At 71.5% G+C, this 54055-nt stretch carries 56 protein-coding genes and 1 pseudogene (2 of these 57 only partly in view); 27 read left to right on the top strand and 30 right to left on the bottom strand.

Translation table 11 applies throughout. The features are described 5' to 3' along the window. The 9 genes from ACFY0K_RS27970 to ACFY0K_RS27930 all read right to left on the bottom strand — a co-directional run. On the bottom strand, positions 1-196 hold the beginning of the coding sequence (locus tag ACFY0K_RS27970; RefSeq protein WP_390642162.1) for a TetR/AcrR family transcriptional regulator. Its footprint begins 443 nt before the window's first position; only the first 196 of its 639 coding nucleotides appear in the window; it begins with the start codon at positions 194-196; its stop codon lies beyond the left edge, outside the window. A 47-nt stretch (positions 197-243) separates the two neighbouring features. Continuing rightward, on the bottom strand, positions 244-543 hold the full coding sequence (locus ACFY0K_RS27965) for a DUF4229 domain-containing protein (protein ID WP_351957457.1): 300 nt from the start codon (positions 541-543) through the stop codon (positions 244-246). Positions 544-632: 89 nt separating this feature from the next. Beyond that, positions 633-1157 carry a GNAT family N-acetyltransferase gene (locus ACFY0K_RS27960; RefSeq protein WP_351957456.1) on the bottom strand — a complete coding sequence of 175 codons (525 nt, stop codon included), beginning with the start codon at positions 1155-1157 and terminating at the stop codon, positions 633-635. 169 nt (positions 1158-1326) lie between these two features. Continuing rightward, on the bottom strand, positions 1327-2490 hold the full coding sequence (gene mqnE / locus ACFY0K_RS27955) for an aminofutalosine synthase MqnE (RefSeq protein WP_351708665.1): 1164 nt from the start codon (positions 2488-2490) through the stop codon (positions 1327-1329). Between the two features lie 38 nt (positions 2491-2528). Continuing rightward, entirely contained in the window at positions 2529-2984 is a 456-nt protein-coding gene (locus ACFY0K_RS27950) for an Lrp/AsnC family transcriptional regulator (RefSeq protein ID WP_093499807.1), read from the bottom strand. 85 nt (positions 2985-3069) lie between these two features. Continuing rightward, positions 3070-3714 carry a UbiX family flavin prenyltransferase gene (locus ACFY0K_RS27945; protein WP_390642161.1) on the bottom strand — a complete coding sequence of 215 codons (645 nt, stop codon included), beginning with the start codon at positions 3712-3714 and terminating at the stop codon, positions 3070-3072. Positions 3715-3769: 55 nt separating this feature from the next. Next, a complete protein-coding gene (locus ACFY0K_RS27940) occupies positions 3770-4342 on the bottom strand; it encodes a Uma2 family endonuclease (protein WP_390642160.1) in 573 nt (190 codons plus the stop codon). Between the two features lie 46 nt (positions 4343-4388). Further along, positions 4389-5291, bottom strand: coding sequence for a menaquinone biosynthesis prenyltransferase MqnP (mqnP, locus tag ACFY0K_RS27935; RefSeq protein ID WP_388716279.1), 903 nt, complete (start codon positions 5289-5291; stop codon positions 4389-4391). Further along, positions 5288-6745, bottom strand: a complete 1458-nt coding sequence (locus tag ACFY0K_RS27930) for a menaquinone biosynthesis decarboxylase (protein ID WP_390642159.1) — start codon at positions 6743-6745, stop codon at positions 5288-5290. The genes mqnP and ACFY0K_RS27930 overlap by 4 nt, the downstream gene beginning before the upstream one ends. Positions 6746-6871: 126 nt before the next feature. On the opposite strand from ACFY0K_RS27930, the gene ACFY0K_RS27925 reads away from it, so the two are divergent. The 3 genes from ACFY0K_RS27925 (at position 6872) to ACFY0K_RS27915 (ending at position 9819) form a co-directional block, all read left to right on the top strand. Next, positions 6872-7138: a PLD nuclease N-terminal domain-containing protein gene (locus ACFY0K_RS27925; protein WP_351957448.1), complete on the top strand. Its 267-nt coding sequence runs from the start codon at positions 6872-6874 to the stop codon at positions 7136-7138. Between the two features lie 443 nt (positions 7139-7581). Beyond that, entirely contained in the window at positions 7582-8259 is a 678-nt protein-coding gene (locus ACFY0K_RS27920; protein WP_390642158.1) for a DUF6082 family protein, read from the top strand. 681 nt (positions 8260-8940) lie between these two features. Beyond that, on the top strand, positions 8941-9819 hold the full coding sequence (locus ACFY0K_RS27915; RefSeq protein WP_390642157.1) for a hypothetical protein: 879 nt from the start codon (positions 8941-8943) through the stop codon (positions 9817-9819). A 300-nt stretch (positions 9820-10119) separates the two neighbouring features. Here the strand turns inward: ACFY0K_RS27915 and ACFY0K_RS27910 are convergent, their stop codons facing one another. Then, complete coding sequence (locus ACFY0K_RS27910) at positions 10120-10470, bottom strand: winged helix-turn-helix transcriptional regulator (protein WP_390642156.1); 351 nt, start codon at positions 10468-10470, stop codon at positions 10120-10122. A gap of 128 nt (positions 10471-10598) precedes the next feature. Here ACFY0K_RS27910 and ACFY0K_RS27905 point away from each other — a divergent pair, with 128 nt between their 5' ends. The 3 genes from ACFY0K_RS27905 to ACFY0K_RS27895 all read left to right on the top strand — a co-directional run bounded on the left by ACFY0K_RS27905 (position 10599) and on the right by ACFY0K_RS27895 (position 13160). Then, positions 10599-11249 (top strand): FMN-dependent NADH-azoreductase, encoded by a 651-nt coding sequence (locus ACFY0K_RS27905; RefSeq protein WP_388600041.1) that lies wholly within the window; start codon positions 10599-10601, stop codon positions 11247-11249. A 114-nt stretch (positions 11250-11363) separates the two neighbouring features. After that, positions 11364-11606 carry a chaplin gene (locus ACFY0K_RS27900; protein ID WP_390642155.1) on the top strand — a complete coding sequence of 81 codons (243 nt, stop codon included), beginning with the start codon at positions 11364-11366 and terminating at the stop codon, positions 11604-11606. Between the two features lie 156 nt (positions 11607-11762). Then, positions 11763-13160 carry a purine-cytosine permease family protein gene (locus ACFY0K_RS27895; protein WP_390642154.1) on the top strand — a complete coding sequence of 466 codons (1398 nt, stop codon included), beginning with the start codon at positions 11763-11765 and terminating at the stop codon, positions 13158-13160. A gap of 40 nt (positions 13161-13200) precedes the next feature. Here the strand turns inward: ACFY0K_RS27895 and ACFY0K_RS27890 are convergent, their stop codons facing one another. Then, positions 13201-14202 (bottom strand): CorA family divalent cation transporter, encoded by a 1002-nt coding sequence (locus ACFY0K_RS27890; protein ID WP_390642153.1) that lies wholly within the window; start codon positions 14200-14202, stop codon positions 13201-13203. A 141-nt stretch (positions 14203-14343) separates the two neighbouring features. Further along, positions 14344-15654 (bottom strand): PucR family transcriptional regulator, encoded by a 1311-nt coding sequence (locus ACFY0K_RS27885; protein WP_390642152.1) that lies wholly within the window; start codon positions 15652-15654, stop codon positions 14344-14346. Between the two features lie 111 nt (positions 15655-15765). Between ACFY0K_RS27885 and ACFY0K_RS27880 the strand changes: the two genes are divergently transcribed. From ACFY0K_RS27880 to ACFY0K_RS27865, 4 genes are all read left to right on the top strand, one after another. Continuing rightward, positions 15766-16224 (top strand): nucleoside deaminase, encoded by a 459-nt coding sequence (locus ACFY0K_RS27880; protein ID WP_390642151.1) that lies wholly within the window; start codon positions 15766-15768, stop codon positions 16222-16224. Next, on the top strand, positions 16217-17188 hold the full coding sequence (locus ACFY0K_RS27875) for an isopenicillin N synthase family dioxygenase (RefSeq protein WP_390642150.1): 972 nt from the start codon (positions 16217-16219) through the stop codon (positions 17186-17188). Before ACFY0K_RS27880 ends, ACFY0K_RS27875 begins: the two co-directional genes overlap by 8 nt. A 94-nt stretch (positions 17189-17282) precedes the next feature. Continuing rightward, the gene (locus ACFY0K_RS27870) at positions 17283-19388 is read left to right on the top strand and encodes a hypothetical protein (RefSeq protein WP_390642149.1); all 2106 of its coding nucleotides are present in this window, start codon (positions 17283-17285) and stop codon (positions 19386-19388) included. Further along, positions 19388-20935, top strand: coding sequence for a hypothetical protein (locus ACFY0K_RS27865; protein WP_390642148.1), 1548 nt, complete (start codon positions 19388-19390; stop codon positions 20933-20935). The genes ACFY0K_RS27870 and ACFY0K_RS27865 overlap by 1 nt, the downstream gene beginning before the upstream one ends. Positions 20936-21017: 82 nt before the next feature. Here ACFY0K_RS27865 and ACFY0K_RS27860 read toward each other — a convergent pair whose 3' ends face one another. The 8 genes from ACFY0K_RS27860 to hemL form a co-directional block, all read right to left on the bottom strand. Further along, on the bottom strand, positions 21018-21416 hold the full coding sequence (locus tag ACFY0K_RS27860) for a hypothetical protein (protein ID WP_390642147.1): 399 nt from the start codon (positions 21414-21416) through the stop codon (positions 21018-21020). Positions 21417-21441: 25 nt separating this feature from the next. Continuing rightward, positions 21442-22536 carry a c-type cytochrome biogenesis protein CcsB gene (ccsB, locus tag ACFY0K_RS27855; protein ID WP_351957434.1) on the bottom strand — a complete coding sequence of 365 codons (1095 nt, stop codon included), beginning with the start codon at positions 22534-22536 and terminating at the stop codon, positions 21442-21444. Beyond that, positions 22533-24239, bottom strand: coding sequence for a cytochrome c biogenesis protein ResB (locus ACFY0K_RS27850; protein WP_390642146.1), 1707 nt, complete (start codon positions 24237-24239; stop codon positions 22533-22535). Before ACFY0K_RS27850 ends, ccsB begins: the two co-directional genes overlap by 4 nt. 3 nt (positions 24240-24242) lie before the next feature. Beyond that, positions 24243-25019 (bottom strand): cytochrome c biogenesis CcdA family protein, encoded by a 777-nt coding sequence (locus ACFY0K_RS27845; RefSeq protein WP_390642145.1) that lies wholly within the window; start codon positions 25017-25019, stop codon positions 24243-24245. A 1-nt stretch (position 25020) separates the two neighbouring features. Beyond that, positions 25021-25611, bottom strand: a complete 591-nt coding sequence (locus tag ACFY0K_RS27840; RefSeq protein ID WP_351957431.1) for a TlpA disulfide reductase family protein — start codon at positions 25609-25611, stop codon at positions 25021-25023. A gap of 67 nt (positions 25612-25678) precedes the next feature. Then, complete coding sequence (locus ACFY0K_RS27835; RefSeq protein ID WP_390642144.1) at positions 25679-26944, bottom strand: hypothetical protein; 1266 nt, start codon at positions 26942-26944, stop codon at positions 25679-25681. Positions 26945-27079: 135 nt separating this feature from the next. Further along, positions 27080-27799: a histidine phosphatase family protein gene (locus ACFY0K_RS27830; protein ID WP_351957429.1), complete on the bottom strand. Its 720-nt coding sequence runs from the start codon at positions 27797-27799 to the stop codon at positions 27080-27082. Next, on the bottom strand, positions 27796-29124 hold the full coding sequence (hemL, locus tag ACFY0K_RS27825) for a glutamate-1-semialdehyde 2,1-aminomutase (protein WP_351957428.1): 1329 nt from the start codon (positions 29122-29124) through the stop codon (positions 27796-27798). The genes ACFY0K_RS27830 and hemL overlap by 4 nt, the downstream gene beginning before the upstream one ends. Positions 29125-29426: 302 nt before the next feature. On the opposite strand from hemL, the gene ACFY0K_RS27820 reads away from it, so the two are divergent. The 3 genes from ACFY0K_RS27820 (at position 29427) to ACFY0K_RS27810 (ending at position 32528) form a co-directional block, all read left to right on the top strand. Further along, complete coding sequence (locus ACFY0K_RS27820; protein WP_351957427.1) at positions 29427-30110, top strand: hypothetical protein; 684 nt, start codon at positions 29427-29429, stop codon at positions 30108-30110. Between the two features lie 486 nt (positions 30111-30596). Then, on the top strand, positions 30597-31163 hold the full coding sequence (locus tag ACFY0K_RS27815) for a Uma2 family endonuclease (protein WP_390642143.1): 567 nt from the start codon (positions 30597-30599) through the stop codon (positions 31161-31163). 252 nt (positions 31164-31415) lie between these two features. Beyond that, positions 31416-32528, top strand: coding sequence for a S8 family peptidase (locus tag ACFY0K_RS27810; RefSeq protein ID WP_390642142.1), 1113 nt, complete (start codon positions 31416-31418; stop codon positions 32526-32528). Between the two features lie 49 nt (positions 32529-32577). Here the strand turns inward: ACFY0K_RS27810 and ACFY0K_RS27805 are convergent. Beyond that, positions 32578-32853 (bottom strand): annotated as a pseudogene (locus tag ACFY0K_RS27805) (phosphatase PAP2 family protein); the annotation flags it as partial. 50 nt (positions 32854-32903) lie between these two features. On the opposite strand from ACFY0K_RS27805, the gene ACFY0K_RS27800 reads away from it, so the two are divergent. Further along, positions 32904-33320, top strand: coding sequence for a histidine kinase dimerization/phospho-acceptor domain-containing protein (locus ACFY0K_RS27800; RefSeq protein WP_390642141.1), 417 nt, complete (start codon positions 32904-32906; stop codon positions 33318-33320). After that, positions 33278-33811 (top strand): DedA family protein, encoded by a 534-nt coding sequence (locus ACFY0K_RS27795; protein WP_390642406.1) that lies wholly within the window; start codon positions 33278-33280, stop codon positions 33809-33811. Before ACFY0K_RS27800 ends, ACFY0K_RS27795 begins: the two co-directional genes overlap by 43 nt. A 12-nt stretch (positions 33812-33823) precedes the next feature. On the opposite strand, the gene ACFY0K_RS27790 is transcribed toward ACFY0K_RS27795, so the two are convergent. Next, positions 33824-34978, bottom strand: a complete 1155-nt coding sequence (locus tag ACFY0K_RS27790; protein WP_390642405.1) for an MFS transporter — start codon at positions 34976-34978, stop codon at positions 33824-33826. Positions 34979-35139: 161 nt separating this feature from the next. On the opposite strand from ACFY0K_RS27790, the gene ACFY0K_RS27785 reads away from it, so the two are divergent. Beyond that, positions 35140-35328 carry a hypothetical protein gene (locus ACFY0K_RS27785; protein WP_352354114.1) on the top strand — a complete coding sequence of 63 codons (189 nt, stop codon included), beginning with the start codon at positions 35140-35142 and terminating at the stop codon, positions 35326-35328. A gap of 33 nt (positions 35329-35361) precedes the next feature. Beyond that, complete coding sequence (locus tag ACFY0K_RS27780) at positions 35362-35484, top strand: hypothetical protein (protein WP_390642140.1); 123 nt, start codon at positions 35362-35364, stop codon at positions 35482-35484. 18 nt (positions 35485-35502) lie between these two features. Here ACFY0K_RS27780 and ACFY0K_RS27775 read toward each other — a convergent pair whose 3' ends face one another. Further along, the gene (locus tag ACFY0K_RS27775; protein WP_390642139.1) at positions 35503-36162 is read right to left on the bottom strand and encodes an MSMEG_1061 family FMN-dependent PPOX-type flavoprotein; all 660 of its coding nucleotides are present in this window, start codon (positions 36160-36162) and stop codon (positions 35503-35505) included. 78 nt (positions 36163-36240) lie between these two features. Continuing rightward, positions 36241-38226 carry a heavy metal translocating P-type ATPase gene (locus ACFY0K_RS27770; RefSeq protein ID WP_390642138.1) on the bottom strand — a complete coding sequence of 662 codons (1986 nt, stop codon included), beginning with the start codon at positions 38224-38226 and terminating at the stop codon, positions 36241-36243. A gap of 172 nt (positions 38227-38398) precedes the next feature. On the opposite strand from ACFY0K_RS27770, the gene ACFY0K_RS27765 reads away from it, so the two are divergent. Next, positions 38399-38809, top strand: a complete 411-nt coding sequence (locus tag ACFY0K_RS27765) for an ArsR/SmtB family transcription factor (RefSeq protein WP_390642137.1) — start codon at positions 38399-38401, stop codon at positions 38807-38809. Positions 38810-38832: 23 nt separating this feature from the next. Here ACFY0K_RS27765 and ACFY0K_RS27760 read toward each other — a convergent pair whose 3' ends face one another. The 3 genes from ACFY0K_RS27760 to ACFY0K_RS27750 form a co-directional block, all read right to left on the bottom strand. After that, a complete protein-coding gene (locus ACFY0K_RS27760; protein WP_390642136.1) occupies positions 38833-39621 on the bottom strand; it encodes an SAM-dependent methyltransferase in 789 nt (262 codons plus the stop codon). A gap of 116 nt (positions 39622-39737) precedes the next feature. Beyond that, positions 39738-40427: a M24 family metallopeptidase gene (locus tag ACFY0K_RS27755; RefSeq protein WP_390642135.1), complete on the bottom strand. Its 690-nt coding sequence runs from the start codon at positions 40425-40427 to the stop codon at positions 39738-39740. A 13-nt stretch (positions 40428-40440) separates the two neighbouring features. Continuing rightward, the gene (locus ACFY0K_RS27750) at positions 40441-41343 is read right to left on the bottom strand and encodes a winged helix-turn-helix transcriptional regulator (RefSeq protein ID WP_390642134.1); all 903 of its coding nucleotides are present in this window, start codon (positions 41341-41343) and stop codon (positions 40441-40443) included. A gap of 101 nt (positions 41344-41444) precedes the next feature. On the opposite strand from ACFY0K_RS27750, the gene eno reads away from it, so the two are divergent. Continuing rightward, a complete protein-coding gene (gene eno, locus ACFY0K_RS27745; RefSeq protein ID WP_390642133.1) occupies positions 41445-42728 on the top strand; it encodes a phosphopyruvate hydratase in 1284 nt (427 codons plus the stop codon). 287 nt (positions 42729-43015) lie between these two features. Here the strand turns inward: eno and ACFY0K_RS27740 are convergent, their stop codons facing one another. Next, a complete protein-coding gene (locus ACFY0K_RS27740; protein WP_390642132.1) occupies positions 43016-44128 on the bottom strand; it encodes a Ppx/GppA family phosphatase in 1113 nt (370 codons plus the stop codon). A gap of 202 nt (positions 44129-44330) precedes the next feature. Here ACFY0K_RS27740 and ACFY0K_RS27735 point away from each other — a divergent pair, with 202 nt between their 5' ends. Beyond that, positions 44331-44753 (top strand): molybdopterin-binding protein, encoded by a 423-nt coding sequence (locus tag ACFY0K_RS27735; RefSeq protein ID WP_382728316.1) that lies wholly within the window; start codon positions 44331-44333, stop codon positions 44751-44753. 14 nt (positions 44754-44767) lie between these two features. Here the strand turns inward: ACFY0K_RS27735 and ACFY0K_RS27730 are convergent, their stop codons facing one another. Next, entirely contained in the window at positions 44768-45526 is a 759-nt protein-coding gene (locus ACFY0K_RS27730) for a nuclear transport factor 2 family protein (RefSeq protein WP_390642131.1), read from the bottom strand. Between the two features lie 103 nt (positions 45527-45629). On the opposite strand from ACFY0K_RS27730, the gene ACFY0K_RS27725 reads away from it, so the two are divergent. Next, entirely contained in the window at positions 45630-46556 is a 927-nt protein-coding gene (locus ACFY0K_RS27725) for an AraC family transcriptional regulator (protein WP_390642404.1), read from the top strand. Here ACFY0K_RS27725 and ACFY0K_RS27720 read toward each other — a convergent pair whose 3' ends face one another. Beyond that, positions 46557-47543 carry a cytochrome c oxidase assembly protein gene (locus ACFY0K_RS27720; protein ID WP_390642130.1) on the bottom strand — a complete coding sequence of 329 codons (987 nt, stop codon included), beginning with the start codon at positions 47541-47543 and terminating at the stop codon, positions 46557-46559. It abuts the gene before it with no gap. 161 nt (positions 47544-47704) lie between these two features. Between ACFY0K_RS27720 and ACFY0K_RS27715 the strand changes: the two genes are divergently transcribed. The 6 genes from ACFY0K_RS27715 to ACFY0K_RS27690 form a co-directional block, all read left to right on the top strand. After that, the gene (locus tag ACFY0K_RS27715) at positions 47705-48259 is read left to right on the top strand and encodes a hypothetical protein (protein ID WP_390642129.1); all 555 of its coding nucleotides are present in this window, start codon (positions 47705-47707) and stop codon (positions 48257-48259) included. Positions 48260-48450: 191 nt separating this feature from the next. Beyond that, on the top strand, positions 48451-49113 hold the full coding sequence (locus ACFY0K_RS27710) for a hypothetical protein (protein WP_390642128.1): 663 nt from the start codon (positions 48451-48453) through the stop codon (positions 49111-49113). A gap of 395 nt (positions 49114-49508) precedes the next feature. After that, positions 49509-50483: a phosphate ABC transporter permease subunit PstC gene (pstC, locus tag ACFY0K_RS27705; RefSeq protein WP_390642127.1), complete on the top strand. Its 975-nt coding sequence runs from the start codon at positions 49509-49511 to the stop codon at positions 50481-50483. Positions 50484-50485: 2 nt separating this feature from the next. Then, positions 50486-51955 (top strand): phosphate ABC transporter permease PstA, encoded by a 1470-nt coding sequence (gene pstA / locus ACFY0K_RS27700; protein WP_390642126.1) that lies wholly within the window; start codon positions 50486-50488, stop codon positions 51953-51955. Continuing rightward, a complete protein-coding gene (gene pstS, locus ACFY0K_RS27695) occupies positions 51955-53652 on the top strand; it encodes a phosphate ABC transporter substrate-binding protein PstS (protein WP_390642125.1) in 1698 nt (565 codons plus the stop codon). Before pstA ends, pstS begins: the two co-directional genes overlap by 1 nt. Continuing rightward, a protein-coding gene (locus ACFY0K_RS27690) for a hypothetical protein (RefSeq protein WP_390642124.1) crosses the window boundary here: on the top strand, positions 53649-54055 show its 5' end (the start). Its footprint extends 2212 nt past the window's final position; the window shows 407 of its 2619 coding nt (coding positions 1-407); it begins with the start codon at positions 53649-53651; its stop codon lies beyond the right edge, outside the window. The genes pstS and ACFY0K_RS27690 overlap by 4 nt, the downstream gene beginning before the upstream one ends.

Below are 54055 nucleotides of genomic sequence, written 5' to 3'. Positions count from 1 at the left end.
GGATGCAGGCCGTGAACAGGTCGTCCTTGGAGTTGAGGTACAGGTAGACCAACGGCTTCGAGACACCGGCGAGTTCGGCGATCTCGTCCATCGACGCGGCCATGTAGCCGTGCTGGCCGAAGGTCCGCACGGCGGCGTCCAGCATCTGCCGCTCACGTACCGCGCGCGGCATCCGCTTGGTCTTGACGGTCCCCATGGGACAAAGCCTAGTTGGGGCAGCAGCCGCGGGAGCCGCTCAGGAGCTCACGAGGAGGTCTGGGCCTGGTCCGCCGCGTCGACCGCCGCGTCCTCCTGGCTGCGGTTGGCCTCGATGTTGGCCTGCATCCGCTCGACCCGCTGCGCGACCTGCACCGAAGCGCGGTCCCGTTCCTTGCGCAGCACGACGAAGCTGATCGGCGCCGACAGGACGAGGGAGAGCAGCAGGACCCACAGGAAGTTGGAGTCGCCGAAGCCACGCGGGAACGCGCCGGCGTAGACGAGGCCCCAGACGACGAGGAGGCAGCCCGCGAAGATACCGAGGCGCATCAGCGTGTAGCGGAGCATCTCAATCCAGTCTTCCGATGACGAAAAGGGGCACCGTCCAGTGAAGCACGCCGTGGGGCCGATCTTGCACCGGGGTCGGGCGGGGCGGGTCAGGTCAGCGGGAGCAGCATGGTGATGTCGTCGCGGTCGTCGCCGGGGGCGACGCGGACGGCGGCGGGGACCCGGCCGACCTCCTTGTAGCCGCAGGAGCCGTAGAAGTTCTCCAGGCCGAGGCCGCCGCGGCAGCTGAGCCGTATGGCGTCGATGCCGTCGAAGCCGCGGGCGGCGTCGGCGGCGGCCGCGAGGAGGTCGCGGCCGTAGCCCCGGCCCTGATGCCTCGGGTGCACCATCACCGTGTACAGCCACACCCAGTGCGTCATCAGCCGGTGCGTGTTGAAGGAGAAGAAGGCGGTGGCGGCGACCTCCCCGGCCTCGTCGTGCCCGACGAGGAGGCGGTGCCTGCCCTCGGCCATCGCGACGAGGTGCCGCACCAGTTCCGGCCGGATCTCCTCCGCCGTGACCGGCGCGACGAACCCGACGGCCCCGCCGGCGTTGGTCACGTCCGTCCACAGGTCGAGGATGCCGTCGCGGAGGGCGGGGGTGATGGCGGGGTCGAGGGTGAAGGTAAGGGGCATGGCGGGATCGTATCTATTACGACGGGGGGGTGGGTAGGACCGTTTCGCGGCTGCGGGCCGGCGGGGGCTGGTCGCGCAGTTCCCCGCGCGCGCCCCTGCTTTTAGGGGCGCGGGGAACTGCGCGATCAGCCCCCACGCACCCGCACCCGACAACGCACCGTCGGCGGCCTCACACCCGCATCGGCTGCGGGGACTCCCTGCGCGCCGGGTCCGGGCCGTCGTACTCACGGATGATCTCGTAGCGGGTGTTCCGCTCCACCGGGCGGAAGCCCGCGTCACGGATGAGGTCGAGGAGGTCCTCGCGGGTCAGCTTGTTCGGCGTGCCGTAGTTGTCCGCGTCGTGCGTGATCTTGTACTCGACCACCGACCCGTCCATGTCGTCGGCGCCGTGCTGCAACGCCAGCTGCGCGGTCTGCACGCCGTGCATGACCCAGAAGACCTTGACGTGCGGCACGTTGTCGAAGAGGAGACGGGAGACCGCGAAGGTCTTCAGGGCCTCCGCGCCGGTCGCCATCTGGGTCCGGGCCTGGAGCCGGTTCCTGACCTTGCCGTCCTTCACGTCCACGAAGTCGTGCTGGTAGCGCAGCGGGATGAAGACCTGGAAGCCGTTCGTCTCGTCCTGGAGTTCGCGCAGGCGCAGCACGTGGTCGACGCGGTGCCGGGGTTCCTCGATGTGGCCGTACAGCATGGTGCACGGGGTCTTGAGGCCCTTCTCGTGCGCCAGCCGGTGGATCCGGGACCAGTCCTCCCAGTGGGTGCGGTGGTCCACGATGTGCTGGCGGACCTCCCAGTCGAAGATCTCCGCGCCGCCGCCGGTCAGCGACTCCAGACCCGCGTCGATCAGCTCGTCGAGGATCTCGGAGGCCGACAGCCCGGAGATCGTCTCGAAGTGGTGGATCTCCGTCGCCGTGAAGGCCTTCAGCGAGACGTTCGGGAGAGCCGCCTTCAGCTCGCGCAGCGACCGCGGGTAGTAGCGCCACGGCAGGTTCGGGTGCAGCCCGTTGACGATGTGCAGCTCGGTGAGGTTCTCGCCCTCCATCGCCTTGGCGAGCTTCACCGCCTCCTCGATACGCATCGTGTACGCGTCCTTCTCGCCCGGCTTGCGCTGGAACGAGCAGTACGCGCAGGACGCGGTGCACACGTTCGTCATGTTGAGGTGGCGGTTGACGTTGAAGTGGACGACGTCGCCGTTCTTGCGCGTCCGCACCTCATGGGCGAGGCCGCCCAGCCAGGCCAGGTCGTCCGACTCGTACAGCGCGATGCCGTCCTCGCGGGTCAGCCGCTCACCGGCCCTGACCTTCTCCTCCAGCTCACGCTTGAGCCCGACGTCCATGCCCACACCTCTCTACGACAACTCCGACCACCGTACTTCTACGCCTCTTCGGGAAGTTCCCCGACCCGGTTCTCCCACTTCGTGGACAGCACGATCGTGGTACGGGTCCGGGAGACGCCCTTGGTTCCGGACAGCCGCCGGATGGTCTTCTCCAGGCCGTCCACGTCCGACGAGCGCACCTTGAGCATGAAGGAGTCGTCGCCGGCGATGAACCAGCAGTCCTCGATCTCCGGCAAATCCCGCAGCCGCTGCGCCACGTCCTCGTGGTCGGCCGCGTCGGAGAGGGAGATGCCGATGAGGGCGGTGACGCCGAGGCCGAGCGAGGCCGCGTTGACGGTGGCGCGGTAGCCGGTGATGACCCCGGCCGCCTCCAGCCGGTTGATGCGGTCGGTGACGCTGGGTCCCGACAGTCCGACGAGGCGGCCCAGCTCAGCGTACGAGGCCCGGCCGTTCTCCCTCAGGGCCTGGATGAGCTGCCTGTCCACGGCGTCCATGCGATCGAAGCCTTCCGCTGAAGATTTCCCGAAGTAGATGAGAGGTGGTGCAGAGGTGCTGCCGGGGTGGTACCGGGGGATGCCGCTACTTGCTTCCGCCGCCGAGGTCCCCTTCCCAGCGGCGGTAGAGCCGGTGCCCGACGCCTGCCGCGTCCAGAACCCGCCCGGCGACGAAGTCGACCAGGTCCTGAATGTGGGTCGCGCCCGCGTAGAAGGCGGGGGAGGTCGGGACGACGACCGCCCCGAGGTCGTCCAGGGTGACCAGGTGGCGCAGGGTCTGCCCGTTCAGCGGGGTCTCGCGGACGGCGACGACGAGGGGGCGGCGCTCCTTCAGGGTGACACTGGCCGCCCGCTGGAGCAGGTCCTTGGAGAGGCCGAGCGCGACCCCGGCGACGGCGGCGGTGGACGCCGGCACGATCACCATGCCCTTCACCGGGTACGACCCGGAGGACGGCCCCGCGGCCAGGTCCCCGGCGCTCCAGTACCGCACCCGCGCGAGGTCCACCCGGAAGGTCCCCGGCTTGCCGTCGGCCCCCCGCGCCAGCCATTCCCCCAGGTCGTCCCGCCAGTGCGCGTCCCGGAAGGAGATCCCGGTCTCGTCCAGCAGGGTGAGCCGCGAGGCCCGGCTGACCACCAGGTCGACGCTCTCCCCCGCGTCCAGCAGGGCACGCAGCACAGCAGCGGCATACGGCGTTCCGGACGCCCCGGACACCCCCACGATCCAAGGCACGCGCTGCGTTTCTCCTGCGTTCACATCTTGAGCGTACCGGCGCGCCGACCGAGGTTCAGGCCGGGTGGGGGGCCTTCGGGTCGACGGGGAAGCGGCCGGTGGCGATCGTCAGTTTGCCGAGGGCGGAGTCGAGGGTCAGGTCCGGGCCGTAGGGGATGGTGTCACGGCCGCGGTAGCCCTCCGGTCCCGGGTTCCACAGCGTCGTGGCCTGAGCCTGGAGCGGGTCGAGGATCAGGTAGTTGGCGATGCCTCGGGATGCGTACCGACGGGGCTTCACCTCGTAGTCGCGGCGGATGCTGCCCTTTGAGACGACTTCCACCACCAGCTCGATGAGATCGGGCGGGTACGCGCCCTCGTTCTTGGCCACCTCCGACGCGGGGATGATCGCCAGGTCGGGGCAGAACTCGTTGTCCCCGTCGAAGGGGAAAGCAACGCCGCTGGTGAAGCCCCATTCGTCGGCCACCTGCTCGCGCAGGGCGTTCCACACCAGGCGGATGGTCTCCGCGTGGTGGGGCTTGACCGGACTCATCATGATGTCGCCCTCGACAATCTCCGTGCGATAGCCGGGGAACATGTCCTCCAGCCTGCTCAGCTGCGAGTGCAGGCGATCAAGGTCCGAGATGGTCACGGCGGCCTCCCTGGGGTCCTGCCCTCGATGGTAGGCCGCACCGTATTCAGACGCTCAGACCCCGGACGAGGAGATCCAGCAAGGCGCACACGAAGAGGGCAATGCCGATGAAGCCGTTGACGCTGAAGAAGGCGCGGTTGAGGCGGGACAGGTCGTGCGGGCGGACGATGGAGTGCTCGTAGGCGAACGCGCCCGCCACGATCACCAGCCCCAGCCAGAAGAACGCGCCGGCGTGGGTGGCCACGGCGTACCAGACGAACAGGCCGGTCACCACCGCGTGGCAGACCCGCGCCCCCCAGATCGCCGCCGGGATGCCGAAGCGGGCCGGGACCGACATGACGCCGATCTCGCGGTCGGTCTCGACGTCCTGGCAGGCGTAGATCAGGTCGAAGCCGCCGATCCAGATGCCGACGGCGAGGCCCAGGATCACCGCGTCCCAGGACCACTCGCCGGTGATCGCCAGCCAGCCGCCGATCGGGCCCATGGCCTGGGCGAGGCCGAGGATGGCCTGCGGGAAGTTCGTGAACCGCTTGCCGTAGGGGTAGACCACCATCGGGATCACGGCGACGGGGGCCAGGGCGAGGCAGAGGGGGTTCAGGAGGGCCGCCGAGCCGAGGAAGACGGCGACCGCGATCAGTGCGCCGGTCCAGGCGTGCCTGACGCTCATCGCGCCGGTGACCAGCTCGCGGTGGGCGGTGCGCGGGTTCCGGGCGTCGATCTCGCGGTCGATGATCCGGTTGACGGCCATGGCGAAGGTGCGCAGGCCGACCATGCAGATCGTGACCAGGAGCAGCCTGCCCCAGTGGATGTTCCGGTCCAGCTCGAACATCGCGGTCAGCGCGGCGATGTACGCGAAGGGCAGGGCGAAGACCGAGTGCTCGATCATCACCAGCCGAAGGAAGGCTTTCGTGCGTCCCGGCTGCGGGAGTGCTGCGGAGGCGGAGCTCACAGGCCGTACTCCTTCCAGCGGCGGTCCACGAGAGCCGCCGTATCCGGGTCCGACAGGACCATGTCCGGCCAGCCCCCGTCCCGTGTGTAGCCCTCCTCGGGCCACTTCTTCGTCGCGTCGATGCCCGCCTTGCCGCCCCAGAACTGCTGGTAGGAGGCGTGGTCGAGGTGGTCGACGGGACCTTCCACGACCGTGAGGTCACGGGCGTAGTCGGTGTTGCCGAGGGCCCGCCAGGCGACCTCGTGCAGGTCGTGGACGTCGCAGTCGGAGTCGACGACCACGATCAGCTTGGTGAGCGACATCATGTGCGCCCCCCAGATGGCGTGCATGACCTTCTGCGCGTGCTTCGGGTACTTCTTGTCGATCGAGACGATCGCACAGTTGTGGAAGCCGCCGGCCTCGGGGAGGTGGTAGTCCACGATGTCCGGGACGATGATCTTCAGGAGGGGCAGGAAGAAGCGCTCGGTGGCGCGGCCGAGGGGGCCGTCCTCCGTCGGGGGGCGGCCGACGACGATCGACTGGAGCAGCGGACGCTTGCGCATCGTCACGCAGTCGATGGTCAGGGCCGGGAACGGCTCCTGCGGGGTGTAGAAGCCGGTGTGGTCGCCGAACGGGCCCTCGGGCAGCATCTCGCCGGGCTCCAGCCAGCCCTCCAGGACGACTTCGGCGTTGGCGGGGACCTGGAGCGGAACGGTCTTGCAGTCGACCATCTCGATCCGCCTGCCGGCGATGAACCCGGCGAACAGGTACTCGTCGATGTCGCCGGGGAGCGGGGCGGTGGAGGCGTAGGTGACGGCGGGCGGGCAGCCGAAGGCGATCGCGACCGGGAGCCGCTCTCCCCTGCGGGCCGCCACCTGGTAGTGGTTGCGGCTGTCCTTGTGGATCTGCCAGTGCATGCCGATGGTGCGCTTGTCGTGACGCTGGAGCCGGTAGAGGCCCAGATTCCGGATGCCCGTCTCGGGGTCCTTGGTGTGGGTCAGCCCCAGGTTGAAGAAGGAGCCGCCGTCCTGCGGCCAGGTGAACAGCGCCGGCAGCTGGTCGAGGTCGACGTCGTCGCCGGTCAGGACGACCTCCTGCACCGGAGCGTCCCCGGACTTCACCTTCTTCGGCGGTACGTGCGTCATCGCGCCGAGCTTGCCGAACGCCTCGCGCACACCGACGAAGCCGTGCGGCAGTTCGGGGCGCAGCAGCCCGCCGATCTTGTCGGAGATCTCCCCGTACGACTTCAGGCCGAGGGCCTTGAGCAGCCGCCGGTCGGTGCCGAACACGTTCATCGCGAGGGGCATGCTCGACCCCTTCACGTTCTCGAAGAGCAGGGCCGGTCCGCCGGACTTCTGCACCCGGTCGACGATCTCCCCGACCTCCAGATACGGGTCGACCTCGGCCTTGACACGCTTGAGGTCTCCCTCGCGCTCCAGTGCCCGGAGCAGGGAACGAAGATCGTCGTAAGCCATGTGTCCCAGTATCGGCCACCCGGGGTCCGGGCCCGGCCACCGCCCCCTGCGAAGCCGCCCACGCGCACCCGCCGCTGATGCCCGGGTGCCGGTCCGGGGCCGTCGGCAGCCGCTAGTCTGGCCGCCATGCTCAGGTATCTGCCCTACTTGCTGGTCCTCGCCCTGTGGATCTACGCCTTCGTGGACTGCCTGAACACCCCCGAGGACGAGGTCCGCGCCCTGCCGAAGCTGGCGTGGGTGTTCATCATCCTGCTCTTCGGCGAGGTCCTGGTCGGCCCGGTGGCCTGGCTGGTGGCGGGCAGGACCCGGCAGCCGCGCGAGCGTTGGGTCGCCCCGGACGACAACCCGGAGTTCCTGAAGTCCCTGAAACCGGACGATCCGCGCACCGACTGATTGTCAGAACGTCCGCACCGCCCGTTGAATGAGCCGACACACCGATATCGGCGACGACGGTAAAAGGGAAGAGTAATTTCCGGTTCCGAGGGTGCGGAAGCACCCTCGGTGTTCGCGCAACGGCGCACGGCGGGCGCGCCGATGCATGGCCGTCGGTCACCCGGGCCGACACGGAGTTCGGCCGATCGGCTTTCCGGACAAAGGCTTCCACGGGCGAGCCGATCGTCAACGACGAAGTGCCGCTCGCAGTTTGCACGACAGCGCTGATACCCGCCCAGGAGCCACTCAGAGGTCATCGCGGCTGATCTGATCTTCCCTCACGGCATGCCCCCTCGTGCGCCCTTTGCGTGCTTCACATCGACGGTTTTTGCCATCTGCCCCGGGGGAAATCCATTCCGAGAGGCGTCGGGCACGCCTCGGGGGCAGCGGAGGACACCATGGCCATGTCGAGCCATATGCGAGAAGCCTGCATACTCGGAATCACCACCCTGGCCGCATGCGCCGGCTCCGCCGGCCTCACCATGCTGCTCACCAGCCTTCCCGCCATCCAGTCGCCGGCGACCAGCAACGCCGGCCAGGCGTACGGCGCCGCGGCTGCCGCCACCTCCGTCGTGGTCCTCATCTACATAGCCCGCACATTCCGGCACCAGAACGACGAGGCCCGAATGCACCGGGAAGTGCTGGAGGCCCAGACGGCGGAGTTGTGCCTGCAACGCGAGAGCACCCAGGGACAGCACAAGACCGTACGACGCTCGGCGGAGGCAGCGGTACGCGCTCGTCACATCCAGCTTCTGGAGATGGCCATCAATGATCCCGCGCTGATGAAATGCTGGCCGATCTACGGATTAGCGGATACGGACGAGCAGAGGAAGCAGTACCTCTACTGCAACCTGATCATGTCGCACCACTACATGTGCTACGAGCTCGAATACGTCACCGACGAGGAACTGGAGGAGTCGCTCTACCACGCCTTCAGCAACGACATACTGCGCAACTTCTGGAAGGCGTCACGGCCGGGCCGGAACCGTACTACTCCACACGGGGGACACATGCGCAAGTTCTATGACCTCGCGGAGCTCTCCTACGCTCGCCAGTCCGAGGAGCGGGGCGTGGCTCGATAAGGGGTCACCTGCTCGGCCACGCCGCCAAGGATCACGCGCCGGGCGGATTCCAACCGGCGTTGATGAGAACCTCTCTCGGGACGACGACGAGCTCTTCTCCCTCGCCCAGCCCCGAGCCGACGGGCAGGGATTCCCGCATCTCAGGTGATGCAGTACGTCCGATGAAGGCCACATCACCCGTCGACGTCGAGAATACTGCCGGACAGTTCACGTCACCGACGCAGCTTTGCCCCGGATTGTCCAGCCGTCTAGTGATTCGCATACACGTACCTATCCCGGAAGGCGCACCCCCAGGGAAGAGCGCTACTCCCCCCGGGCCAGAGTGCGCTCTTCGCTTCAGAGCCGTTCGGAGATATTTCTCTACAAGGAGCGGAAGCTCACTGTCAAGGCAGACACGAGTGCCACCACCAAACGGGTTTACCTCAAGTCGACTTACCGATCAGCTGGTGTTCTTAATTTCCGGGCTTTACGCCACGGCGCCAGGTCGGGATGCCGAAGGTTCGTCTCGCAGGGAGCGCCCTTCATTTGAGTACGCGTGCTCAGGTGACGGGTGGGCGAGGTGAGGCAGAGTGCTCCCGTTGCGGAGGACGATCACGGGGGTGCGCAGTGACCAGCGCGGGGGCAGCTGAACCGATACCAGGCCTGCGGCGGCCGAGCGCGCGCACGCTGCGCGCGGCCGGCGTGGGGCTCGGCCTCACGGTGGCACTGTTCCTCGCGGAGTGGCTGCTGGTCTCTTCCTCCGCCTGCCGGAACGCCCCCGACTGGGGCTGCGTCGGGGTGGTCGTGCTGTGGGGCTACGCCACCCCGTTCGTGCTGCTCATCGTGGGGTGGCCGGTGTTGCGGATGCTCGGGGTGCGCCCGGCGTGGCTCACCGCGCTGCTCGGCACCGGTCTGAGCTGGTACCTGCTGCGGTATCTGACGGCGGTGGACACCCTCCCCGCGCTCCCGGGCGGCGTCAGCTGGGTCCGGTTTGCGCTGCCGACTGCCGCCTTCGCCCTCGCGGCGTGGTTCACCGCGTCTCCGCGCCCGTGGCTGCCGCGCGTGGCGACGGTGGTGGCGCTTGCGCTGGTGGTGCCGGTGAACACGTTCGCCGTCTCGCGGGTCAACGACAGCCAGCAGGATGCGGCCTTGGCGGCGAGCCGGGTCCCGCTGCTCGGACCGCAGGTCCCCAGCGGCTACCACATCGAAGGTGTGGGGACCGAGACCCTCACCGCGCCCACCTTCTTCTACCGTCTCGCCCCCGACGGACGGCAGGCGACCACCATGGCGGAGCTGCAGCGCGAGGTCCAGGTCATCGTGGCGCCGGTGCAGCCGCAGTTCACCCCACCGTCGCACTGCGCCGCGATCAACTCCAGCTATCCCGTCCCAGCCCCCGCCTGTACCGCGGTCGCACCGGGGGTGTGGCGTTCGGGGAACTCGCAGTACGTCTCCTACTACATCCGGGTCGGCGACACGGTGGCGGACATCCAGGCGACATCGCCGCCGGTGAGCGCGGCCGTGCTGACCTCGATCGCGCGGAGCATGAGCGTTCGTCAGCCGTCCTACTTCACCGGAGGGTGAGGGGCAGTCTGTGCTGCGGCTCCGCCGACGGGCTGCCCACGGGCCGCGTGCGGTGAAGGCACCGCTCACCTTGCGCGCGGCCTTCACCTCGCGCCGGAACCTCGATCTGAACTCCGCCTGTTCCGCGACGAGTTCGACATGGATCACTTTCACGGCAACGGGTCGGCCGCCCGGCGAACGACCGAGGAGGACCCGGCCCGTCCCGCCCGCGCCGAGAGCGTCACCTCGGCGAGCCGGGTGACGAAGTCACCGGCGCCCGAGTGGCGGCGTCCGCGAGGACGGGCGCCCCGTGGCCGACCGTCAGCAGGGCGAGTCGGGAAGGTGCTCCCGCGCCCACTCCCCCAGCGCCTTCAGTGACGGCTCCAGCGCGGCGCCCGACGCGGTGAGCCGGTACGAGACCCGCAGGGGCGGGCCTTCGTCGACCTCGCGGACCACGAGTCCCGCCATGGCCAGTTCGGCGAGCCGGTCGGAGAGCATGCGCTCGCTGATGCCGGGAACGGCGCGGCGCAGGCTGGCGAAGTGGGTGGGCTGGTCCAGCAGGACGGACAGGATCGGGCCGTTCCAGCGCTTGCCGAGCACCTGGAAGACACGCGTGATGCCGTCGTCGACGCCCTTGCACGCTTCCGGGTCATGGACCTGCTCCACCGCCATGGCATCAGAGTACAGCCACACCGAAAGGAAGGAGCTGCAAAAAAGTAAGCACCTGTGTTATCTATAGCTGAGTACGAATTCTCAGCCCCTGCGGCTCTGCCCTGGGCCCGTGTATCCGGAGACCTCTCATGGCCACGCTTCTCCACATCGACTCGTCCCTCCTCCCGGGCGGGGCCTCCTCCTCCCGTGCCGTCACCGACGCCTTCCGCACGGCCTGGCTGGCGCAGCACCCCGCCGGCAAGGTGATCTACCGCGACCTCGCGGCCGACCCCGTACCGCACCTGACCGCGGCCGCCCACACCGCCGGTTTCGCCGACCCCGCCACCCACAGCCCCGAGCAGGCGGACGCCTTCGCGGCCCGCGTGCGGCTGATCGAGGAGCTGGAGCAGGCGGACGCCGTGCTCATAGGCGCCCCGATGTACAACTTCACGATCCCCTCGACGCTCAAGGCGTGGCTGGACAACGTGGTCCTGTTCAACCGCACGATGGGCGAGACGCCGTCCGCGAAGGGCACTCCGGTCACCGTCGTGGCCAGCCGCGGCGGCTCGTACGCACCGGGCACCCCGCGGGAGCCGTTCGAGTACGTCCAGAACTACCTGACCGCGCTGCTCGGCGACGGCCTCGGCCTGGACGTCGACTTCATCGTGCCGGAGCTGACCATGGCCCCGCAGAACCCGGCGATGGCCGAGCTCGTGCCGCTCTACGAGGCCTCCCGCGACCGTGCCCTCCAGGACGCGGCCAGCAAGGCGAAGGAGCTGGCGGACCGCCTCGCCGCGTGACGTGAGCACCGGCCCCGGGGCCGGTTGCGCCGATCGGACCAGCACCGCGTGCGGGCCCGGTGGCGGGCGGTTGTGATGGACGCGTTCTGACGTCCAGACACCTTGGAGACTGGCATGCGCATTCGTTCCCTCGCCGTCACCGGCGCCCTCGCCGCCGCCCTCGCCCTCGGCGGCGCCACCGCCGCGTTCGCCGACAACGGCGCCGACGCCGCCGGTACCGCGTCCAACAGCCCGGGCGTGCTGTCGGGCAACGTCGTCGAGGTCCCGGTCGAGATCCCGGTGAACGTGTGCGGCGACAGCGTCGACGTCATCGGCGTGCTGAACCCGGCGGCGGCCAACGCCTGCATCAACGGCTGACCCGAGCCCGCCCGTCGCGGGTATCGTCCGAGGAGTTCCGGAGGCACCACGCCTGCGGAACTCCTCGCATGCGTGCAGGTTGTACGCCGGTGAGCCGCCCGAAGCGGACAGTGCGCCCCTGGGCCGCACCGGGAGCGATCCCGACACTTACCTCGTATGACGACTGCTCCCGCCGGTTCCACCACCAGCATCGCGCCCGAGTACGGCGACCGGGTCATCGCCGTGGAGGCGGCGGGCTCGGAACCGATCCCCGACGCCGAACGCCACGGCAGCCCGCTCCAGTTGCTGTGGACCTGGGCCTCTCCCAACATCGAGTTCGCGACCGTCTACATCGGCGTGATCGCGGTCCTCTTCTTCGGCCTGGACTTCTGGACGGCGACCGCCGCGATCCTGCTGGGCACCGCGATCGGCGCGGTCACCCAGGGCGTGCTGTCCCTTGACGGGCCGCGGTTCGGCGTCCCGCAGATGGTGATCGGGCGCTTCTCCTTCGGCTTCCTCGGCAACATCCTGCCCTCCGCCGCCAACGGCCTGCTCGCGGGCGTCGGCTGGTTCGCCGTGAACAGCGTGAGCGCCGCCTTCGCCCTCAACACCCTGACCGGACTGCGCCCGCTCCCCTCCCTCCTCCTCGTCGTGGTCGCCGAGATCCTGATCGGCTTCATCGGCCACAACTTCGTGCACACCTTCGAGAAGTACGCGTTCCCGGCGCTCGCGGTGATCTTCCTGCTGGCCGGGGTGTGGACCTTCAAGGACGCGGACCTCGGCGGGGGCGGCTCCGGCGGCGGCGTCGGCGGCTTCCTGCTCGCGTTCAGCGCGGCCTGGGGCTACGCGGCCGGCTGGAACCCGTACGCCACCGACTACTCCCGCTACCTGCCGCGCACCGCGGACAAGGCGAAGACCGTCCTGTGGCCGGCCGTCGGCCTGTTCGTGTCGGTGTCGATCGTCGCCGTCATCGGCGCGGCCTCGGCGACCATCATCGCCCCGAAGGACGCCACCCCGACCGCCGCCTTCACCGGCCACCTCCCCGGCTGGCTCGGCGACCTCGTCCTCCTCGCCATCATGCTCGGCGGCGTCTCGGCGAACGCCCTCAACGTGTACTCCGGCGCGATCTCCATCGCCTCCTTCGGCCTCAAGCTCCCCACCTGGCTGAGCCGCAGCGCCCTGGTCGTGGTCTCGGGCATCGCCGGTACGGCCGCCGCCTGGGCCTCGCTGGACGACGCGGGCGCGGCCTACGAGGCGTTCCTGCTCGTCATCGCCTACTGGGTGGCGCCCTGGCTGGGCGTCGTCCTGGTGGAGCGGTGGCTCCAGCGCCGTACCGCCACGGACGCGGAACTCTCCGCCCGCCTCACCGACCGCACCTTCACCAACTGGCCCGGCCTGGCCGCCCTGCTGATCGGCGTGGCGGTCTCCGTCCCCCTCTTCTCCAACCAGGAGGACTACGTCGGCTACGTCCCGAAGCACTGGCCGTCCTTCGGCGACATCACCCCGCTGATCGGCTTCGCGGTCAGCGCGCTGCTGTACGCGGCCCTTCGGATCCTTCGAAAGCGCGCCCACTAGCAGCGCCCCGTAAGGGGCGCTGGGGGTACCCCCGGCACCCTCAGTCGTCGTCCCGCAGCCGCCGCCAGATCCGGCTCCGGTGCAGCAGGAACAGCGATCCGACAACGGCGATCAACTGGAGACCCACGGCGAGCAGCCAGAACTCGTCGCGGGTCTCCAGCCGGTTCGTCAGGAACTCGAAGTTCATGCCGAAGAACCCGGTCAGGAACGACAGCGGCAGGAAGATCACCGACACGATGGCCAGCCGGTTGATCACGCCGTTCTGTTCGCCCGCGACCAGGGAGCCGTAACTGGCGAAGGCCCGGCGGGTGGCGTCCTGGAGGGACTCGATGTCCGCGAGGACCAGGCGTGCCGCCCGCTGGAACTCCTGGGCGAGCCGCTGCCGCTCCACCGGGAAGTCGGGGCTCAGCATCCTGCGGGTGATCACCTCGTCGACCCCCTGGAGGTAAGGCAGCAGCGCGTGGTGCAGGACGGCGGAGTGGCGGCGCAGCTGGGACAGCCGGTAGATCTGCTCGGGGCGCCGCGCCTCGAACATGTCGTCCTCCAGCTCCTCCACCTGGAGCAGCGCCTGGACCGCGGCCCGCCGGAACGTCGAGAGCGCTTCCTGGAGCAGCAGGAACAGCGCGGCCACCGCGTCGCGTGGCCGCTCCCGCCGCACCAGTGCCCTGATGTCCCCCGCCAGGCCGGCCCGGCGGCCCCAGTGGACGACGACCAGGAAGGTCTCGGAGGCGAGGGCATGCACCTGGTGGACCTGGCCGGCCCGGACCACCGGCACGACGAACCCGGCGGTGTCGCCCAGGAACTCGGCCCGCGGGGACCCGCCCGGCCGGCCGAACCACTCCAGGTCCTCGTCGTCAAGGCCGAGCTGCCGGACCAGCGGCTCCTCGGCCGGGCCCCGCGCCGGGCCCTCCGCCGGGCCCTCCTCCTCGGGCAGTTCGACGCCGAGGAGGAGGAACCGGTCCGTGGCGAGCCGCCGGCGTGCCTCCGGCACGGAGACCGTCGTCGTACCCCCGTCCGGCACCGACACCACCGTCACGATCATCGATCGCCCTCACCGCTGATCCCGTCGCCCACGCTCCCAGCCTGCGTGCGGCCCGCGGTACGCGCACCCGCTGCCGCCCCGACCAGGTGCGGGCCGTCCGGGCGAGGCGAAGGCCCGGCCCCCAGCCGCGGCGCCCCGCGCCTAGGCGCTCCGCCGGAGGTGCCGCGCCATGTCGTCTGCCGACCGCTGCACCGTCGTGGCTGGTCGCGCAGTTCCCCGCGCTCCTTCGGGGCGCTGCCGCACCACCCGGTGCGCGCAGGTCGCCGTCAGGAGTTCGCCCAGCAGGTCCGGGTCGTCGATCTCCAGGCCGAGGAGGGACTCGATGCGTTCCAGGCGCTGGTAGAGGGACTGGCGGCCGATGTGCAGGAGGGCGGCCGTGCGGGTCGGGGAGCAGCCGTGCCGCAGGTGCACCTCCAGGGTGCGGACCAGGTCGCTGGGGTGGGCGGCCTCCCAGGCCAGCAGCGGGCCGAGGGTGTGCTGGACGAGCGCGGCGAGGCGGTCGCGGTTGGCGGCGACGCCGCCCCGGGTCAGCTCCCGCTCCAGGGCGAGGGCGCGCGCCGAGGTCACCGACGGTCCCTCGGGCACGGCCGGTTCGGCGGGCGGCACGGTCAGCGCGAGTTCGAGGGTGGTGCGGGCCGCGCGCAGCGTCTCGCTCCAGTGCAGCCAGCCGCCGGATCCGACCGCGTGGCCGACGGCGACCGTCGCCCCCGCCTCGGCGGCGCCCCGGAACGCCTCCTGCACGGCCCGCACGGGATCGCCGGGGACGGCCGCCGGTACGGCGAGCAGCGCCAGGACGTCCCCCGGGAACACGGCCCGCAGCGCTCCGGCCCCGCCCAGCGCCCGTGCCGCCCGGTCGACCGCGCCCACGCCCCGGCTGCCGTGCAGCGAGACGCCGAGCAGCCGGGAGCCGGGCCCGGGGTGGAACCCGGCAAGGGCGGCCCGGGCCTCCACCTCGGGCTGGTTGAGGGCCTGCCCGTCGGCCAGGTCGGCGAGCAGCGCCGCCGCGTGGTCGTCGCCCCAGGGCCGGACGACCGTACGGCGGCCGGACAGCCCCCGGGCCACGATCGCCCGGTTCGCGGCCTCGGCGATCCGGACGAAGGGCACCACCCGGTGCAGGGCGAACAGCGGCAGGTCCAGGCGGCAGGCCTCGTCGGTCACCTCGGGCGGCATGCCGGGCAGGGCCCGCCCGACCTCCACCGCGAGACCGGCCGCACCGCGCGCCGCCAGCTCCCGCACGTACCGGCGGCGGACCTCGTCGCCGGCGTCGGTCAGCCCGAAGCCGTTGGTGAGGAGGAGTTCGCCGCCGTCGAGGAAGTTGGCGCCCTCGTAGACCTCGCTGGAGTGCACCCAGCGGACGGGGCGGTCGAGGGCGCCTTCACCCGCGAGCAGTTCGGGGCGGGCCGCCCGCACGGGGTCGAGGGCGAGGACTTCGCGGAGGGTGAGTGCGGGCACGGCGGCCTCCAGGGGACGGGCACGGCCGCTGACATTTCGTCCGGCCGGGGGTTGCCCGGAGGCTACTTTCCGCACGTTGCCCTCGTGTTTCGGCCACGGGAGAGTGTCGTCATGGATCAACTGCAAGCCCGTACCGCCCGTACCTGGCTCGCCACCGCCGTCGCCGAGGCCCGTGCGGGGCTCGCCGAGGGGGGCATCCCGATCGGTGCCGCGCTCTACGGCGCCGACGGCGCACTGCTGGGCCGCGGGCACAACCGGCGGGTGCAGGACGGCGACCCCTCGATGCACGCGGAGACGGCCGCCTTCCGCGCGGCGGGCCGGCAGCGGTCGTACCGGGGCACCACCATGGTGACGACCCTGTCGCCCTGCTGGTACTGCTCGGGTCTGGTCCGCCAGTTCGGCATCTCCCGGGTCGTGATCGGCGAGGCGGCCACCTTCCACGGCGGCCACGAGTGGCTCGCCGAGCACGGTGTGGAGATCGTCCTGCTGGAGGACGCCGAGTGCGTCGCCCTGATGCACGACTTCATCGAGAACAACCCGGCTCTGTGGAATGAGGACATCGGTGAGTGAGTCCAGGCCCCGTATCCCCACCATCGATCTGCGTCCCTGGCTGGACGGTGACCCGGCGGCCCGGGAGGACCTCGCCCGGACCGTGGACTCCGCCCTGCGGACCGCCGGCTTCCTGCTCGTCACCGGGCACGGGGTCGACGCGGAGCTGCGCACCGCCGTCCGGGAGGCCGCGCGCCGGTTCTTCGCGCTGCCCGCCGAGGTCAAGCAGGCGTACGAGGCGAAGGTCGGCGGGCGCGGCTGGCTCGGGCCCGGCGCGGAGGCCAACGGCTACTCGGAGGGCACCGAGACCCCGCCCGACCTGAAGGAGTCGCTGACCTTCGCGACCCACGAGCCGTTCGAGGACCCGGTGGTCAACGCGGAGTGGTACGCGCCCAACGTGTGGCCGGCCGAGGTGCCGGAGCTGCGCACGCTCTGCGAGGAGTACCTGGACCGGATGGCCGACCTCGAGAAGGAGCTGCTGTCCCTGCTCGGGTACGCGCTCGGGCTCGAACGGGACTTCTTCTCCCGGCACATGGACCATCCGACGTACGGCTTCAACATCAACTGGTACCCGGGCACCGACGTGCTCGGCGAGCCCGAGCCCGGGCAGTTCCGGATCGGGCCGCACACCGACTTCGGGACGGTGACCATCCTGGACCGGCAGGCCGGCAAGGGCGGCCTGCAGGTGTACACCGACGAGGGCGGGTGGGAGGACGCGCCCTTCGACCCGGCCGCCTTCACCATCAACATCGGTGACCTGATGGCCCGTTGGACCGGCGACCGGTGGCGGTCGGGACGGCACCGGGTGCTGCCGCCGCCCACCGACGCGCCCGCCGAGGAGCTGATGTCCCTCGTCTACTTCGGCGAGTGCACCCCGGGCACCCTCGTCGAGTCCGTCCCGGCGCCGGTCGGCCGGGTCGCGTACCCGCCGGTCGACTCGCACGTCTACCTGCGGGAGAAGCTGGACTCCATCACCGTCGGCTGATCTCACAGCGTCAGGATTCGTGACCCAACAGTCATCACGCGATCTGGCCTGAAGCAACTCCCCCTTCCTACACTCGTGTTGAGGGGGGACTGCCTTGCACAGAAGGTTGCACGGGCGCGGGGCGCTGTTCGACGTCGAGCCGGCCGGGCTCGTGCCGAGAATCGTCGGGTTACGGCCGTACCAGCATCGTGCCCTTCCCCTCGAACACCCCGGTGAGCTGCCGTTCGTCGTGCTGACCGGGGCCCGGGGGCTCGGCAAGAGCGCGGTGCTCGCCGAGTTGCGGGACGCCTACAAGGGGCACACCCCGGTCGCGCTCGTCGACTGTGCGGAGGGGCAGTTCGCGGCCCCGCCGCCGGAGCGGCCCGCCGCGTCCTGGTCGCCGGTCGGGCAGGCGCTGCTGGTCGTCGCCGAGCAGCTCGCCGAACCGGTCACCGGGGCCGGGCGGATCACCTTTCCGCGGCTGATGTCGGGCCTGGTCGCGGTGGCCGCGGGCGGCTGGGGCGACGCGGACTCGGAGCGGATCCGGCGCGAGGTGGAGCGGATCCTGCTGCTGAACGAGAGCGGCTCGTGGATCAGCGGCTTCGCCGGGCGGTGGGCCGGGAAGGTGGCGGCGAAGGTGGTCGCCGCCGCGACCGGGACCGGGCCGCTGGTCTCCGGCGCCATCGAGGCCACCCTGGAGTCGGTCGCCGAGGGCTTCGCCAGCCGCCGCCACCAGAAGGCGTCGGTCTGGTACCGGACGTACCCGAACGCGGGCGGGCACGCCCAGCGCGGGCTGATCCTGCTCTCCGGGCACTTCCGCGCGGGCGGCACCTCCCGCGAGCACGCCGAGCGGTACCTCGTGCGGGCGCTGCTCGCCGACCTGACCGAGGCGTACGCGGGCGTGCTGCCGCGGATGCAACGGCTCGGCCGGCCGCTGGTGCTCGTCGACAACGTGCAGACCGGGCCGGGGCCCGGCCTGCTGGACGCGGTGCTCAGGGACCGTGCCGAGGGCGTCGCCGACCAGGTGGCCTTCGTCGCCGGACTGCGCGGCGACGGCCGGGAGCTGCTGCGCGGCGGCACCCGGCGGGAGCTGGCCGGGGTCGCCCGGCGCAGCGAGTGGACGCCGGACCCGGCCGTACCCTCCTCGCGGGCACTGCTGGTCGCGCTCGCGCCGCTGACCCCGGACGACACCCTGCACCTGGTCGGCGCCCCGGCCGCACCCCAGCTCCCGCACGCCGTGCACCGGCTGACCCGCGGCAACCCGTTGGGCATCGCCCTGCTCGCCGAGGCCGCGGCGCAGCATCCGGAGCGGGCCGGGTCGCTGACCGACCTGCTCACCGCGGACGTACGGCCGGACGAGGACGGCCCCGCCGCCCCCGCCTACCTCCTGCTCCTCGACCGGCTGGTGCCCGCCGACCGCCTCGACGAGCTGACCGTCCTCGCCGCCGCCCACGACCACGACTCGGCGTGCGCGCTGGCCGCCACGCTGCTCCCGGACGACTTCGGCCCGGCCGACGTGCGCGCGCTGCAGAACCGGCTCGCCCGGGAGGGACTGCCCACCGTGCCCGGCCAGTTCGTCGGGGACCCCTTCGTGCGGACCCTGCTGCTGCTCCGGCTGCACCTGCGGGACGCCGACCACAGCGGCTGGCGCACCGCCCACGAGACGCTGGTCGCCCACTACACCGAGGACCGGCCGGACGGGCACGCCCGCTTCCGGCTCCACCACCAACTGGCCCTGGGCCGGACCGGACCGGCCGTCGCCCACCTGCGCGACGGCTTCCCGGTCCTGGACACCCGCGGCTGGCTGCACACCCTGCGGTTCGTCGCCTCCGCCCCCTACTTCCACGCCCATGACGCCGAGGGCCACGACTTCACCGGCCACGGCGACCGGCGGGCGGCGGTGGCGCTCGGCCGCACGGACGCCCAGCAGCGGGTGCCGGACGGCGTGGACGGCGTACTGCACCTGCGGATACGGCGGTTGCTGCACGCGGTGTGGCTGTTGACCGACCCGCTGGTGCTGCCCGACCCGAAGGTCGCCGACCGGCTGCGGTTCGAGCTGGAACAGCTGTCCAACCTGCGGCCGGCCGGCAACGCGCTGCTGTGGCGGGCCTCCCGGGACTGGCCGGCGGCCGCACTGGCCGGACGCCCCGCGGCGGCGGGCGGGGACGACGGGGACGACGAGGGTGACGCGGGCGACGACGAGCGGAGCGGGGTGGCGTGATGGCGGGGCGGGGCGTGGGCACGTGGTTGCGTGAGGGCGTCTGGGAGATTCCGCTCCGCCGCTATCTGGCCCTGCTGGTCACGGCCGCGGTGATCGCCGGGCTGGTCGTCGGGGTGCGGGCCGCCGTCCACGACGACCGGTCCTGCGCGCCGGGGGTGGCCCGCCCCGAGGGCAGCGACGAGTGCGTGGGCGTGGCGACGACCGCGTACGACTTCGGGCATCCGCGGCTGCGGAACACCGTGCAGGCGATCGCCCGCGAGAACGCCCGCCTGAAGCCCGGGAGTTACGTCACGGTCGCGGTGATGCTGCCCTACACCGCGACGGCCGCGGCCAGCCTCGCCGACATCCAGCACGAGCTCCAGGGTGCCTACCTGGCCCAGTACCAGGCCAACCACGACTCCAACGGCCAGTCCCCGGCGATCCGGCTGGTGCTGGCCAACCCCGGGGCGACCAGCCAGTACTGGCAGCGGATGGTCACGCAGCTGGCGGGCATGACCGGCGGCACGGACCGGCTGCGGGCGGTCGCCGGGGTCGGGCAGAGCACCGACGACAACAAGAAGGCCGTCAGGGAGCTGGCCCGGCTGGGCATCCCGGTGGTCGGCTCGTCGATCACCGCGGACGACCTCGCCAACGGCCAGGACGGCAAGGACCCCTACCCCGGCCTCGCCCGGGTCTCCCCCACCAACACCGACGAGGCCCGCGCCCTGGCCTCCTTCGCGAAGGTGAGCGCGGGCCGGGCGCTGCTCGTCTACGACAAGCCGGGCGACCCGTACACGCGCACGCTCCAGACGTCGTTCGCGGCGCTGATCAAGGGCTCGCCGTACGAACCGCAGCCGTTCACGCCGCCGGCCGACCGCAGCCAGGAGGGGACGACCGCGAACACCTTCCGGCAGATCACCAACCTGGTCTGCGACACCTCGCGGACGACGGACACGATCCTGTTCGCCGGACGCCACACCCAGCTGCGGCAGTTCATCAACGCGCTGGGCGGACGGGGGTGCCAGGACCGGAAGTTCACGGTGCTGACCGGGGACGAGGGGTCGTACCTGACCGGCGAGGCGAAGCTGGACCGCAGCGCCCTGCGGCACAACCTCTCCGTCCGCTACACCGCCCTCGCCCATCCGGACGCGTGGGGGAAGGGGAGTCCGAGGACGGGCGGTTCCGAGGCGGACATGGCGACGCTCACCGCGCTGCTGAAGAGCGCGGCGAAGGCGCCGGTGGGGCCGATCGGGCCGGTCGCCCTGGAGGACGGGCAGCTGATCATCGCCTACGACGCGATGCGGCTCGCGGTGCACGGGATTCGCGAGGCGGTGCCGGCGGGGAGGTCCGTGCCGGCGCTGGCCGACGTGGGGCTGCAGTGGCCGCAGGTGAAGGGGTCGCTGCGGGTGGACGGGGCGAGCGGGTGGATCTGCCTGGACGCGCACGGGAATCCGTACGACAAGGCGGTGCCGATCGTCGAGCTGCGTGCGGAGGGTGGGTCACGGTTCGTGACCATCGCGTGGCCGGAGGGGAAGCCGCCGAGTGCGGAGTGTCTGCCGCCGTCGTGAGCTGCGGGCCCGGTGGGGGCTGGTCGCGCAGTTCCTCCCCCAGCCTTCGGCCGGGTTCCCCCAGCGCCCCTTCGGGGCGCTGTCAGTGACCCAGCGTTTCGATCAAACGTTCGAAACGTGCTCGCCACGCCGACTCCGTCTCCACCTCGCCCTTGAACTCGTGGGTGAAGCGCAGGGCGCTGCCGGATTCACCGTCGCGCTCCAGGTGGAAGCGGATTCTGCCGCCGCCCTCCACCGTGTACTCGGCGATGCGGTCGACGTCCCAGGCGGTGACCGTGCCCGTGCCCAGGTCACCGAGGGTGACCGTGCCGCCCAGTCGCGGTTGCAGGACGTCGGCCGTGGTGAACCAGGCGGCCAGGCCGGCCGGGGTGGACAGGCTCGGCCAGACCCGGTCCGCCGGTTTCGGGAGGCGCACCAGGAAGTGGAGGATGTGCGTTCTCCCGTGGGTCTGACTGGTGCCCTGTTCTATGGAACCGGTCATGGCACCAGTGTCGCCCCTGGCGGGATCAGACGCCCGCGTAGGAGTGCTTGCCGGTGACGAAGATGTTGACGCCGTAGTAGTTGAAGAGCCAGCAGCCGAAGGCGATCATCGCCAGGTAGGCGGCCTTGCGGCCCTTCCAGCCGGCGGTGGCGCGGGCGTGCAGGTAGCAGGCGTAGGCGACCCAGGTGATGAAGGACCAGGTCTCCTTGGGGTCCCAGTTCCAGTACCGGCCCCAGGCGCTGCCGGCCCAGATCGCGCCCGCGATGATCGTGAAGGTCCAGAGGGGGAAGACCGCCGCGTTCACGCGGTAGGCGAACTTGTCGAGGGACGCCGAGGCGGGCAGGCGCTCCAGGACCGAGGTGGCGAAGCTGCCGGGCTTGCCGCCGTTCTCCAGCTTGCTCTCGTAGGCGTCCTTGAAGAGGTAGAGGATCGTGGCCACCGCGCCGACGTAGAACACCGCGCCGCAGAAGATCGCCGTCGAGACGTGGATGTACAGCCAGTACGAGTGCAGGGCCGGGACCAGCGGCTCGCTCGCCGTGTAGAGGACGGTGACCGCGAGGCCGAGGTCGAGCAGGACCGTGGTGATCAGGAAGAGGCCGAGCCAGCGCACGTTCTTCTTCAGGGCGAGGAGCGTCAGGTAGACGGCGACCGCGACCGTGGAGAACGTGATGTTGAACTCGTACATGTTGCCCCACGGCGCCCGCTGCACGGAGGCCGCGCGGGTGACCACGCCCGCCAGCTCCACGAGGAAGGCGAGGACCGTGAGGGAGATCGCGATCCGGCCGTAGAGGTCGCCCTGCTCGTCGCCGCCGTGCGCACCGGGCCCGTCCGGCACGTCCCGCGAGCCCGCCGAGGAGCGGACCACGACCTGCGGGCGCTCCAGCACGGCGGTGCCGCCGGCCTTCTTGACCGTCACGGCGGGCGCCTTCTTCGCCGCCGCGTCGGTGGTGAGCGCGTTGGCGGTGCGCGCCACCCGGCTGCGGCTGCCGAGCAGCCACTCGAAGATGTAGGCGAAGAAGGCCAGCGTGTAGACGGCCATCGAGGAGTAGATGAGCGTGTTGCTCATGCTCGCGAGATGCTCGTTGGTCGCGGCGAGCGTGGTCACGGCTGGGGAAGTCATCGCTTCTCAGGCCCTTCGGCAGGTACGACTTCGGGGTTGGGGGATGGGACGGGTTCGTCGTCTTCTTCGGCGTCGGGGGCCCCTGGCGCCTGGTCGTAGAGGATTCCCGCGAGGTCGCCCAGTTCCTCCGGCACCTTCGCGGACTCGCTGCGGCCCAGCCCGGCCATCTCCACCACGGTGACGCCGTCGGGGCCCTGCACCGCGCGCACCCACACGCGGCGGCGCTGGATGAACAGCGAGGCGGCCAGGCCGAAGATCGCGGCGAGCGCGCCGCCCAGCGCCCAGCCGCTGCCGGGCTCCTGGACGATCTCGAAGCCGGCCCATTCCTTGACGTCCTTCTCGAACGTCACGGACCCGGCGCCGTTCGGCAGCTGCATGGTCTGGCCCGGCTTGAGGTTGTCCCGGAACTGCGCGCCCCTGGAGTCCTTGAACTCCTTCATGTGGGTCTTGTCGAGCTGGTACACGCTCTGCGGGATGCCCGAGTTGACGCCCAGGTCACCGTGGTACGGCGTCAGGTTCAGCACCGGGTTGTCGAGCGCCGGGAAGCTGGAGAGCACCGAGGAACCGCCGCCGTAGGTCGGCAGGAAGAACAGCGAGATGCCGAGCTGCTCGCTGACGCCCTTGGCGTCCTGGTAGCCGTCCATCACCTTCACCACGCCCTGGGAGGTGACGTTGCTGTCGAGCGGGAGCAGCGGGACGGCGTCGCGGTAGACGACCTTGCCCTTGCTGTCGCGGACCGTGATGACGGGCGCGTAGCCGTGGCTGACGAGGTAGACCTTGGCGTCGTCGATGTGCAGCGGCTCGTTCACCTTGATGGTGGTCCGCTTCGACTTGCCGTAGGCGCCCACGCTGTAGTCGACGTCCGCGGCGAAGGAGACCGCCGTGCCCTTGCTGGGGCCGCTGGTCTGGTAGGTGGCGTGGAAGTTCTTCAGGTCGAAGCTGAACGGCACCAGGTCGTCGGTGCTGAACATGGAGCCGGACTTGAAGTCGTCGTACTGCAGGATCGAGTTGGCGAACCCGTCGCCCTCGACGACCAGCTTGGTGCCGTCCGACTTGTACATCTGGCCGGAGGCGAAGGCGATCAGCAGCACGATCAGCGCGATGTGGAAGACCAGGTTGCCGAACTCGCGGACGTAGCCCTTCTCGGCGGCGACCGCGTCCCCGGCGAGGTGCGACCGGAAGCGCCGCTTCTTCAGCAGCTTCAGCGCCGCCTCACGGACCTCCTCCGGCGCGGCCGTGGTCCGCCAGGTCGTGTACGCCGGGAGCCGGTCCAGCCGCTTGGGGGCGCCCGGCGGACGGCCGCGCAGCTGGCCCACGAACTGCCAGGCGCGCGGGATGATGCAGCCGACGAGCGAGACGAACAGCAGGATGTAGATCGCCGAGAACCACACCGAGCTGTAGACGTGGAACAGGCCGAGCTTGTCGTAGACCGGCGCGAGCGTCTTGTGGGACTTCTGGAACTCGGCGACCTTGTTGATGTCGGCGCCGGACTGCGGGATCAGCGAGCCGGGGATCGCGCCCAGCGACAGCAGCAGGAGCAGCAGCAGCGCGACCCGCATCGAGGTGAGCTGCCGCCAGAACCAGCGGGCCCAGCCGACGACCCCGAGCCCGGGGGCGGCCGGCGGCTCGGCCGGGGCGGTGGAGAGCTGCGAGCCCGCCGCGCCGAGGTCCGGCTCGCTGTTGTCGGTTTCGGTCTTGCTCATCGATCAGATCCCCACAGTGAAGCCGTCGGACCAGCCCTGCATCTCCTGCACGAGGCTGTCCCAGGCCCCGGTCAGCAACAGCACACCGGTCACGATCATCATCGTGCCGCCGATGCGCATCACCCAGACATAGTGGCGCTTGACCCAGCCGAAGGCGCCGAGCGCCTTGCGGAAGGCGACCGCGGTGAGCACGAAGGGAACACCGAGGCCCAGGCAGTAGGCGACGGTCAGTATGGCGCCGCGGCCGGCGCTCGCCTGGTTGAAGGACAGGCTCGTGACGGCCGACAGGGTCGGGCCGATGCACGGTGTCCAGCCGATGCCGAACAGCGCGCCCAGCAAGGGCGCCCCGGCCAGACCGGCCACCGGCCGCTTGTGGAAGCGGAACTCGCGCTGGGTGAACCAGGGCATCATGCCCATGAAGAACACGCCCATGGCGATCATCAGCACCCCGAGCACCTTGCTGAGGACGCCGGACTGCTCCTGGAGGGTCTGGCCGAAGTAGCCGAACAGGGCCCCGCCGGACACGAACACGGCGGTGAAGCCGAGGACGAAGAGGGAGGCGCCGACCGCCATCCGCCCCCGCCGGGCCTCCGCCAGGTCGGTGCCGGCGACCCCCGTGACGTACGAGAGGTAGCCGGGGACGAGGGGCAGCACGCAGGGCGAGAAGAAGGAGACGAGTCCGCCGAGCAGCGCGATCGGCAGGGCGACCAGGAGGGCGCCGTTCATGACGGTCGTGTTCGGTCCGTCTGTCGCGGCCGCGACCGTGAGGAGTGCGCTCACGTCACTTCTCCGCGACGACCGGCTTGACCATCTTGAGCAGGCTCTCCTCGCTGAGCGCCGCCAGCGAGCGCGCCGCGATCTTCCCCTGCCGGTCGAGTACCAGGGTGGAGGGGATGGCCTGCGGGTTGAGCGTGCCCTTCTTGAAGCGGAGCATCAGCTTGCCCGTCGGGTCGTACAGGCTCGGGTAGTCGATGCCGTTCTGCTTCTCGAAGGCGACCGCGGAACCGGTGCTGGTGTCGCGGGTGTTGATGCCGACGAACTGGACGCCCTTGCTCGCGTACTCCTTGGAGACGGCGGCGAAGTTGGGCGCCTCGGCCCGGCAGGGGCTGCACCAGGAGCCCCAGACGTTGATGACGACGACCTTGCCCTTGTAGTCGGCGACGTCGAGCGTGCCCCCGTCGATGGTCTTGCCGGACAGGTCGGGGGCCGCCGCGCGGTGGCCCTGAGCGACCGTGTCGATGCCGTCCTTGCCGGTGACGAAGTTGGTGTTGCCGCCTCCGCCGGAAGTGCCGCCGTTGCCGCACGCGGACAGGGTCAGGGCTGCCGCGGCGGCCGTGGCGCCGAGCAGGAGGGCGCGGCTACGGGTACTCATGTGAAAAGTTTCGCATGCCCGTTCTGGGGATCTTGCGCACCCCCCTGGGTCCGGGATTCGCCCCGTTTCAGGCCGCCGCACCCTGCTTCAGGAAGGTCTTCCAGCCGCCGGCCGGCCGCTGCCCCACGTCCAGTGTGCGCAGCTTCGTCAGGACCTCCGGCTTCTGTGCGTCCATCCAGTCCACGAACTGGCGGAAGGAGACCATGCGGACGTCGGCGCCCTTCTCCTTCTCGCGGGCGATGTGCTTGAAGGCCTGTTCGACGGCGTCCATGTAGATGCCGCCGTTCCACTGCTCGAAGTGGTTGCCTATGAAGAACGGCGCCCTGTTTGTCGTGTATGCCCGCTGGAATCCCGCTATGTACGCCTGGGTCGACTGGGTCCGCCAGTGCGGGTAGTTGTAGGCGGGGGCCTTGGTCGAGTTGACCGACTGGTTGGCGAGCATGTTGTAGTCCATGGAGAGGACCTCGAAGGAGCGGCCCGGAAACGGTATCTGCTGCAGGGGCAGGTCCCAGATGCCCAGCTTCTTCTCCGGCCAGACCTGGCGGCCGCCGGGCGAGGAGGCGTCGTAGCGCCAGCCGAGCTCGCGTGCGGTGGGCAGCAGGTTGTTCTGGCCGAGCAGGCAGGGGGTACGGCCGCCGACCAGCTCCTTGTCGTAGTCGAAGGGCAGCGGGGGCAGGTCGGTCCAGCCGGAGTTGGTCCGCCATTCCTTCACGAACGCCTTGGCCTGGTCTATCTCGCTGCGCCACTGCTTGGGCGTCCAGTTGCCGACGGTGCCGTAGCCGCCGCAGAAGTGGCCGTTGAAGTGGGTGCCCACCTCGTGCCCTTCGAGCCAGGCCCGGCGGACGTTGGCGAGCGTCGCCTTGATGTGCTCGTCGGTGAGGTAGCCGATGTCGGAGGCTCCGCGGGGGTTGTTCGGGGGGTCGTAGAGCCGCTTCTTCGACTCGGGGAGCAGGTACAGCCCCGAGAGGAAGAAGGTCATCGACGCGCCGTGCTCCTTGGCCAGGTCCAGGAAGCGGGGGAAGAGGCCGGTGCCGACCTCGCCGGCGCCGTCCCAGGAGAAGATCACGAACTGCGGCGGGGTCTGGCCGGGCTCCAGCGGCTCGGGGGCGGCGGGCTGGTGGGGCTGCTTGCCGCTGTCGGCGGTGGAGCCGTCGCCGAGGGGGCGGGCGTTCGGCGTCTTCGACGGCTTCTTCGACGGCTCCTTGGTGGAACCGGCGGCATGGGTCGAGCCGTCCGAACCGGTGAGTGTGCCGCAGCCGGTGAGGCCGAGCGCGAGTCCGGCCGTGGCACCCGCGCCGGCGCCGAGCATTCCCCTTCGGGTGAAGGTCCGCATGGTTCCCCGATTCGTCACGTCCTCTGGCGGTCACCCACTCAGAGGGCGGGACGAACAAGGAGGTTCCAGAAGGAACCATATATTTTCAGACTATTCTCATGAACCTGGCTGAAGCCGGTTTGACCTACACGGAGTTCACGCCCCGAAGGCCTTCTCCTGCCCCTTCACCGGCTTGGCGCCGGCGCGGAGGTGGGCCGGGACGAGGTCGATGGCGGGCTCGGAGTAGCCGACGGAAACGATCCTGTCGCCCTCGTATGTGAAAGTCGTCAGGGAGGCGAGGGTGCACTGCCGCTTGCGCGGGTCGTGCCAGAGCCTGCGGTTCTCGACGTACGACCGCAGGATCCAGATCGGCAGCTGATGGCTGACCAGCACCGCCTCGTGCCCGCGCGCGCGGTCCTTGGCCGTGTCCAGCGCGCCCTTCATCCGTACGACCTGGTCGACGTACGGCTCGCCCCAGGACGGCCGGAACGGGTTGACGAGGTACTTCCAGTTGGCGGGCTTCTTCAGCGCCCCGTCGCCGACGCCGAAGGTCTTGCCCTGGAAGATGTTCTCGGCCTCGATGAGCCGCTCGTCGGTGGCGAGGTCGAGCCCGTGCGCCTTGGCGATCGGGGTCGCGGTCTCCTGCGCGCGCTCCAGCGGGGAGGCGACGACGTACGTCACGTCCCGCGACGCGAGGGACTCGGCGACCCGGTCGGCCATCTGCCGCCCGAGTTCGGAGAGGTGGTAGCCGGGCAGTCTCCCGTACAGCACCCCGTCCGGGTTGGCCACCTCCCCGTGCCGCATCACATGCACGACGGTGATGTCCTGCTGCCCGCCCTGCCGGCTCTTCTCACTCATCTCACTCTGCTCGCTCATGCTGCCGTGGCCTCCGCGGCCGCTCGGGCCGCCGCCGGGAGGGCGTCGGCGATCTTCTGGATGGCCCGCTCGTCGTGGGCCGTGGAGACGAACCAGGACTCGAAGGACGACGGCGGCAGGTAGACGCCGTCGGAGAGGAGGGAGTGGAAGAAGGCGGTGAACCGGAAGGACTCCTGGCCCCGGGCGTCCTCGTAGTTGCGCACCGGCCGGTTGGTGAAGAAGACGGAGAACATGTTGGAGGCGGTCTGCAGCTGGTGCGCGACGCCCTCCTTGTTCAGCGCCTCGCGGACGAGCCCCTGGATCTGCTCCGACACGGCGTTGACCTTGTCGTACGCCGCGTCGTCGAGGAGCCGCAGCTGGGCGAGGCCGGCGGCGGTGGCGACGGGGTTCCCGGAGAGGGTGCCGGCCTGGTACACGGGCCCGGCCGGGGCGAGGTGCGCCATGACGTCCGCCCGCCCGCCGAAGGCGGCGGCCGGGAAGCCGCCCCCCATGACCTTCCCGAAGGTCATCAGGTCGGGTACGACGCCGTCGATCCCGAACCACCCGGCCCGGCTGGTCCGGAACCCGGTCATGACCTCGTCGGAGATGTACAGGGCGCCGTTCCTGGCGCAGGTGTCCTTGAGCCCCTGGTTGAACCCGGGCCCCGGCGGCACGACCCCCATGTTCCCCGGCGAGGCCTCGGTGATCACGCACGCGATCTCCCCGGGGTGCCGGTGGAACGCCTCCTGCACCGCCTCCAGGTCGTTGTACGGCAGCACGATCGTGTCGCCGGCCTGGGCACCGGTGACACCGGGGGTGTCGGGCAGCGCGAAGGTGGCGACGCCGGACCCGGCGGCGGCCAGCAGGCTGTCGACGTGACCGTGGTAGCACCCGGCGAACTTGATCACCTTGGTGCGCCGGGTGAACCCGCGGGCGAGCCGGATGGCGGACATGGTCGCCTCGGTCCCGCTGCTGACCAGCCGGACCTGCTCCAGGGGATCGATCCGCGCGACCATCTCCTCCGCGAGGGCGACCTCGCCCTCACCCGGGGTACCGAACGAGGTACCGCGGGAGACGGCTTCCTGGACGGCGGCGATGACCTCGGGGTGCGAGTGCCCGAGGATCATGGGCCCCCAGGAGCACACGAGGTCGACGTACTCGCGCCCGTCGGCGTCCGTCAGGTAGGCCCCCTTGCCGGAGACCATGAACCGGGGGGTGCCGCCGACGGCGCGGAAGGCGCGCACCGGGGAGTTCACGCCGCCGGGCGTGACGGCGGAGGCGCGGTCGAAGAGCGCCTGTGAGACGGGCGCGTCGTAGGGATAGGGCGTTTCGCTCTGGGCACTCATGACGTGCGACTTCTCCGACTTCTCGGACTCCGGATGCTTGGTGACCTCCTCAGGGTAGGCGGAAGGCGGCGGTCTCCTCGCAGCGGAGGACCGCGCTCCCCGCACAGCGGCCGGGGCATCTGCGAGACTGTGATCCGATACACCCAGCTCATCCGGTACGCAGGCGGCCGGAGGCTGTAAAGATCCTGCGGACTGATGTTTCGACGCACGTTTCGGCGGGCGGCCGTGGGGGAGGTCACTGACACGATGATCGGGTTGCGCGGCGGGGGCCACGCGTCCTAGAAAAGCAGTCGGGTGGAGATATGCATCGCGGTGGCGGACTGGGCGAGGGGACCGATGACCTGGGTCCTCGACGCGCCCAACGGGGAAGGCACCGGCGCGACGCGGAGGAATCGGCGGAAGCAGCACGTCAGGAACAGGGCGTACCGAGTGAGTCGGACCGGCGCGACCGACGTATCGATCAGCGGGACCGCGATCAGAGGGATCGTGGCCAGCGGAGCGAGCGGCGGATCGACCGTCTACAGACCGGGAGCAGGAATGGTGGTCGGGTGGGGGTGACGTACAAATACTTCGGCGCACCGGACGGCGCGACCGCGGCCCGGGTCCCGATCTCGATGCGCCCCGAGGAACTCGGCGGCGACGAGCTCGGCATGAACGGCATGTTCACGAAGATCAAGCCGGAGACGATGGCCGCGATGGTGCTGACGGGCATCGAAGGCGTGCCTCTGCACAAGGTGCCGCCACTGGAGCTGGTGGTGCTGCACCCCGACTACGCGGTCGTGAAGCTCCCCATGACGGTGGTCGACCCCCTGCGCGGCATAGGCGAGGAAGCGGTCGGCGCGGCCGCCTTCATCTGGTCCACGGTCCCGGACCGGGGCGGCCCGAGAGACGCGTTCAACGTGTACCAGCTGCTGCACGAGTGGCAGGACTTCTCGCATCGGCTGCATGAGGCGGGGCACCAGCCGTACTGCCTGGTGTGGCCCTGACCTGGGGTTTCGGTGGTTTCGGGCGAGGTCTTCGGGCCTCGCCCTTTTTGGTGCCGGGGAGGGGCCGTCAGGCGGCCAGGGCACATTGGTTTCGCTGGGTGTGCTGATGTGCCCTGGGCTGCGGGTGGATCGCCGTTGCCTTCCGCCTCGACCTCCGCCTCCGTTTCCCTGACCGGCGGCGCCTTCGATCGCCCGACCGCCTCGGGCAGCGGACGGGTGCCGAACGGGACGAGGCACCCGCTGCGCCGTATCCTCGCCGGCGGTACTGCGGCGACTGTCGCACTGGGCCAGTGGTGCCGCCGGGCGTTTCGGTCCCCTGGTGACGAGGCCATCGTGGCGGTTTCCTCACTCCTGCCGTGGGCTCGCTGGTCGGATGCCGGCTGGCGCGGAGGAGGCATGTGCGAGATCAGCGTGCCGTACGGGTCGCAGACAGTACGCTGAACCCTGCGGGATCGGGCCCGCAGCGCTGTGTCCGGGAGGTGCTTCATGACGGCCGAGATGGTGGCCCCGGCATGGATGCATGAGCAGATCACGGCGGAGGAGTACGAGTCCTGGTCCGAGGAGCAGTGCGCCGGTATCGAGATCGTGGACGGGATGGTCGTCGTGAGTCCCAGCGCGTCCAAGCGGCACAACCGACTGGCGCGGATTCTCGCGAACGCACTGGATGCCGCCGCGGGCCCTGAGTGGAATGCCGACACGGACTTCGACGTCCGGCTCCAGGACGTCCCGCTCACCAATCGCCACCCGGACGTAGCCGTGTACCGCGCAGACACGATCGACATCACCCCGACCCGCCCTGAGCACGTGCTGCTGGTCGCGGAGGTGGTGTCGCCGGGCTCGGAGACCACCGACCGGATCGTGAAGGTCGACCAGTACGCCAAGGCAGGCATCGGCTTCTACTGGCGGATCGAGCAGGCCGCCACAGGCGTTCCGCTCGTGTACACCTACGTTCTCGACCCCGCGACGAAGACCTACCGGGACGGAGACGTCTTCACCGGCGTCCTCAAGGCAGCGGCCCCCTTCCCGGTGGAGATCGACCTCGGCCAGATCTGACCCACGTGAGGCGGGGCACCAGCCCTATTGGCTGGTGCGGCCGTGAGCTGAGGTCTCACAGGTGGCGGGCGGGGTCTTCGGGCCTCGCCTTTTCGGGTGCCGGGGAGGGGCCGTCAGGCGGCCGGAGAGGATTCCGTCGAGCGCGTGGGCCGCCCCACTCGCACGCCCCGCCGGAACCGCCCGCCCCCTGTGGTCGTCTTGTGCGCTGACTGTGTACGAAGCGGGACTGTGGGGGACGTAGTGGCGCGGAACATGACGAAGGCTCGTCTCGTGGTGGTGGCCGTGGCTGCAGTGGTCGGGGTCTCGGCCTGCGGCGGGGAAGCCGGCGCGGCCGCCGGGAGCGGCGGCGGATCGCTCCCCGCGCGCGGGACGACGCAGTCCGTGGCGCCCTCCGGGGACCGGGCGCCGTCCAGCTCGGTGCCGACGTCTCCCGGCACGGTGGGGACGTTGTCCGGGGTCGCGCGGACCGCAGCGTCGCCCATCACCCGGCACGTGCCGTGGAACCTGGACATTCTCGACCAACGGTCGCGGCCCCTGGACGGGAAGTTCACCACCACCGCCACGGGCAAGGGCGTTCACGTCTACGTGATCGACACCGGGATGGACATCGGCCACAAGGAGTTCGGCGGACGCGCCCACCTCGGCGCCGACTTCGTGGGCCCGAAGGACTCCGGTGACTGCTTCAGCGAGGCGGGCGTCGGCCACGGCACGTTCGTCGCGGGCATCATCGGCGGGGCGAAGTACGGGGTGGCACCCAAGGCGGAGCTCGTGCGGGTGCAGGGCATCCTGTGCGAGAGCGACGGCGGCGGCTCCCCGGCAGCGGCCGAGGCGGCCCTGGTGAAGTCGGTCAAGTGGGTCACCGCGCACGCGCAGAAGCCCGCGGTGGTGAACATGTCGCTCAACCTCGACCACCGGTCGGCGGCCCTGGAGACCGCCGTGAAGCAGATGGTCGACGCGGGGATCCCGACGGTGGTGTCGGCCGGCAACTTCAACGACGACGCCTGCAAGCACTCCCCGGCCGGTGTCCCCGGCACGATCGTCGTCGCGGCCTCCACCTCGAACGACCGCGCATGGAGCGACGGCGGCTCCTACGGATCGGGTTACGGGCGGTGCGTGGACCTGTACGCCCCCGGCCAGAAGGTGACCGCCGCCCTCGCCGGCGGCGGTACGACCACGGAGAACGACGGCGCCACGTCCTGGGCCGCGCCGCACGCGACCGGCGTGATCGCCCTGTACCTGTCGGCCCACCCCCACGCCACGGCCAACCAGGTCCACGTCTGGCTCGACCACACGGCCACCCGCGGTGCCCTGCACGGCATCCGATCCGACACCCCCAACCGGCTGCTCAACACCGGCGGCCTCTGAGAGGACGCCCAGCAGCAGCCGACGCGGCGCTGCCGCCGCCCCGGCCAGGTCAGTGCCCGCTGACGGCGAGTTCGTAGTCGCCGATCAGGTCGCCGAGGAGCGTGCCGGCGGTGAGGTCGCTGGTGACGTGGCCTGCCATGTAGAGGCGGGAGTAGAGGACTTCGTCCTGCATCCACCGGTAGTCCGCGGCGCGGTGCGGGGAGAGGACGCTGAGGAAGGTGACGGCCGCGGCGGAGCGGGTCGCGTGCCGGGAGGGGTAGGAGTACGGGCCCTTGGCGCCGGACGTGATGTGCTTGTCCGGGCGCAGGGCCGGGTCCAGGACGAAGGGGGCCGGCTGCTTGTCCTTTCACCCGGCTCGGCCACACCCTCAACCACATGCTCGACCGCCTGGCGGCGTCCGCCGAACGCGAGCGGCGGTTCGTCGCGGACGCCAGTCACGAACTGCGCACCCCGCTGACCCTGATCCGCGCCGAACTCGACGTCGCCCTGCACCGCCCCCGCTCCCCCGGCGGACTCACCTGGGGCTCGCCTTCGTCCAGGCGGTGGCCGCCGCCCACGGCGGCACCGCACACGCCGAGAACACCGAGCACGGGGCCCGCGTCGTCCTCGCCCTGCCCTGCTGACGGAATCCGGCCCTGGTCGCCCCGTAGGGTGGGGGCATGGCCGCCCCGCCGCTCCCGGGCCCCCTGGCCCACCTGGCTCCGCTGCTCGCCCACTACGGCTACTGGGCTGTCGGGGGTTTCGTCCTGGTGGAGGATTTCGGGGTCCCCGCGCCGGGAGAGACGATCCTGATCGCCGCCGGGATCTACGCCGGGGCGGGGCAGCTGAACATCGTGGCCGTGGCGGTCATCGCGTTCACCGCCGCCGTCGTCGGGGACAACATCGGTTATCTGATCGGCCACACCGGCGGACGGGCCTTCGTGCACCGCTGGGGCCGGTACGTGTTCGTCACCCCGGAGCGTTTCCAGAAGGCCGAGGAGTTCTTCACCCGCCATGGCGGCAAGATCGTCGTCGTCGCCCGTTTCGTCGAGGGACTGCGCCAGGTCAACGGCATCATCGCGGGCACCAGCGGCATGCTCTGGCGCCGCTTCCTCGTCTTCAACGCCATCGGCGCCGCGCTGTGGGTCGGCCTGTGGGCGAGCCTCGCCTACGTGGCCGGCAGCCACATCACCGCCATCTACGAAGAGATCAGCCGCTACCAGCTCTACGCACTCATCGCCCTGGTGGTCCTGGTCGCCGCACTCGTCCTCCGGCACGTGTGGCGCCGCCGGCACCAGGACTGACCCGGGGACTGGTCACGTCCGGCGTTCGGGTACGGCCGGCACCCGGCGGCGGCGAGCGAGCGCGACCACCGCGCCCAGCCCGATCAGGGCCGCGAGCGCCCCGTAGCCGTAGGTGAGCGTGGCGAGTGAGGCGACGACGGCGACGATCAGCGGACCGCCCGCGTCGCCGAGTTCGCGGCCGAGTTCGGCGGCGCCCATGGTCTGACCCAGGCGTTCGACGGGGGTCCCCGCAGCCAGCGCGGCGAAGCCGAGCGGGGTGATCAGCCCGGTACCGGCGCCGATCAGGGCGGCCCCGACGAGGACGCCGGTCAGCCCCGGCAGCATCGCGCAGGCCAGCCCCGCGGCGGTGACCGACAGCCCCGCGGCAAGGCCGGTCCGGGCGGTGAGGCGGCCGTCGTCCAGAGCGCGCCCTGCCCGCGGCTGGACGGCGGCCGCGCATCCGGCGAGTACCGACACCGCTGCCCCGGTCGCAACGGGGCCCAGCCCTGCGGCCCGGCCGGAGACGGGCAGGAAGCCGACGCCTGCCGACAGCGCCGCGGTGGCCGTGGCGAGCGCGGCCGTCGGGGCGAGGAAGACCGGGTCGGCCAGCCGGCGGCCCAGGTCCAGGAGTGTCTGCCGGGCCTTGGGCAGCGGCCGTACGTCGGGGACGGCGAGCGCTGCCCAGAGCGCGACCGTGGCGCCGAGCACCGCCAGCAGGGTGAAGAGCAGGCGAAGGCCGCCGGCCCAGACCAGGACGCCGCCGAGCAGCGGCCCGAGGGTGTAGCCGACGGACTTGTAGAAGCCGTAACTCCCGAAGGCCCGGCCGTGCTTGACCGCCGGGTTGAGCCGGGCCACCAGGGCCGAGGCCGACGGGGAGAAGGCGGAGGCCGCGGCTCCCTGGCCGAGGCGCGCGGCCCAGAGCCAGCCGGGGCTGTCCGCGAGGACGTACAGCGCGGAGGCGAGAGCGAAGGCGACCAGGCCGCCGAGCAGGACAGGACGCGCGCCGATCCGGTCGGCCAGGGTGCCGAACACCGGCTTCAGCACCACCTCGGCACCGTCGTACAGCGCGAGCAGACCGCCCAGCACCAGCAACGAGGTGACAGCGCCGGTGCCGCGGCCGCCGAGGTTGGCGGCGATGCCGTGCGCGCCGAAGGCAGTGGTGAACCCCGACGCGTACAGCGGCCACATCTGCCGCGCGGGGGCCGCCTGTGCGGTCACTGGTCCTCCTCCGGTATCTGGTGGAGTGCGGCGAAGGCCCGCTCGCCGGCCACCGAAAGCGGTGGTCGTGTCGGGAGCGCCCTCTCTACTCTTTTCCTTCGGCTGTGACGGTACGCGACCCCCGGGGAGCCATGAGCAGGAGACGCTACGTCGCCCGAGGCGCGCCGGGTGGATACCGGATCTGGGACAACCGAGGACGTCGGTGGTGGGGCGACCTTTACGAGTTGTGTCCTGACGACCTCGTGGCCGAACTCAACGGCCAGGCGGACCAGGCACGGATCACGGCGCTGATGAAGCGCTACCGGGCGCAGAAGCGATAGCTGAAACCGGAGCAAGCCGCGGCGCCCCGGGGAGTGACCGCCGACCGGCGCGGGGTCTGGGAGGAACGCGGCTGCCACGACCTCGCCGACCCGTGGAAGGCACAGCGCTACTCCTGCCAGGAGGAGACCGGCGGGCCGCACGAGCCGGGTTGCTGAGGGACCCGGCGCGGTCCGTCACTCGTACCGGTACTTCAGCGAGTCCGCCTCCGTCCGCTCGATGTCGGCGATCGTCAGCTCCGGCATCCGCAGCTGGGCCAGCGTCACCTCGGCCGAGGTCGGCTGGGCGTCCGCCGGCAGCCACTGCTCGGGCTTCCAGGCCCCGCTGCGCAGCAGCGACTTGGGGCAGTGCGGGTAGACCTCCTCGATCCCCACCACCAGCGCGCTGGCCGGCGGCTTGCCCACGGCGGTCAGCTGCGACAGCAGCTCCGGCCGGGTGGAGACGCAGGCCCGGCCGTTCACCCTGAGCGTCGTGGTGCGCCCCGGGATGACGAACAGCAGCCCGGCCCGTCCGGTGGCGACGACGTTCTGCAGGGTGTCCAGACGCTTGTTGCCGGTCGCGTCCGGTATCGCCACCGTCCGTGCGTCCAGGACTGCGACGAAGCCGGCGGGCCCGCCGCGCGGGGAGACGTCACAGTTGCCCTCGGCGTCCGCGCTCGCGACCAGCACCAGCGACGAGCAGGCGATCAACCGCCGGGTCTGCTCGGTGAGTTCGGTCATCTGCTTGCGTACGGCCGCCGCGCCGGGGAGCGCGTAGACCCGGCGCAGCTCCTCCGGGTCGGACACGGCGTCGAGACGGAGCGAGTCGAAGGCACTGCCGGCAGGGGATGTCGTCATGCCGCCGACCCTAAGGGGCCCCGGAGCCGCCCCTGAAGGGCAGACCCGTCCACCTGCCCGACGACGTCCTGCGGCGGATCATCCGGCGGCCCGCTTCCAGGCGGCCTCGCGCAGCAGGCGGAGTCCGTTGAGCCCGACGACGACGGTGGAGCCCTCGTGGCCCGCCACCCCGAGCGGCAGGGGGAGGGTCCCGGCCAGGTCCCAGGCGACCAGGGCGGCGATGAAGGCTCCCGCGATCACCAGGTTCTGGACGGCGAGCCCGCGCGCCCGCCGGGACAGCGCGATCACGGCCGGGACGGTGGCGAGTTCGTCGCGGACGACGACCGCGTCTGCGGTCTCCAGCGCCAGGTCCGAGCCCGCCCGGCCCATCGCGACACCGGTGTGGGCGGCGGCCAGCGCGGGCGCGTCGTTGACGCCGTCGCCGACGACCATCACCCTGCGGCCGGATGCCTGCAGGTCCCGGACCGCCCGCACCTTGTGCTCGGGCAGCAGTCCGGCACGCACGTCCGCGATGCCGGCCTCGGCGGCGAGCAGGGCCGCGGCGCGCGGATTGTCGCCGGTCAACAGGAGGGGGGCCGTTCCGGTCAGTGCCGTGAGGGAGGCCACGGTGGGCGTGGCGTCCGGGCGGAGACGGTCGGCGATCCCGAGGAGCCCGAGGGGCTTGCCGTCCGCCATGACCACTACGGCGGTCCGGCCGCCGTTCTCCAGCTCGGCCCCCAGGTCCGACGCACGAACCGAGTCGGCGTCTTCGGCACCGGCGAGCAGCCGCGCGGGAGCCCCGATCGCGACCGCGCGCCCGCCCACGGTGGCCCGGACTCCCACCCCGGGCGTCGAGGCGAAGCCCCCGGCCGCCGGCAGGGCGAGGTCCCTGTCCCGTGCCGCCTCCACCACCGCGCGGGCCAGCGGGTGCTCGCTGGGGTGCTCGGCCGCGGCGGCCAGGGCGAGCAGCGCGGCCTCGTCCAAACCGGAGCCCGGCAGCGGCCGGACGTCGGTGACGCGCGGGGTGCCCTCGGTCAGCGTGCCGGTCTTGTCGAGGGCGACCGCGTCGACCTCTCCGAGCCGCTCCATGACCACCGCGGACTTGACCAGCACACCGTGCCGTCCCGCGGTGGCGATCGCCGACAGCAGCGGTGGCATGGTGGCGAGGACGACCGCGCACGGCGAGGCGACGATCATGAAGGTCATGGCCCGCAGCAGGGAGCCGGCCGGGGTGGCGCCGAAGGCGAGCGGCACGAGGAAGACGGCGAGGGTCGCGGCCACCATGCCGAGCGAGTAGCGCTGTTCGACCTTCTCGATGAACAACTGGGTGGGCGCCTTGGTCTCCGACGCCTCCTCGACCATCCGCACGATCCGCGCGATCACCGAGTCGGCGGCGACGCGGCCGACCCGGACCCGCAGCGCACCGGTGCCGTTGAGGGTCCCGGCGAAGACCTCGTCGCCCGGCTCCTTGGCCACCGGCAGGGGCTCGCCGGTGATGGTCGCCTGGTCGGCGTCGCTCGCCCCGTCCACCACCCGGCCGTCGGCCGCGATGCGCTCACCGGGCCGCACCAGGACCGTGTCGCCGACCCGCAACTCCGCCACGGCGACGGCGGCCTCGGTGCCGTCGCCCGCGATCCGGGTGGCGGTGGCCGGTGCCAGGTCCAGCAGGCCGCGCACCGAGTCGGCGGTGCGGGCGGTGGCCAGTGCCTCCAGGGCGCCGGACGTGGCGAAGATGACGATGAGCAGCGCGCCGTCCGTCACCTGCCCGATCGCCGCGGCACCGAGCGCCGCGACCACCATCAGCAGGTCGACGTCGAGGGTCTTCTCCTTCAGGGCCCGGAGCCCGGCCAGGCCCGGTTCCCAGCCGCCGGCCGCGTAGGTCAGCGCGTAGAGCGGGCCCCAGGTCCAGGCCGGGGCGCCGGTCAGCCGGAGGGGCAGCGCCACCAGGAACAGCACCAGGGCCACCAGCGCCCACCGCGCCTCGGGCAGTGCGAGGACCCGGGTACGGCGCCGGGGTACCGCGGCGCCGCGCGCATCGGCGGTCCGGCCGGCCGGGACCGGCGGGGTGACGAGGGTGGAGGTCATCGGGGTCCTTCACGACGGCATGGCGGATCGGACGGCACGGCGGATCGGGCCCGTCACGAGGGCATGACGGAGCTGCGGGCAACCGGAACCCCGGCACCGCACTCTCCACCGTACAGGATCAGATGAAGACTCATTCATGCGTTCATGAATGGTTCTCCGTAGGATGAAGTCCATGGGTCATGGAGCTGACGGACGGACCACCGACACCGCCACCGCACGCGAGCGCCTGGAAGCCGTCGGCGCCGCCGACGTGGCGGCCACGCTCCAGGCGCTGGCCACCCCGTCGCGCCTGCGCATCCTGACCCGCCTCCAGGAGGGCCCGTGCGCGGCCACCGAACTCGCCGACGCCGTCGGCATGGAGCAGTCCGCCTGCTCCCACCAGCTGCGCCTGCTGCGCAACCTCGGCCTGGTCACCACCGAGCGCCGGGGCCGCTCGGTCATCTACGCCCTCTACGACAACCACGTCGCCGAACTCCTGGAGCAGGCCCTCTACCACGTCGAGCACCTGCGCCTCGGCCTGCGCGACATCCCCGCGACGGCACCCACCCCGGCCACGGCACCCACCGCGGCCGGGGTGAACTGAAGAACCGTTCCCCGCAAGGAGGTTCAGCGGATGCGGGCCACTCCCGCGTAGATGCCGCTGCCCTCCGGTTCCGGGGCCGGGGTGCCGGCGAACCACTCCGTCGCGGTGACCAGGCCGGGGCGGACCAGGTCCAGGCCGTCGAAGAAGCGCTCCACCTCGGGGCGGGTGCGGAAGGCGAGCCTGATGCCGCCCCTGGCGTACTCCGCGACGACCTGCTCGACGAGTTCCGGATACAGGTCGGACGCGGCGTGCGAGAGGATCAGGTAGCTGCCCGACGGCAGGGTCTCGACCAGGGCGCGGACGATCCCGTGGGCGCCGTGCTCGTCGCTGATGAAGTGCATCAGGGCGATGAGGGAGAGGGCGACCGGGCGGTCGAAGTCCAGGACGTGCCGGGCGTGCCGGACGATCGCCTGCGGGTCGCGCACGTCGGCCTGGATGTAGTCGGTCGCTCCCTCGGGGCGGCTGATCAGCAGCGCCTCGGCGTGCCGGAGCACGATCGGGTCGTTGTCGGTGTAGACGACCTTGGCCGACGGCACGACGTTCTGGACTATCTGGTGGAGGTTCGGCTCGGTGGGGATGCCGGTGCCGATGTCCAGGAACTGGTCGACGCCCTGCCGGGCGAGCCACGCTGCGGCCCGGTGCATGAACTGGCGGTTCTGCCGGGCGGCGTCCCGCGCCTCGGGCGGCAGCTTCTCACCGACCGCCTCGTCGACCGGGTAGTTGTCCTTGCCGCCGAGCAGCCAGTCGTAGACCCGCGCGGGGTGTGCCCTGCTGGTGTCTATCGGCAGGGGCCGCTGTGGGTTGGTCGTCATGGAAACTCCATCGCGCCGGGGAGACGGTGAGGGTCCGAGGTCGTGGTGATCGTACTCGGGTGTCTCATCTGCCCTGCGCACGGGGCGACTTGACCGCGGCACGGCGGGTGGGCCGGTCAGAGGTCGAGCAGTTCCTCGTAGAAGCCGCCGAACTGCCGCTCCGGGGTGAGGAGATGGATCTCCAGGATCCAGTGGCAGGTGCGGCCCGCCTTGTCGGTGCGGCGCAGCGGGGTGTCGTTGCCCGGCGCGATGTACGACTCGGCGTCGGCGCCGTCGATCGTCTCGTGCGGGAACTCGCCGACCAGGTGCCCCGCGTGCCAGCCGCCCAGCTCCCAGCCGGCCTCCGCCGCGAGCCGGGCGACCTCGGCGTGGAGCCGCGCGCCGGTGATCTCCGGGTCGGCCTCGAAGAACCGCCGTCCGGCCGCGAACACCCGGGGGAGGTCGGCGCGGAGCCGGTGCTTGACCGGGTCGTCGCCGAGGACGAAGGTACGGCCGAAGTCGGCCTCGTACTCCTCGAAGATCGGCCCGAAGTCGGCGAAGACGACGTCGTCCGCGGCGATCACCCGGTCCGGCGGGTTCTCCCGGTACGGCAGCACGGTGTTCGGGCCCGAGCGCACGATCCGCTTGTGCCAGTGCCGGGTCGTGCCGAACATCTCGTTCGCCAGGTCCCGGATCCGGTCGCTGACCGCCCGCTCGCCCTCGCCGGGCGCGACGAGCCCGCGCTCCTCGATCTCCGCGAACAGCCGGACGGCCTTGTCCTGGGCTTCGAGCAGGCGCGCCGCGCGCGTGGGTTCGTCATCCGCCATGGGCCGAACCCAATCAGCTCCGGTCGTCCCGGGCAACGGGGTTCCGCAGGGCCGTGGCCAGCCGCAGGCTCTCCTCGACGGCGTGCGGGATGTCGGTGACCGGGAAGAGCGTGTGCCGTACGGTCCGTTCGGCGTCGACGACCAGGATCAGGCGCTTGTGCCGCAGCCGGCCGGCGCCGCGGAAGACCGGCAGCCGCAGGGCCGCGGCCAACTGGTGGGCGGCGTCCGAGAGGAGCGGGTACGGGAGCTGCTCGGCGCGCGCGAACTCCTGCTGTTCGTGCGGTAGTTGGGTGCTCGTGCCGCGTACGTCCACGCCGGCGCGGTGGAAGTCGGGCCAGGCGTCCCTGAAGAGCCGGTTCTCCAGTGTGCAGCCGGCGGCTCCGGGGATCGGACCCCATTCGACGCCGGTGCCGGGGTAGGCGAACAGCACGGTGGCGGACGCGTCCGGGGAGATCAGGGGCAGGTCCGCCCCCTCGGCGCCGGGACCGGTCCCCACCGTTCCCGGGAGGTCGAGGCCCTCCGGCAGGCGGGTGCCCGGCAGGGCGTGGACGCGGGCGTGTTCGGCGCCGTCGGCCTCCGCCGTCGCGGTGAGCGTGCCGTCGCCGAGGGCCCACCGGTCGCCCCAGTCCTGCATGGCGACGAGCACCGGGAGCAGTGCCGTACCGGCGTCGGTGAGCAGGTACTCGTAGCGCACCGGGCGCCGCTGGTACAGGGCGCGCCGCAGGACGCCCTGGGCGACCAGCCCGCCGAGCCGCTCGGTGAGCACCTTCCGGGACAGGCCGATCTCGGCGGCCAGGGCGTCGAACCTGACGTGCCCGCGGGCGACCTCCCGCAGCACCAGCACGTTCCACCAGTCGCCCAGGACCAGCGCGGCTTGGGCGACGCCACACGTCTCGTCGGCGTTGTGCATCCTCATGCACCCATAGTAAGTTCCCTTTCGGGACTCACTTTGTTTCTGGACGGAACTTAGCGCCCGCCGGTGCGAAGACCCGCGGGCCAGGCGTGAGGAGTTGCACCGTGACCGCCATCAGCCGCGTCGTCGCACGGGAGATCATCGACAGCCGGGGCAACCCCACCGTCGAGGTGGACGTGGAGCTCAGGGACGGCTCGCTGGGCCGCGCCGCCGTCCCGTCGGGGGCCTCCACCGGGGCCAGGGAGGCCGTGGAGCTCAGGGACGGCGACCCGTCCCGCTTCCACGGCAAGGGGGTGCTGCGCGCGGTCGACGCCGTCAACGAGACCGTCGCGGACGCCGTCGTCGGACTCGACGCCGAGGACCAGGCGGCCGTCGACCGCACGATGACCGAGCTGGACGGCACCGACACCAAGTCCCGCCTGGGCGCCAACGCCCTGCTCGGCGTCTCCCTGGCCACCGCCAAGGCCGCGGCCGCCGCCCACCGGCTCCCGCTGTACCGCTACGTCGGCGGGGTCGACGCCCGGCTCCTGCCGGTCCCGATGATGAACATCGTCAACGGCGGCGCCCACGCCGACAACCCGCTCGACTTCCAGGAGTTCATGATCGCGCCGATCGGTGCGGCCACCTTCGCCGAGGCCGTCCGGATGGGCTCGGAGGTCTTCCACACCCTGCGCTCCCACCTGCTCGCCGCCGGTCACAGCGTCAACGTCGGCGACGAGGGCGGCTTCGCCCCCGACCTGCGCACCGCCGAGGAGGCCCTGGACTTCGTGGTCCGCGCCGTCGAGCAGACCGGCTACAAGCCGGGCACCGACATCACCCTCGTCATGGACCCGGCCAGCTCGGAGTTCTTCCGGGACGGGGTGTACGACTACACGGGCGAGGACGTGCGCCGCTCCCCCGCCGAACACGCCGCGTACCTGGCCGCACTGGTCGACCGCTACCCGGTCGCCTCGATCGAGGACCCGATGGCCGAGGACGACCACGAGGGCTGGCGCGACCTGACCGCCCGGCTCGGCGACCGCTGCCAGCTCACCGGCGACGACGTCTTCTGCACCAACGAGACCCTGCTGCGGGCCGGCATCCGCGACGGCATCGCCAACTCGGTCCTGGTGAAGGTCAACCAGATCGGCACCCTCACCGAGACCCTGGCGACCGTCGCCACCGCCCACCGCGCCGGCTACACGGTCGTGATGTCCCACCGCTCCGGCGAGACCGAGGACACCACCATCGCCGACCTCGCCGTCGCCACCGGCTGCGGCCAGATCAAGACCGGCTCCCTGTCCCGCGCCGACCGCACCGCCAAGTACAACCAACTCGTCCGCATCGAACAGGAACTGGGCCCCCAGGCCCGCTACGCAGGCACCGAGGCACTGGGGCTGCGCCGCTGAACCGGGGAACCGCAGGGCGGGGCAGCCGGGCGGGGGGGGAGCCGGGGGGCGGGCGAGGCGGCACGCAGTCCCGCCAGGCCGGGCGCGGCCGGGGCCGCCCGGCGGTCAGGCAGTCACGGTCAGGCAGTCACATGCAGGCCGCCAGAGTCGGGCAGCCGGGGGCAGGCGGCCAAGGGTCGGCGCGCAAGGGCAGGCCGTCGAGGCCAGGCGGGCGGACGCAGGCCGTCGGGGCCACGCGGCCAGAGTCGGGCAGTCGGGAGCAGACCGCCGGGGTCAGGCGGGCAGTGTCAGGCGGTGGGCGTCGGCGGGGTGCTCCGAAGTGGCAGCAGGCTGACGGCCTTGGCGGCAGGACTGTCCCGGTCTCCGTTCCCGTACCCGTCGATTTCCCCTCTGTCCAGGCTCGCGCCGCCCCACCCCCCGTCCAGGACCGCGCCGCCCCCGTTCGTGTCGTGTGTCGCCTCGATGTCGGCCCACCAGTCGGCGCCGTCCTCCAGGTAGCGCAGGAGGATGCCCTCGCGCAGGGCCCAGGGGCAGATCGCGAGGGTCTTCACGCCGCTCAGTTTCATCGCGGTGTGGCCGACGACCGCTCCCGCGAGGCTCTGCCGGGCCCGGGGCGCGGAGATGCCGGGCAGGCCGGCGCGCTCGGTCGCCGGCAGGGCGGCCAGCCGGTCGATCGCGCGGCGCAGGTCGCCCCGGCGCAGGATCCGCTCGGCGAACGGGCCGTTGCGGCCCGGGGCCGCGCCGCACAGCCGGGCCAGCTGCTGGAAGGTGCGGGAGGTGGCGACGACGGTGTGCGGGTGCTCCCAGCGGATACGGGAGGTGGCGTCGCGCAGCTGATGGCGGGCCCGGCGGCGCAGGGCGCGCAGTTCGTCCGCCGTCGGCGGCCCGTCGTGGCCGAGGAACTCGTCGGTGAGCCGGCCCGCCCCGAGCGGCAGGGCGACCGCGAACTCCGGCATCCGGCCCCGTCCGAAGGCCACTTCGAACGAGCCGCCCCCGATGTCGAAGACGGCCAGCGGCCCGGCCCGCCAGCCCATCCAGCGCCGGACACCGAGAAAGGTGAGCTCGGCCTCCACCTCGCCGGGCAGCACGCACAGCCGTACCCCGGTGCGCCGGGCCACGGCCCGCAGAACGGCCACGCGGTCGGGCGCGTTGCGTACGACGGCGGTGGCGAACGCCAGGGGTTCCGGCGCGCCCCACCCGCGGGCGACCTCGACGGCCTTGCGGAGCGCCTCGACCAGCTGCTCGGTGGCCTCCTCCCCGAAGTGCCCGTCGGGCCCGACCTGTTCGGACAGGCGGAGCTTCCACTTGGCGGTGTGCACCGGCAGCGGCACCCCGCCCGTCGCATCGGTCACCACCAGCCTCACCGTGTTCGAACCCGCGTCCACCAGGCCAACTCTCATGAGCTGCACGTACCCAGCACGGCCGGGGTAATGCGGTGCGTACACGGACGTGTACGCAGGGGGTACCCGGGCGTGTGCGCAGCACGGCCGCCTCCCGCGGTGCCTGACGGGCGCGCCGTGCCCGACCGGCTAACTTGTTGAATCGACGTCGGAACGAATCCTGACAATCCGTCCCTTTTCCCACCCTGTTAGGCGGCCCGTCATGAGCCTGAGCATCCGCAACCAGATCCCCGGCACCGTCACCGCCGTCACCCCGGGCGAGGTGATGGCGACCGTGAAGGTCCGGCTCGACGGCGGCCAGGAACTGACCGCCGCGATCACCCTGGAGGCGGTCCGGGAGCTGGGGCTCGCCGAGGGTTCGGCCGTACGCGCGATGGTCAAGTCCACCGAGGTCGCGCTCGCCACCGGCCGGGTGCCGGGCGTGTCCATCCGCAACCAGCTGCCCGGCACCGTCAGCGACGTGGCCACCGGCGGGGCGATGGCCACGGTCAAGGTCACCGTGGACGGAGGCCAGGACCTCACCGCGGCGATCACCAGGGACGCGGTCGGCGATCTCGGCCTGACGGCCGGTGCGCCGGTCGTGGCGCTGATCAAGGCGACCGAGGTGTCCCTCGCGACCGCCTGACCGCGCGCGGCCGGTCAGAACAGCCCGTTGGAGTGCGGGAGTTCGGCCGGGACGGGGGCGATGACGTCCCAGTGCTCGACGATCCTGCCGTCCGCCACCCGGAACAGGTCCCAGTAGGCGACCGGGACGCCGAACTCGCCCTCGGACTGGAGCAGGACCAGGTCGCCCTCGGCGACGACCCGGTGGACCGTCCGGTAGACGAGGTTCCTGCCCTGCTCCGCCCACCGGGCGGCCGCCGCGCCGAAGCCGTCCAGGCCGTCGGCGGCCTCCGGGTTGTGCTGGCGGTAGGTGTCGGTGGAGATGTAGTCGGTCAGGACCGAGTAGTCGGCGCCGACGAGCACCTTCTGCGCGAACTCGGCCACCAGCGCCCGGTTGGCCTCCGTCCGGTCCGGGTCCGACGGCGCGCTCGGGCCGTCCGTCTGGGAGCGGCCCGAGGCGGTGTCCGCGACCACCGGCGTCAGCGCGTCCCAGTGCTCGGCCAGCCGGCCCTGCGCGTCGACCCGGAACAGGTCGAACGCGACCAGGGGTACGGGACCGAAGCCGTGGTACGTGCCGTGCAGCGCCACCAGGTCACCGTCGGCGATCACCCGCGCGCCCTCGTAACGGAAGTCCCCGGGCAGCCCGGCCACCAGAGCGCGCAGCGCCTCCGGCCCGTCCGCCGCCAGGCTGCTGTGCTGACGGTAGTCAGCGGCCACCCAGCGGTCCACCGCGCCCGGGTCGCGGTCCCCGAACAACTCGCCGGCCGCCTTGAGGACGATGTCCTTGCTGCTCATGACCATGTCTCCGATCTGGGAAATCTCGCCGGCACCTGTCCGCCGGCACGCCCCCACTCTCCCGGCGGGCCCGGCTCCGCGCACGGTAGAGTCAGGCGTGACCATGGTCGAAACGGGACAACCTCCGGTGCCGCCCCCGGTGCTCGAACGCGGGTACCGCAACCCCACCCGGCCCGGACTCGGTCTGGAGCTGCTGCCCTTCGCCGACCTGCGCCGCCGGCTGCCGGGCGACGAGTACCGGCGGATCCACCGGCCCGACTTCCACCACCTGACCCTGGTCCGCCGCGGCCACGGCACCGCCATGGTCGACTTCCTCGACCGCCCCTGCCGGCCGGGCACCCTCCTGCACATCCGCCCCGGCCAGGTGCAACGCCTGCCCACGGCGGCCGACGGCACCCCCGCCGGCCTCGACGCCACCCTCGTCCTGTTCACCCCGGACTTCCCGCCCCGGCTCCCGGCGACGGCCCGTGTCACCGACGACCCGTTCGGCCCGGCCGCCTGGCAGCTCCGCCCCGCCGACCAGGACCGCCTCGGCCGCGCGTTCGCCGAACTGGCCGAGGAGTACGGCGCGTACACCGCGGACGGCGCGGACGGCGCGGACTCCGAGATCACCAGGGAGCTGCTCCGCCAGCTCCTCTCCGGCGTGCTCCTGCGCATGGCACGCCTGCCCGGCGGCACCGACGGCCCCGCCTCCCGGACGCCGCCGGCCGCGCAGGAGCCGTACCGCCACTTCCAGCACGAACTGGAGCGTTCCTTCACGACCCTGCGCCAGGCCCACGACTACGCCGCCCGGCTCGGCTACTCCCTCAAGACGCTCAACCGCGCGTGCAGGCGGGCCACCGGTCACACCGCCAAGCAGCTCATCGACGCTCGGGTCACCCTGGAGGCCAAGCGGCTGCTGGCCCACACCGACCTGCCCGTCGCCGCCGTCAGCCACCGGCTCGGCTTCACCGAACCCACCAACTTCGGCAAGTTCTTCACCCGCGAGACCGGCCGCACGCCGGGCGCCTTCCGCACCGGCCAGCGCTAGTCACTTCTCGCCGTGCTGGCGGCGGAGCCTTGCGGCCACCTCGTTGTCCTCCGTCTCCCACCAGGGACGGACCCGGTCGGCGGCGGGGCCGGGGTCGGACGCGGGGGCAGAGCCGGCCGTCGCCGGAACCACGGCGAGCTGCTCGTCCAGCCGGCGGTCGAGGACCGCCGTCTGGACGCGTTCCGCCCGCGCCCACTGGAACAGGAGCGCCAGCAGGAACGGCAGGGCGACCAGCTCGGCGATGCTCAGCATCGCGCCGCCGCCGATCTGCTGGTCGTGCCGGACGTCGGGGGCCCAGGACGGGTGGTGGTGCAGGTACCACGCGCCGGCGATCAGCGTGCCGTGCGTCATCACGACGACCCCGGGGACCGCGTCGATCACGCCGTCCAGGAAGACGAGGGCCGCCCGCACCGGGTGGGTGCACCAGGCCGGCAGGGTCTCCTCGCGGGTCAGCACCGGTACGACGAAGAGGCAGCCCACGACCAGCAGGTGCAGGTACATCAGCTCGTGCAGCCAGCCCACCCGCAGCGCGGTGGCGAAGTACGGGGTGAAGTAGACCGTCAGCTCGGTGGCGAGGACGAGGGCCGTGCTGACCAGGGGGAAGGTCAGGAGGCGGATCACGCGCCCGGTCATCGCGCGGCGGACCCGCGCCGCCGCGCCCTCCGGCAGCGCCTCCGTCGCCAGCCGCAGCGGGTCGCCGAGGGCCAGGCCGAGCGGGGCCAGGAGGTCGAGCAGGATGTTCTGCACGGCCGCGGGCCAGAACAGCACGTGGTCGTAGACGGCCAGGCCCGACATCGTCGCGACGACCAGGGCGCCCAGGCCCAGCACCGCGAAGGCGGCCGACCGGCCAGGCGACCAGGACCCGCCCCCGGCCCGCACGCGCCGCACGCCCCAGCCGTACAGCCCGCCCAGGGCCAAGACCAGCAGCAGCGCCGGCACGTCCGGCTGCCACGACGTCAGCAGCCGGCCCACGGTCAGCTCGGCCATCCGGCTCACCCTCCTTCTTCCTTCGGTCGGGGACGAAACGGGTCAGGTCAGTCCACTGCGCGACGCTATACCTGTCCCGCCCCGCCGCCGCACCGGGGCTCGTGCAGAATCGGCGCGATCACCGGGTGGTGATCGGCACGGTTCTCGGAGGCGGGGGATTCATGTTCGGAAAGCGGCTCATAGTGGGCGGAGCCATCGCGATTCTGATCGGCACGCTCGGCGCATGCGCCGGGGGCGGGAGTGGGAACGGCGAGGGGAACGGGAACGCCACCGGGGCCGTTTCCGGCTCCGTCTCCGGCTCCGGCACTGCCGGCGCCGCGTCCGCCGAGGAGGACACGGTCCACGGGCTGAAGGACACCGTCCGGCACGTCACCGCGAAGACCACCCGGGCCACCCGCCCCCACCTGGTCGAGAAGTGCTCCACCGCCACGCGCAGGGAGCGGCACACCTCCGGCAGCGGCACCGGCAGCAGGCGGAAGACCCGGACCTGGTACACGACCGAGCGGTACCGGTCCTGCACCAGGGTCCGCAGCGGCACCGAGACCTACCGGAAGACCGTGCGCACCGAGAAGTGGTGCGTGGAGCTGGACGACGTGGACGGCGACCGGCGCCGCGACGACGTCTGGTACCAGGTCAGCAGTTCGGTCTACGGCGACGCCGTGGCCGCGGCCGACCACGCCCGGCTGGAGTTCACCGCGACCCGCGAGGGCTGCTGAGCCGCCCGGCACCGGCGCCCCGCCGACCCGCGTCACAGTTCTGTGCCGAGTCACGGTGATCCTTGATCACCCGTGTTCGGCCGTGCCTAAAGTGATCAACGCGGCCCGCGGAGCCCGACCACCTCCGCCGCCGCCACACAGGGGAGACAGGGACCACAGGGGGCTGCACCGACGTGAGGGAACGATTCGCCATGCCTCGGCGCGGGTCGGCACGGCCGCTGGCCGCACTGCTGGCCGCCGTCGGCGTCGTCGCCGGGGTGCTGGTCGGCCAACCGGGGCTGGAGACGGTGACGGGGTGCGGGGGCTCCGGCGACCTGTACCCGTCGCAGACCGCGAAGGACTGGGTGTCGTACGCCGACCACGTCGTGGTCGCCGACCCGACCGGGGAGCGGGAGACGAACCGGCGGACGTACCCGAAGGGGGCCGTGGCGTACGCGACGGACCGGCTGGTGACCTTCCGGACCGAGCGCACGCTGTGGTCGCGCCCCTCGTCCCGGCACGCCCTCGGCGCCACCTTCGACCTGGTCGCCCCCGGCTGGGAGGTCTACCGGTCCTCCGGCACCCGCGTCGCCGAGATGGCCACCGACTCGCCCCGCCTCCAGACCGGCCACACCTACCTGCTCGCCCTGCGCCGGCACCAGGGCGGCTGGGTGGTCCTCGGCGAGGGCGCCGCCGTGCCCTTCGACGACCACACCGGCGACCAGGGCGAGTGGTGCGGACGCGTGCTGAGCAAGGAGGACGTCGCCGCGGGCGAGCGCTTCTCCCGGCACGACGACCACAGCCTGGAGAAGGCGCTGCTGGGACAGGACGAGCAGGCCGCCGAGCGGGCCCTGGACCGCGCGGCCGGGGGCTGAACCCTGCACTCCGGTTCCTCGCACCCGGCCACATCCGGCCACGTTCGGCCGCATCCCCGCTGCGCGGGTGGTACGACAGCCCCGCACCCCGCCCCACCGGGCGCGACCTGACCGAACTCGCCCTGCCCGCCCGCCTTCTGGGCACTGCGGGCGTCCGGCGTCATCCGCCCCGCCCGACCCTCCAGTACACAGGCACCCACATCTCCCCCACCCAAATGGCATGAACAGTTCACCTGTTCTCCATATTCGACGCGTTGGTGCGCAAGGAACCGGCCATTGACTCAACCCGCGCGGCTACCCGTTGGAGCCGCGTAGGGGGCCATTCGTTTCCGTATAGGGGGGGCACAGTGGTGTCCGCGCTCAAGGGTTCCGCAGGGGCGGAATCCGAAAGACCCGTGCCCAGGCAGCTGACGGCCGCCCGGGGGCTCGGGGACCGGATCTTCCGGGTCCAGTTGACGGCCTCCGGCGTCACCGTCCTCGCCATCATGGCTGCCGTAGGGCTGTTCCTGCTGCTCCGGGCCGGGCAGGCGTTGCGAGCCAGAGGGGTCTGGGGCTTCCTCACCACCGCCGAATGGCAGCCGGACGTGCACCGCTTCGGCATCGCGGCCGTGCTCACCGGCACCCTGCTCATCGCCTCCGTGGCCGTCACGATCAGCGTGCCGCTGGCCCTCGGGACCGCCCTGTTCATCTCGGACATCGCACCCCGCCCGCTGCGCCGCACGCTCGTCTCCATGGTCGACCTGATGGCCGCCGTGCCGTCCGTGGTCTACGGCCTGTGGGGCCTGTTCTTCCTCCAGCAGCACGTCATAGGCCTCTCCCGCTGGCTGTCGGACTGGTTCGGCTGGGTCCCCTTCCTGCACGTCGACGGCACCCAGCCGGGCGAACCGCTCGCCTCCCAGAGCGTCTACACCGCCTCCACCTTCGTGGCCGGCATCGTGGTGGCCCTGATGGTCGCGCCGATCCAGTGCTCGGTGATGCGCGAGGTGTTCGCGCAGGCGCCGGCCGGTGAACGGGAGGGCGCCTACGCGCTCGGCGCCACCCGCTGGGGCATGATCCGCTCGGTCGTGCTGCCGTACGGCTTGGGCGGGATCATCGGCGGCACCATGCTGGGCCTGGGCCGCGCCCTCGGCGAGACCATCGCGGTCTACCTGATCATCTCCCCGGTCTTCACCATCCAGCCGCACATCCTGCAGACCGGCTCGAACTCCGTCTCCTCCCTCATCGCCCTGCACTACGGCGATGCCTCCACCTTCGGCATGTCCGCGCTGATGGCGGCGGGCCTGGCGCTGTTCCTGCTCACCCTCGCGGTCAACTTCACCGCTTCCTCGATCGTGGCGCGGTCACGGTCCGGCGCACAGAGCGAGGCCTGACGATGACCGTCGTAGACCTTGAGAAGGGCGCCCCCCAGGACGCCCCGCAGGGCGCTCCCGTGAGCCCTGCCGCGAGGACCTCCCTCGCCGCGGACCCCGTCACGTTCCCCGACGTGCCGCGCCGGATCGGCGGGCTCACCCGCTCCGGTGTGCTGTCGGTGTCCGGCGCCGCCGCCTCCGGGCTGTGCGTCGCCGTCCTGCTCTTCGGGGAACTCGCGCCGTTCTCCGGCGCACTGGGGTTCTTCGTCACCGCATACCTCTCATTCCTCGGTATCTACGCGGTGTTGACAGGGCTTGAGGAGGACGGGCAGGCCGTACGGGACCGGGTGATGACCGTTGTCCTGTGGTCGGCGGGCGGCCTGATGTTCGCCGCGCTCGCCATGGTCGTGGGCTTCACCGCGTGGCGCGGCCGGGAGGCCCTGCCGCACGCCAACTTCTTCACCCAGGACATGCAGGCGGCCGGCCCGCTCGACCCGCTGCCCCACGGCGGCATCGCGCACGCCATGCTCGGCACGCTCATCATGATCACCATCGCACTGGCGATCACGGTCCCGCTGGGCCTGGCCTGCGCCGTGTACCTGAACCAGATACCCGGCCGCTTCTCCCGGTTCGTCCGCACGATCGTCGAGGCGATGACCGCGCTGCCGTCCATCGTGGCCGGTCTGATGGTCTACGCCGTCTGGATCCTCAACCTCGGGATGCAGAAGTCGGGTCTGGCGGCGGGCTTCGCGATCAGCGTGATGATGCTGCCGATCGTGATCCGTGCGGCGGACGTCGTGCTGCGCCTGGTCCCCGGCACCCTCACGGAGGCCTCCGAGGCGCTCGGCGCGCCGCGCTGGCGGACGGTCTGGCACGTGGTCCTGCCCACCGCCCGCTCCGGCCTCGCCACCGCCGTCATCCTCGGCACCGCCCGCGGCATCGGCGAGACCTCCCCCGTCCTGCTCACGGCGGGCTTCACGGCGGCGCTCAACGCCGACCCGACGAACGGCCCGATGGTCTCCCTCCCGCTGGCCGTCTTCAACTTCGTCAAGTCCCCCGAGCCCACGATGATCGCGCGCGGCTTCGGCGCGGCGGCGGTCCTGATGGCTCTCGTCCTGATCCTCTTCATGATCGCCCGCGTGATCGGCGGCCGCGGCCCCGGCCACCAGAACAAGCGTCAGGCGAGGAGGGCGGCGAGGGCGTCCCGCCGGGACACGACGAGGTTCGCCGAACTCCACACGCCGGGTCTGGAGTTGTTCGAGACCGGTGACCGTGACGACTCCGGCGAGAGCAACGGACCCAGGGGCGCGGGGAACGGCGCAACCAGCCCCGACGCACCCGCGGCCGACAACGGCGAGCAGTCCCCCGGGGACAACGCGCCGGCACCCGCCGACGGCGAAGGCCCCCCACAGGGGCCACCCGCACCTGACAACGAAACTCGCACGGGTGGTGCGGGTGGGAACACTGACCCTGCTACAGGAGACGCGCACTGATGTCCAGCCTTGTCATCAACGCCCTGAGACGGCTGGGCATCCTGGCCGCACTCGTAGGCATCCTCGGCACCCTCGCCGGCACCCCGGCCGTCGCCGACAGCTACACCCCCATCGCCGGCGCCGGCTCCACCTGGGCCGAGAACGCCATCGACCAGTGGCGGCGCGACGTCAACAAGAACGGCATGCGCATCAGCTACGCCGGTGGCGGTTCGTCGGACGGCCGTCGCCAGTTCCTCTCCGGCACCGTCGACTTCGCCGTCTCCGACATCCCGTTCCAGACGCACCCCACCGACGGCAGCGCGGCCGAACGCCCCGCGAAGGGTTCGTACGCCTACATGCCGATCGTGGCCGGCGGCACGGTGTTCATGTACCACCTCACGGTCAACGGCAAGAGGGTCACCAACCTCCGCCTCTCCGGCGACGTGGTCACCAAGATCTTCACCGGGGTCGTCAAGACCTGGGACGACCCGGTCATCAAGGCCGACAACCCGGGGTTGCAGCTCCCGCACCGCACCATCGTCCCCGTCGTCCGCTCCGACGGCTCCGGCTCCACCGCCCAGTTCACGATGTGGATGGTGAACCAGCACCGGGCCCTGTGGAACGCCTACTGCGCCAAGGTCGGCCGCGCGGGATCCTGTGGGCAGACATCGTACTACCCCACCGTCTCCGGCATGATCGCCCAGTCCGGTGACCTCGGTGTCGCCGGCTACGTCGCCCAGAACTACGGCGAGGGCGCGATCGGGTACGTCAACTACTCGTACGCGCGCAACGCGCACTACCCGGTCGCCAAGGTCCTGAACCACGCGGGCTACTACACCGAGCCGACCCCGCAGAACGTGGCGGTCTCCCTGCTCAAGGCGCGGATCAACACCGACAAGAACTCGGCGGACTACCTCACCCAGCAGCTCGACGGCGTCTACAACGACTCCGACAAGCGCAACTACCCGCTGTCCAGCTACTCGTACATGATCCTGCCGCTGAAGGTGCAGGGCACCTTCACCGAGGCCAAGGGCAAGACGCTCGGCGCGTTCTCCTACTACTTCATGTGCCAGGGCCAGCAACAGGCGCCGGGCCTCGGCTACTCGCCGCTCCCGATCAACCTCGTCCAGGCCGGCTTCGACCAGATCCGCCGGATCCCGGGCGTGCATGCACAGAACATCAACATCAAGAACTGCAACAACCCGACCTTCACCACCACCGGCCAGAACAGACTCGCGCAGACCGCCCCCTACCCGGCCGCCTGTGACAAGAAGGGTGCGGCCCCCTGCACGACCGGCACCGGCGGCGCAACCACCGGCTCCGGCAACGGCAGCGGCGGTTCCTCCGGCGGATCGACCGGCTCCACCGGCACCGGCACCGCCGGCGGCTCCACCGGCGGCGGCTCCGGCTCGGCCGGCGGCAACAGCGGCCAGCCCTCCGTCGATCCCGACACCGGTCAGACCATCTCCCCCGGCGGCACCACCGGTTCGGCCTCCGGCGGCACCGGCGCGGGCGCCGACGGCACCGTGGCCCTGGCCCAGCCCGTCGCCGTGGCCACCGCACACGGCTGGACCGGCACCCAGACGCTGATGCTGCTGGCCGCGGTCCTGGTCTTCGGCCTGCTCCTGCTGCCCTCGGTGATCTCCCGCCTGGTCGGCAGCAGGGCCGACGGCAACGGAAACAGCAACGGCCGCCCCGAGGACGGGAGTTCGCGATGAGACGCACCCGTGTACGCAACGCGCTGATACGCCTGCTCGCCGGCGCCACGGTCGGTGCCCTCGCCGGGCTCGCGGTCGCCCAGACCGCTCCCACGGCCGCCGCGGCCACCGACTCCGCCGTGACCGTCTCCGGGCGCGGCGAGTTCAAGGACATGAAGTTCACGGTCTCCCAGACCAAGAACCTCACCAGCCAGGCCGTCACGGTCAGCTGGACCGGCGGTACCCCGACCACCTTCGCGGGCACGTCGTTCAACACCGACTTCGTGCAGATCATGCAGTGCTGGGGCGACGACGACGGCACGGTCCCGTCCAACCCGGGCCCGGCGCGTACCCAGTGCCAGTACGGTGCCTCCCCGACCACCGGCCGTTCCACCTGGCCGGGCAACGGCCAGGACGACACCCG

Origin of the sequence: Streptomyces sp. NPDC001507 (assembly GCF_042894765.1) — a bacterium.
Classification (GTDB): Bacteria; Actinomycetota; Actinomycetes; order Streptomycetales; family Streptomycetaceae; genus Streptomyces.
This window is presented reverse-complemented; position numbering and strand designations above follow the sequence as displayed.

Excerpts from the sequence above, each read along its gene's own strand:
- ACFY0K_RS27785 (WP_352354114.1), top strand. The coding sequence starts at position 35,140 with ATGAGCAGGAGACGCTACGTCGCCCGAGGCGCGCCGGGTGGATACCGG.
- mqnE (WP_351708665.1), bottom strand. The coding sequence starts at position 2,490 with ATGGACGTCGGGCTCAAGCGTGAGCTGGAGGAGAAGGTCAGGGCCGGT.
- ACFY0K_RS27860 (WP_390642147.1), bottom strand. The coding sequence starts at position 21,416 with ATGACCGGTTCCATAGAACAGGGCACCAGTCAGACCCACGGGAGAACG.
- ACFY0K_RS27715 (WP_390642129.1), top strand. The coding sequence starts at position 47,705 with ATGTTCGGAAAGCGGCTCATAGTGGGCGGAGCCATCGCGATTCTGATC.
- ACFY0K_RS27830 (WP_351957429.1), bottom strand. The coding sequence starts at position 27,799 with ATGAGCGAGCAGAGTGAGATGAGTGAGAAGAGCCGGCAGGGCGGGCAG.
- ACFY0K_RS27800 (WP_390642141.1), top strand. The coding sequence starts at position 32,904 with ATGCTCGACCGCCTGGCGGCGTCCGCCGAACGCGAGCGGCGGTTCGTC.
- ccsB (WP_351957434.1), bottom strand. The coding sequence starts at position 22,536 with ATGACTTCCCCAGCCGTGACCACGCTCGCCGCGACCAACGAGCATCTC.
- ACFY0K_RS27760 (WP_390642136.1), bottom strand. The coding sequence starts at position 39,621 with ATGACGACCAACCCACAGCGGCCCCTGCCGATAGACACCAGCAGGGCA.
- hemL (WP_351957428.1), bottom strand. The coding sequence starts at position 29,124 with ATGAGTGCCCAGAGCGAAACGCCCTATCCCTACGACGCGCCCGTCTCA.
- ACFY0K_RS27880 (WP_390642151.1), top strand. The coding sequence starts at position 15,766 with ATGGATCAACTGCAAGCCCGTACCGCCCGTACCTGGCTCGCCACCGCC.
- ACFY0K_RS27775 (WP_390642139.1), bottom strand. The coding sequence starts at position 36,162 with ATGACGACATCCCCTGCCGGCAGTGCCTTCGACTCGCTCCGTCTCGAC.
- ACFY0K_RS27750 (WP_390642134.1), bottom strand. The coding sequence starts at position 41,343 with ATGAGGATGCACAACGCCGACGAGACGTGTGGCGTCGCCCAAGCCGCG.
- ACFY0K_RS27930 (WP_390642159.1), bottom strand. The coding sequence starts at position 6,745 with ATGGCTTACGACGATCTTCGTTCCCTGCTCCGGGCACTGGAGCGCGAG.
- ACFY0K_RS27765 (WP_390642137.1), top strand. The coding sequence starts at position 38,399 with ATGGGTCATGGAGCTGACGGACGGACCACCGACACCGCCACCGCACGC.
- pstS (WP_390642125.1), top strand. The coding sequence starts at position 51,955 with ATGTCCAGCCTTGTCATCAACGCCCTGAGACGGCTGGGCATCCTGGCC.
- ACFY0K_RS27905 (WP_388600041.1), top strand. The coding sequence starts at position 10,599 with ATGGCCACGCTTCTCCACATCGACTCGTCCCTCCTCCCGGGCGGGGCC.
- ACFY0K_RS27820 (WP_351957427.1), top strand. The coding sequence starts at position 29,427 with ATGCATCGCGGTGGCGGACTGGGCGAGGGGACCGATGACCTGGGTCCT.
- ACFY0K_RS27920 (WP_390642158.1), top strand. The coding sequence starts at position 7,582 with ATGTCGAGCCATATGCGAGAAGCCTGCATACTCGGAATCACCACCCTG.
- ACFY0K_RS27720 (WP_390642130.1), bottom strand. The coding sequence starts at position 47,543 with ATGGCCGAGCTGACCGTGGGCCGGCTGCTGACGTCGTGGCAGCCGGAC.
- ACFY0K_RS27865 (WP_390642148.1), top strand. The coding sequence starts at position 19,388 with ATGGCGGGGCGGGGCGTGGGCACGTGGTTGCGTGAGGGCGTCTGGGAG.
- ACFY0K_RS27735 (WP_382728316.1), top strand. The coding sequence starts at position 44,331 with ATGAGCCTGAGCATCCGCAACCAGATCCCCGGCACCGTCACCGCCGTC.
- ACFY0K_RS27710 (WP_390642128.1), top strand. The coding sequence starts at position 48,451 with ATGCCTCGGCGCGGGTCGGCACGGCCGCTGGCCGCACTGCTGGCCGCC.
- ACFY0K_RS27850 (WP_390642146.1), bottom strand. The coding sequence starts at position 24,239 with ATGAGCAAGACCGAAACCGACAACAGCGAGCCGGACCTCGGCGCGGCG.
- ACFY0K_RS27960 (WP_351957456.1), bottom strand. The coding sequence starts at position 1,157 with ATGCCCCTTACCTTCACCCTCGACCCCGCCATCACCCCCGCCCTCCGC.
- ACFY0K_RS27790 (WP_390642405.1), bottom strand. The coding sequence starts at position 34,978 with ATGTGGCCGCTGTACGCGTCGGGGTTCACCACTGCCTTCGGCGCGCAC.
- ACFY0K_RS27730 (WP_390642131.1), bottom strand. The coding sequence starts at position 45,526 with ATGAGCAGCAAGGACATCGTCCTCAAGGCGGCCGGCGAGTTGTTCGGG.
- ACFY0K_RS27900 (WP_390642155.1), top strand. The coding sequence starts at position 11,364 with ATGCGCATTCGTTCCCTCGCCGTCACCGGCGCCCTCGCCGCCGCCCTC.
- ACFY0K_RS27835 (WP_390642144.1), bottom strand. The coding sequence starts at position 26,944 with ATGCGGACCTTCACCCGAAGGGGAATGCTCGGCGCCGGCGCGGGTGCC.
- pstA (WP_390642126.1), top strand. The coding sequence starts at position 50,486 with ATGACCGTCGTAGACCTTGAGAAGGGCGCCCCCCAGGACGCCCCGCAG.
- ACFY0K_RS27815 (WP_390642143.1), top strand. The coding sequence starts at position 30,597 with ATGACGGCCGAGATGGTGGCCCCGGCATGGATGCATGAGCAGATCACG.
- ACFY0K_RS27950 (WP_093499807.1), bottom strand. The coding sequence starts at position 2,984 with ATGGACGCCGTGGACAGGCAGCTCATCCAGGCCCTGAGGGAGAACGGC.
- ACFY0K_RS27810 (WP_390642142.1), top strand. The coding sequence starts at position 31,416 with ATGACGAAGGCTCGTCTCGTGGTGGTGGCCGTGGCTGCAGTGGTCGGG.
- ACFY0K_RS27895 (WP_390642154.1), top strand. The coding sequence starts at position 11,763 with ATGACGACTGCTCCCGCCGGTTCCACCACCAGCATCGCGCCCGAGTAC.
- ACFY0K_RS27755 (WP_390642135.1), bottom strand. The coding sequence starts at position 40,427 with ATGGCGGATGACGAACCCACGCGCGCGGCGCGCCTGCTCGAAGCCCAG.
- ACFY0K_RS27840 (WP_351957431.1), bottom strand. The coding sequence starts at position 25,611 with ATGAGTACCCGTAGCCGCGCCCTCCTGCTCGGCGCCACGGCCGCCGCG.
- ACFY0K_RS27965 (WP_351957457.1), bottom strand. The coding sequence starts at position 543 with ATGCTCCGCTACACGCTGATGCGCCTCGGTATCTTCGCGGGCTGCCTC.
- ACFY0K_RS27725 (WP_390642404.1), top strand. The coding sequence starts at position 45,630 with ATGGTCGAAACGGGACAACCTCCGGTGCCGCCCCCGGTGCTCGAACGC.
- ACFY0K_RS27770 (WP_390642138.1), bottom strand. The coding sequence starts at position 38,226 with ATGACCTCCACCCTCGTCACCCCGCCGGTCCCGGCCGGCCGGACCGCC.
- ACFY0K_RS27740 (WP_390642132.1), bottom strand. The coding sequence starts at position 44,128 with ATGAGAGTTGGCCTGGTGGACGCGGGTTCGAACACGGTGAGGCTGGTG.
- ACFY0K_RS27925 (WP_351957448.1), top strand. The coding sequence starts at position 6,872 with ATGCTCAGGTATCTGCCCTACTTGCTGGTCCTCGCCCTGTGGATCTAC.
- ACFY0K_RS27910 (WP_390642156.1), bottom strand. The coding sequence starts at position 10,470 with ATGGCGGTGGAGCAGGTCCATGACCCGGAAGCGTGCAAGGGCGTCGAC.
- ACFY0K_RS27890 (WP_390642153.1), bottom strand. The coding sequence starts at position 14,202 with ATGATCGTGACGGTGGTGTCGGTGCCGGACGGGGGTACGACGACGGTC.